This window comes from Pantoea sp. RIT413, from assembly GCF_003057675.2.
Lineage (GTDB): Bacteria > Pseudomonadota > Gammaproteobacteria > Enterobacterales > Enterobacteriaceae > Pantoea > Pantoea eucrina.
Window position 1 is genome coordinate 57,672 of record NZ_QBJB02000012.1, and the last position, 45,426, is coordinate 103,097.

Sequence of the window (45,426 nt, forward strand, 5' to 3'; positions counted from 1 at the left end):
GCTATTTTTTCTGAAACCGTTTTGTTCACCGTCAGGCCGGCAAAGCGGTTGGCGACTTTTTTTCCATCCTCATTTATTCTCTCTGCGGTAATACGTGAGGGAGCCCGGTTTGTTACGGTGCTATCCTGAATGATGCCTGCACTACTCATCGTTGTTCTGCTCCTGGTTATGTTGTTTTTCTTCCGCGCTTTTCTGCAGCTCCGGCCGGTTTTTTAGAATGGTGTCGACATACACCTGGCTTTTTTTCTTCAGCTTCAGGTCAGCGCTCTCCTTAATGACCAGCCGGAAGCACTGCAGCGCTTTTAACGCGTTGCCCTGCATCAGCTGACACTGGCCGCTGTAGAACATGGGGGCCAGGTCGTTGTCCGCCATGATGTAAGCAAGCGCATAGATATCGCATGCTTTCTGGTAATTGCCCCTGAGCTGATTAACGGCCGCCAGCCCGGTGAAGAAATCGGGGTTGTTGAGGTCATACATACAGAGCATGCTGAAGTAGCGTTCCGCCTCATCCAGCTTGCCCTGACGATAAAAGTGGTATGCGTGAGCGTACATCCCCTCCATCGCCTCTTCAGAGATGCCCTGAATGTCCTTGAGCGATACGCCTTCAGCGGCGTACTGCATCAACATCCCCACCACTTCTTCTTCAGTTACCGGCTTGTTGTCATCTTTCATCATGTTTCCTGAGCCATCTCTGGCGTGTGTTATTGAATCAAAAGCGTGCCGGCGCAGGCTCTAACAGAACGCTCAAAGCGATCGGTTTAACCGGACGGCGGGGCGCTGTTATGTGGTGCTGACTCCTCGGGTGGATTGCTGTTCTCCGCCGCGGCGATCGCCTGCCAGCGTGCGTCAATGCCTTCCAGCCAGAGCAGAATGTCCATCACCGCTGCGAGCTGCTGCGCGTTAATAAAGGTGTGCTTTTTGTGTGAGCGGAACAGGGCGCGTGCCAGCGGAATATCCTCCACTACCGGCACGTTGTGTTTGCGGGCGTAGCGCCGGATAGCCAGCGCTTTGGCGCCTTTCTCCATCTCTGAGATAAAAGGAATGGGCGTGATGGCTTTATTGACGTAGATACAGATAGCGATATGGGTCGGGTTGACGATCACTACGTTCGATTTTTTGATGTTGGTGCGCGTTTCGTCAGAGAGGATCTCGCGGTGGATCTCTTTGCGTCTGCTTTTGATTTCCGGGTTGCCGTTAAGCTCTTTGTTCTCGCGCTCGACCTCTTTTTTGTCCATTTTGAGTTCTTTCTGCCAGAGAAAGAATTCGCAGACGGCATCCAGAAGCACAATCACGATAATGGCGGCGACCATCAGTATCACAAAGCTGTGCAGCAGCGTGCCCCAGAGCGTGAAGATATTGACCGGCTCCGCATGCGTCAGGCTGAAGAGCAGGCTCTTATTCATGCTCCAGAAGAGCCAGGCGGCAATAAAAAAGGCGGAGAGATAGAGCAGCGCTTTAACAAACTCTTTTACGGTGCGCAGGCTGAAGATTTTCTTCAGCCCTTTAACCGGGTTAACGGCGGTAAAATCGATTTTCAGCGCTTTGGTGGCCATCTTCATGCCGGACTGCATCAGCCCGGTTATTACGCAGCAGGCCAGGCAGAGCAGCAGAAAAGGCAGCAGAATTTTCAGGCCGGCAACCACCACGCCCCAGAGATAGGATTCCGCGTTCAGCGTGTAGTGGCGGGAGACGATCGCCCCCAGCACGTCCCGCAGCGGCTTGAGTGAAAACCCCCGCAGGAGAATTTCAACCCCCACCAGCAGCAGGCAGCTGGTGAGCAGATCTTTGGCGCGAAAGATCTGCCCTTTTTTGGCCGCGTCGCGGATCTTTTTTGGCGTGGGTTTTTCTGTTTTAGACGTTGACATACACAGCTCAGAAGAAAGGGCGCAGAAACAGCTTTTCAATCCGCAGCAGATCGGAGGAGAGCGTCGGACCGAGATAGATCAGCAGGATTAAAAAGCCGATAAAGCTTTTCAGCACCAGCGCCAGCGAGAAGGCGTTCATCTGCGGCGCATAGCGCGACAGCAGGCCCAGGATCACTTCTGTTACGAGGAAAACGGTGATCACCGGCGCCGCAATTCTTACCGCGTTAAGCAGCGTGGTCCCGGTAAAGCGCAGGATATCGCTGAGGAACGGCAGCTGAGTCTCCAGCGGCGGCAGTAGCTGATAGCTGTTATGCATCACCTGCACAAAGGTGAGCGCGCCGCCCGCCTGCAGAATCAGCGCCACCGCGAGCAGGTTAAACAGGTTGGCCAGCTCGGAGGTATCGACGCCGGACATCGGGCTGATAGTGCTGCTGAGCGTCGCGCCGCGCTGGTTATCGATCAGGCTGCCGGCGGCGTGCATTAACCAGAACGGAAAGCAGAGAAATATGGCGAGGATCAGGCCGATGACCACTTCTTTGAAGATGAGCAGCAGCAGATAGGCTTCATGCAGCTGATAGATTGCCTCGCCGGGAAAGGGCCACAGTGCCGATGCGAGCAGCAGCACCAGCGGGAATTTGATTACGCCCGGTACCACGCTGCTGTTGAGCCACGGCAGCAGGATAAAAGCGGGAAAGAGCCGGGCAGAGGCGAGCGCAGTGGAGTAGAACCCCATATGAACAGCGTCGAACAGCGGCATCACGTTCATCGCGTCAGCGCCATCGCGTAGACTTCACGGGTGAAAGCGATCAGTGATTCGCCCAGCCAGCCGGAAATAATAAACAGCGTCAGGCAGACCCCCAGCAGCTTGAGGCCAAAAGGCAGCGTCTGCTCCTGCAGCTGGGTGACGGTCTGAATAAGGCCAATTGCCAGACCAATGACCGTGGCGACAATAACCGGCACCGCAGAGAGTACCAGCACCAGATAAATAGCTTTATTACCGGCGAAAACTATTTCATTCATCTTATTTGGCTCAGGTCGTTATAAACAGATACTGTTCAATAAGCCCTTTTGAAATGATGCTCCATCCGTCAATGACGACAAACAGCAGCAATTTAATCGGCACAGATATGGTTATCGGACTCATCATCATCATGCCCAGCGTCAGTAATACGCTGGAAACCAGCAGGTCAATAACGACAAACGGCAGATAAATATAGAAACCAATTTTGAACGCTTCTTTTATTTCCGTGAGCGCATAGGCCGGCAGCAGTGCCAGAATCGATACGTCGCGCTCTTCCTCGTCGATATCCGCCCGCTCTTCGGCAGAGATATTGCTGCGCGCGTTATAAAACCACTGCGCCAGGTCTTTATCGGTATATTTAATCAGGTACTCTTTGTATCCGGTAAATCCCTTTTCAAGAAATGTTTCAGTGGACTGCCGGTCGCGCAGGTCAATATTATTCTCAATGTAATAGTCATATCCGCCTTTCAGCACCGGCGTCATTACGAACGCGGCAAGTACTAACGCAATGCCGTTCAGCGTCATATTTGACGGGATCTGCTGCAGGCCAATGGCATTACGCACCATAATAAAAACAATTGAGAACTTGATATAACAGGTTCCGCAGGCGATTAAAAACGGGGCCAGAGAAGAGATGGCCAGTATGGCAATCAGCCAGATATCATTATCGTTCATATTATTTAACGGAGGTGATTTCCACACCCAGCCTGTCGTCGATCATAATCAGTTCGCCGGTGGCGATCGCTACGCTGTTGGCGTAAATATCCACCTGTTGCTGCCTGTCATCCGCAAAGGTGAAGAGCTGGCCCGGCTGCAGCGCCATCAGTTCATCCAGGGTTAAGGTCGTTTCATGCACCACAAAGTGCAGCGTGACCGGCACCGCGCCAGCGCCGGTCTTCCGGGCGCTAAAGGTGGCGGAAGGGGGCGCCTCCTCTGAAGGTTCTGCTGCATCATCTTCCGGCAGTGTAAAACCCTCTTCTGTGTGCAGATAGCGGGAAAACTCGTGGTCATCGATCATGATGGTATTGATCTCATTGTTAATCAGAAGAACATCGCCCGTCTTCAGGCGCCGGAGATAGCGCGCACTGAGCTGGCTCTCACCCAGCGTAAAGCGCAGCGTAAAAGGCAGGGCAGCAAGGCCTGACGGAGGGAGAAAAGGTGGCTGCGAATCAGCCGGTGCGCAGCCAGAGGGCATCCGATCAAACCAGTAACAGAACCCGTCAAGCTCCACCGCCAGCGCATAACACAGCGGCGCAGGACAGGCGGTGAAACCGGACAGCGTTTCGCTGAGTCCCGGCAGCGTAAGAGCGAGTTCAGGACGGACATAGGTGAAGTAGCTGGTTACCGTGGCGGCATCCAGGCAGTCAATGCGCAGCTGGCTGACTTCCGGCAGCGCCTGCTCCAGCCAGTGGCGCAGGTCAAAACTGACTTTTGTGCCGTCATGAAGCGTGCTCTGCATCAGCACCGCATCTGGCGCGGGCGCGGAGTCGTGCAGCTTCACTCCCTGCTGCTGCCAGTAGGTGACCACGCGATCGTGATAGCGCTGCTGCGCGGTCAGTTTACGAAGCGGCGGAAAATTCATGCATCACTCTCTTCGTCATCTCGCTGCTGATGCTGCCTTTTATGCTGCGAATCTTCATGCGCCTCTTTAAAGACCGTATGGCCCTCTACCGGATTAAGCGCCAGTTCGGTTCGCAGCTGCTGGCCAAGGTGCGCACTGGAGGGTTGCATAAAGAGGGTGCGCTGCTCTCCGACGCCCGTGGTCTGAATATTGACAGCATGTTTTCCTTCACCGTGCTGAAAGACATAGTGCAGGGTCTGCGTATCGCTGCCGGCAGCAGAGGCGGCAGGTGCTGATGACATATGCAGCGTCGCCATGTTGATGGCGGCCAGCCGCGATGAGGTATCTGCCAGCGGAGGTGATTTGCCCGCTTCAGCCGCTGCCGGAGCGTTTTGCATAAAGGCATTCTCAGCGGGGGCTTTCTGCGAATAAGCAGCGAAGGCCTGATGCTCTTTCTCCGGATTCAGAAGCGGCTTAGCTTCTTTGGCTGATACCTCTTTGGTTGTTGCCGCTTTCTTTGCCACACCGGTAACCTGAACCGATGATGGCAGCTGCCGCGCTAATTTCAGCGGCAGCGGTTTAAATAACGGCTGCGGCATCACCAGTGCTATTTCAGGTTTTATTGTCTGACCGGCGGGAGAATCCAGCGTCTCTTTCATTTTTTCATCAAGCGTGCTTTCTTCTTTATTTTCACGCGGCGGCTCATTCCCTGTTGCTTTATCGCTCGCGGTTGCCACATTCGGTACTTCCATAACTCATTTCCTCTGTTTCATTATCAGCAGCAGACAGGGCAGCGTTGCGCTGTTTAAATGATTGGTCTGCAATGCGCATCAGATATTTCTCTTTCTTTTTATTCAGTGCCGCTCTTTCCGCACGGGCCGTTTCCAGCTTTTTCTCCAGCAACATTATTTCAGCCTGTGCGTCGTTAATCCTGATTGAAATATCGGCAATTCTGCGGCGCACCCGGCCCATGATGCTGCGCATCTCTCTGAGCGTTTCAATATTCATGCTGCCGCTGCGGGCGAGGGCGCGCAGGTTTAATTCAAACAGGGCTTTATCCTGTTCCAGGGCAGCGATGGAGTGCTGATAAGCGGCAACAGAGGATTGCAGGGTGGCTATTCTGGCCTGACTGTTGTTGATCTTTTTCTCATATAACCTGAGAACACTACGGAGCGCTGTTAACAATCTCTTTCATATCCCGCAGCAGAGTTTCTTCTGACGTCTGTTCATCATGAGCCTGACGCAGAAACTCACTGACACGTGCTTTGCAGGCGAAGAGCCGATCGTTTTCCGGGTTTTCGCCAGGCCGGTATTCGCCGAACATAATCAGCGTGTCCAGCTCTTCAAGCCGGGCGAGCAGATCCCGCAGGCGGGTAGCGAGCGCCTGATGCTCGCCTGAGGCGACGCGCGTGGCCACGCGGCTGACGCTGTTCAGCACATCGATTGCCGGGTAGTGATTTTTGCGGGCCAGTTTACGGCTGAGATAAATATGACCATCGAGTATCGAGCGGACCTCTTCGGCCACCGGGTCAGCTTCATCCTCCGTTTCCAGCAGCACGGTGAAAAAAGCCGTGATACTGCCTTTCTGTGTGGCACCGGGGCGCTCCAGCAGCTCGGGGAGACGGGCAAAGACCGAGGCCGGAAATCCGCGCCGCGCCGGCAGCTGTCCGGCCGACAGCGCAACGTCGCGCAGTGCACGTGCATAGCGGGTTACGGAGTCGAGAAACAGCAACACCTTTAATCCGCGATCGCGAAAATATTCCGCGATGGTCATCGCAACGTGCGCGGCGTTGACCCGGTCGGTGGCGCAGAAATCGGAGCTGGCATAGACGATGGTGCACTTGTTGCGTTGCGGCGAGGAGCGGACCGCATCGATAAATTCAGTGACCTCTCTGCCGCGTTCGCCCACCAGCGCCACTACGCAGATATCGGCGTCAGCATTCTCGAGCAGCATATGCATCAGGGTGGTTTTTCCGCAGCCGGCTGCAGAAAAAATACCGATGCGCTGCCCGACCCCGCAGGGCAGCATGCTGTCGATGGCGCGAACGCCGGTGCTGAAGCGCGCATCGATACCTTTGCGTTCCTGATAGCCCGGCGGCGGCGATTCAACGTCGCGCCGTTGCGCTGCGCCCGGCGTGGCGATTCCGGAAAACGTTTCTGAGACAGAGCCGTCCGGCAGCACAACCGCGCCTCTCAGCGCATCTGAAAGCAGGAGGGTAAACGGCTGTCCGGTGGGGCAGATAACCATCTCCCGCGTTAGTCCCTGCGGTGAGCCGATCAGGCTCAGAATGGTGAGATCGTTGTTAAACACTATCACCTGCGCCCGGGCAACCAGGGTTCGATCCGTTGCGCTGCGGTAGATGTGGCATACTTCACCAATACTGACATCCGTGAGACGCGCTTCCAGGGTCGTTGCCGTAATGCGGCAGGGATGCGCCATATGCTGCAACAGATCTGAACGCGCAATCACCGCAGCGCCTCACGGCAGGCTTTCATCTGCCGGTAAAACTCTTCCAGAGCTTCTGAAAAGTCTTCTGCATTAAGGCTGGCGGGCTTAACGTAGCACTCAAGCGTGGTCATCCCCTCATTTTCAGAGAGCTGCAGATGGCCGGTGGCCGCGTGAAAGCAGGGTGCCATAACAATAGCCAGCAGCGCGCTGGCGCACTGCGACAGAATATAGGGATCGTGCGGTTGTATCTGGGTCCACAGCACCACAAACCCTTCTGTCTGACTGATTAACAGGCTGCTCTCTTCTTCAAAATCCAGAGAGATCGTTGAGTTGCCATCGAAATTATTCAGCAGACGCTCATCGCATCCGTTTTTGCGTAGCGCAGACCTGACCAGTTCAACTAAATCGTCATTCATTTTTATTACTCCGTTAATTGAATTGTTTTAATCACATCCAGTGAGACACTTTCTGCTATCTCTGAAAAAGAGAGCACTTCGAGATTGCGAAAACGATTTTCCAGGAAACGCTTCATAAAGCGCCGGATATCAACCGAGCACAAAATGACGTAATCCTTTTGCGACATCAGAATTTGCTGCAGCTCGACGGTAATAGTGTCCATCAGCAGTTCAGCTTCTGCAGGAGCCAGGTTGAGAAACGCCCCACCCGATGTGGTGCGAATATTTTGCCGGATGGTGTCTTCAATCTCGCTGGATAACAGCACCGCCCGGATAGTGTTAATCGTGGCAAACTTATGGCTGATGTAGCGGGCAAGGGCACCGCGTATGTGCTCCACCAGCATGATGACGTCTTTTTCCCTGGCGCCCCAGACCGCCAGGGATTCCATGATGAGCTTGGTGTTTCTGACAGAGATCTTTTCACCGAGTAAGCGCTGCATGACTTCTGAAATGCGCTGTATCGTCAGGTGGCGCGTGACCTCTTTAACCAGGTCCGGGAAGCTGCTTTCGAGCTTGTCGATATGGGCTTTGGTTTCCTGCACCCCGAAATACTCATTCACGTTCAGCAGCAGGCTTTGCGTCAGCGAAAAATAGATCTCGTCAACCGCGGTACGGGTCAGAAATCCCAGCCCGGTCAGCTCTTCCCGGTTTTCGGGCGGCGTCCAGAGCGTGTTGTAATCTTTGATGTAATGGATGCCCAGCGTATCAAGCTCGGCTGAGCCATTGATGATTACAACCTTATCAAAATGAATGGAATACTCATCAGCGTGGATTTCATTGATCAGCAGGCTGACTTTAACCGGATTTCCGCCCTCGGTTTTTCTGATCACGATATGCGGCAGATGAATGCCGTAATCCATAAAAAACTGGCTTCGGAAGCGTTCAGAGGCGTTTACTTTTTCCAGCAGCGTGTAAAAGTCCGGGCTGACCAGCAGAATAATCGGCACGGTGACCGGCGTGATTTCATCAAGATTTTCAATCAGGCCCAGCTGGGTATCCGCTGAAAAGTCGGGCTGCCGCACCTCTGACGGGTGGAGATAAGTCTCATTGGCGCTGGCCAGCGTGCTTTTCTGCTGCTTGCGCGTCTGCAGATGTTTATGCAAAAACAGCCCGCCGGGAATAAGGGCGAGCAGAATAAAGATTGGTAACGGAAAGCCCGGCGTCAGGCCGATCAATAATGCCAGCAGGGTAGAAATGGCCAGGACATACGGGTTATGCAGCAGCTGCGTCATCATGGTGACGCCCATATTGTTTCCTTCGCCACTGACGCGGGTCACAATGAAGCCGGCGCTGATAGCGATCAGCAGCGACGGGATCTGCGCCACCAGACCATCACCGATGGTCAGCATCGTGAACGTAGAGAGCGCCGTTGACATATCCATGCCCAGCTGACTGACTCCTACCGCAATACCACCGATAAAGTTGATAAAAATGACGATGATGCCGGCAATCGCGTCACCTTTAATAAACTTCATCGCGCCGTCAAATGAGCCGTAGAGCTGGCTCTCTTTCTCCAGCACGGTACGTCGCAGTGAGGCTTCGTCATTATCAATCGACCCGTTGCGCAGATCCGCATCGATACTCATCTGCTTTCCGGGCATACCATCCAGTGAAAAGCGGGCTGCCACTTCGGCGACACGCTCTGCCCCTTTGGTGATCACCAGGAACTGCACGATGGTGACAATTGAAAAGATCACAAAGCCGACGATCAGATTGTCACCAATAACAAACAGCCCGAAGGTGGCGATGATTTCACCAGCGTCGGCGTCATTGAGGATCAGACGGCTGGTGCTGATTGATAGCGCCAGACGAAAAAGCGTAGTGATCAGCAAAACGGCCGGAAAGGAGGAGAAGTTTAGAATGCGGTCGATATAGAAAGAGGAGAGGAAAACCAGGGCAGAGATAATAATATTCAGCCCGATAAGAAAGTCGACCAGCGCTGTCGGCAGCGGAATAATCAGCATAGTAATAATGATGATCACCAGCAGCAGGATGAACAGCTCGGGATGTTTTTTAATGTGGTTAAATACGCTCATAAGATGGTCGCCAGAATTAAGGGTGGCCTTCGCTGTTGATCTCGGTTTGATAAAACGACGTGCTTAACTCCGACAGCCGGTCGATAAGCAGTGAACGGTTTTCCGCGCTGTGGTAACAGGCGTGTGCAAACATCGCCAGGCAGCTGCGCAGCCAGCTCAGCGTTTCTGACTGCTGGCGCGGCGTTAGCGCCGAAAATGTGTCGCCTGCGGCATCGAGAAATGCCAGTCGGAGAAGATCCGGCGTGCGCATGATGGTAAACAGGAAAAAGAGCCAGCGCTCTTCGCTGTGCCCGAGTCGTTTCACCGCGCTGCCGGAGAGAAAGCGCCGCATAAACTGACTGTCCGCTGAGCGGATATGCTTAAGCTGCACCAGCTTGCCCAGCAGCACTCTGAACTCATCGCTTTTGCAGCTCGGCTCGCTGGCGTCCATATCGGCTGTCAGGGCGGCTTCCATAAAATCCACGATCAGCCCGCGTTTAGCGGCACCAAACAGCGCTACCCACGACTGATAGAGCATCAGTTCATCGGCATCGCTCTCCAGAAAATCGCGATACGCCTGACGAATGATGGCAGGCGAAAGCGCGAGTTTTTTTCCGAACATTTTCGCTTTAAGCGCAACGTTGATACCGGCCTTAAGCTGTTTTTCATCTGCTTCTTCTTCCGCCAGCGCCAGCGTCTCCTCCAGCCTTTTTCTTCGGGCGCGGGAGAGCTGTCTGTTGTGCAGCATCTGGCGCAGAACCATGACCAGATCGCTGGGGTCAGGAAACAGCATGCGCATCTGCTGCAGTAAAGCGCGGGCGTTACTGCGGGCATCCGTATTAAGAATTTTAAATATCTGATCGATCCGGCTGACGTGCTCTTCTTCATCGTCGCCGGTGCTGGCGTCCTGCATTACGGCAGCAGCGTCTTCCTGATTGCCGCGACTGCGCAGCTGCCGGTAACGATTAACCGCGGCAGAGGCTTCATCCAGTGACTCATAGACGCTATCGAGCGTCGCCAGGACATCCTGTGACTCTTTTACGTCGGCAGAGGTGGCGTTATTCTCCACGCCGCGCAGCGAGGCGCCCAGTAAGGCACCCTGTGCAGAGCGACGCGCGGGATTGAGAGACGCGGTAGCGGACCGTACGGCGACGCTGAGCTGATCGGCACTCATCTGTTATCCAGAAAATTGTTCATCCAGTCAGTGAGTTCGCCGGTATCGCCTTTTTGCCGCGCTTTGGCAAGCAGCGCATTGTCATTTTGCGCGCCATCTACTTCCCGCGGCTGGATAAGGAAGATGCGTACCAGGTTGGCGTTTTTACTGGTGCTGTACTTCACCAGATTGCCAATAAAGGGGATATGCTGCAGCACCGGGATCCCCTCTTTTTCCGCCGACTGCTCATCGCGGGTATAGCCGCCGATCACCAGGCTTTTGCCCACCGGCACGCGGGCGATGGTACTGATATTGGTGCGTCCCACCTCGGGCAGCATTTCGCTGTCCTGCTCGCGATACTGATTGCCATCTTCGACATTCAGCATCATTTCAATTTCATTTGTACCGGAGAAACGCGGTAGTACGCTGAGCGAGGTTCCGTAAGTAACGTGCTGCAGCTCTGCGGTTCGCTCGCCCACCACTTTGGTGTAGAAGGTGCGGTTGTTATCAAAAATAGCGGGCACATTTTCCTGCGTCAGGATCATCGGACGCGAAACAATGTTCGCTTTTTTATTTTGCGAGAGTGCCATGATGCGCGCCACAAAACTGGCGCCATCTACGGTGCTGGAGATGCCGCCATTAAAACTGGCGCCAAACCTGTTGCCCATGGAAAGCGAACCGCTCCATCTGACTCCCAGCTGATCCAGCTGCTCTTTCTGGATATCGATGATCCAGACAGACATTTCGACATGGCGTTTAGGCTTATCCAGTGCATTTACTACCTGCCTGACATGTTCAACCAGCTCGGGTGCTCCTTTTACCAGTACGCTGTTGGTGTCGGGATTTGAGACAACCTGAAACTGACGCGATGCAGTGGCCGAGGCGGGGAGGGAAGCGGAGGCGGGCAGCTCACCTGGAAAAGGCGGCATAACACGCGCTCCTGCGCCAGGTTCTGTCGCAGAAGGCGAGCCGGGTGCTGACGCGCGCGTGCTGAGCAGTTGCGGTACGGTGCTGCTGTCATTGCTGATAAGGGCACGTATGACGCTGGCCATGCCGGGGATAATAAGCGTTTGATCGCGATATTTAAAGGTGCGATCTTCAGAAAAGCTGTGGCGCAGGGGAATGATGGCCATGCCCGACATATTGCCGCTGGGTACGTCTTTCACATCCATTTGTGCGGCAGCCTTAGCAATGATATCGAGGTAAACTGGCGGCCCGGAAACATAAAATGTCCGGGTCCCCTGTCTGGTCTGTAACGGGAAACGGCGGTCGTATAGCGAAGACTCAATCAGGAAATTTCTAAATTCGTTTACGTTGATCGATTTTAAGGTAATGACGACATTTTTTATTTCGCTGGCGTCATAGATATAGAACGTCTGGCCATCCTGATACCACACCAGCCCCAGCTGAGCAGTAAGCGATTTGAGTAGCTCAAGGGGATTCGCGAGATCAAAGCTGCCGGTAATACGCTTTTTTGATGCCAGCGCAGAGAGCACAACCGGCTTTTTTAACCGGGTCGAGAGCGTTTCAAAGAAAGCCCGCGCATTATCTTTATTAGAAACATATTTTTCACTGGACGTTGCCGTCTGCCCGGAATAAGTCTCTGCTGCAAGTGTGCACGAGAGCGGCAGCAGCAGCATGAAAAGCATACTCCTGCTGAATAACGGAGATTTCATTTTATGATCCATTTTTGATGATCTTGATTAACTCTTTGGGCGGCTTGTTAAACGTATGTTTTACTGCGCTGGAGAAGTGAGAAAGCGAAGAGTAACCGTGGTTAAAGGCAACCATGGTAATGTTTGTTTCGCTGTCAATCATATCCAGCACCGCGCGAATCATGCGCCAGTTAGACATTTCAACTTTTACAGCCTGACCCAGAGCAGCACGCGACAGGCGTCTGAAATGCGCCGTTGATAAGCCATATTTATTGCCTAACTCGATCAGCGTCTTATGCGAACCCTGCTGATTCAGTAAATAATTTACTAGCCGGTAACTCTCGTGATAGCGAAACAGGTTCGCAATACAGCTAATGCTCTCGGGGTGATAAGTATTCTGGTACAGATACCAGCTCTCGAATGTACGGCTGTTAAATGTTGCCTTATCATCCAACTGTTTTACGCCGTAGCAGACTTCAGCATGATTTTTTTGCGTTTTCAGCATGCTCGCCGCATCGATAAACGCCTGGAGTTTACTGAACTTTCTGAAATGAAGATCTCGCACAAACACCGTGCCGGATAAAACCGTAATGCTGCAATTTATCGCATAAAAAATTATGGGATAATCCTGATTAAAATAAAATTTTTCCGCATCGGCATGACCAGGTTTGATCTGCAAAGCAGCAGGCTGTGTCGAGGCCTGCACCATCCAGAAAAGACACGGGCCGGTTGCATGAATAACCTGACCTGAAAAGTATGAGACGCCGGAGTTATCATTAAACGCTTCGGAAGAGTGCTGTGACATTCTGTTCATATTTCACCTCATATTCTCTTCATAGGCTTGCCAGACTTTATAGGCATATCTGAATCTGAGCAGGCGTCTTTTTGCTGAGGTTCCAGCGTTATACGCGCCGACGGCCTCCCAGGTATAACCATATTTATTGATCATATGTTGTAAAATAGAAGCACCCGTCATGACTGACAGGCAGGCATCAGACAGTAATGCCTCTTCTGATATTCCCTTTTTTTTGAGTTCGGGCAGATGGATGCTGTTGATCTGCATCAGGCCTATATCGTATGAGCCATTAGCATTGATATTCACAGCATTTGTCTTCATGCCTGACTCAACCTGCGCAATCGCTTTGAGCAGTGCAGGTTCAATACGGTATTTTTCGGCTGCCTGGTGCCAGCACATAGCCTGCGCACTGCTGCAGCAGAAAATCAGACCGGGCAATATCAGGCTTAACAAGCCTTTCATAATAACAATCGACCAGGTAGCTAACAGAGTAATAGTATGGCAAAGGCAGTAACAGGGACCATGATGGCAATATAATCAAAAGATAACCATTGCTGATGCTGCATAAATGCGTCAATCATCAAACTGCGCCAGAAGCACCGCCTTATCCGTTGAATGATGAAAGGTTATGCGCGCATTTGCATCGATATCGTGTAAAAATTCGAAGTTAAAATAGTGGCCTTTCTCATCCTGCGGATTGATAAAATTTTCCGGAACACCATGTGCCGCCATCTTCTGAGAAAAATCGCTGAATATATCCTCTGCATCCATATCTCTCTCATCCAGAAGATTATCGTGATTAATAAAATTAAGGATCTCCTGACGGTCAAAAACAAAGTTCATCAGGCAGATAGCCAGCCTGCGCTGAACGTTTGAAAGCGGCACGCTGATGCTGAGATGATGAATGATTAGCGTACTGGATACCAGGTCCAGCGTCATAAGCGGTAGCGAGTTGCACTGTATTATTCTAAAATTTTTCAAAATAGACTCCTGCCGTTGCAAACGTTAATCCCTGCCGGTTTTCCATGGTTACGATACAGAATAGAGATACCTGACTTTCCCCATCAGATATGAGTTTTGTGGTGCATTGAAGTGTTCCGGGCAGTAGGTCGCCCGGGTCAGCGCCGCTGAAATCTGGTTCGATGCCTTAACGTAACATGAATTGACAAATGAAGATTTTCTGTGCTTTTCCAGCTGTTTCAGGGTGGAGCTTGCCGCCAGCAAATTCCCTGCTTCTGAAAACATCTTGATACGCAAACATTTGACAATGACTCTGCACACCGGATCGTGACCCATAAGATCAGGTTCTGTTTTAATAGCCTGATCAAATTTACATTGCTTATAAAGAACAATCATTTTCAGAACGCGATAAACAGGGTTGTGCTTATCGAGCATAATAGCCATGTCGATAGATTGCATTGCCGGCGCATACTTTTTAATTTTAATTAACAGGCATGAGTAGTAGAAGTAGATATCTGCAGAGCAGGCATCAAGCATCATGGCAACTTCAAACAGTGACTCTTTTTGACAGTCAGATATGTCACTTCTGTGAATGGTTTTGATTGCCAGCGCCAAAGCATTCGTGGCGTCGCTTTCCAGCAGGCGCTGTGCATAATCGGTAATTTTCTGTGTGACATAGGCGTTTTCCGGATTTTCAATGAACTCCAGCAGTGCGTACCGGTTCGCCAGAAAGTAAAACTCCTTCGGAGAAAGATCGTACTGAGTATCAAGTTTTTTGACAAGATCGTTAAATGAGAGAGAGAACATATTGATATTGGAGAGCGGAGAGGGGCAGGCTGAATAATATGATCCTGCTTCCGGCCGCGATGCGATGTTTAGTCTCTTCAGCATTCTGACAATGCCCCGGCTGACGTTAATCAGATTTATCGTGTTATCCATGCTGAGTATTACCGTTCTGCGTGCCAGCACAGCCATCGTCGCACTGTCTATCAGTTCAACGCGAATAATTGAAACATCGTTGGCGATAATTTCATTGCCGGTAATAAAATAGTTTACGCCAGCCTGTTTGAGGTCGGTAAATGTGGTATTTATATTTTTACTGTTGATAGTCAGTGCGGAGGGACAAAATGTCACGCCGCACTCGCTGTTAAAATATTCATGCTGGCTCATCAGGTAGTCAAATATGATGAAGGATTTATCACTGTTCTGCATATTAAAAGGAAAAACAGCCAGTGTAAATTCATCCGCAGTAATATTATCTTCAGGAGTGGCTGGCTGCTCCCGGCTGACTCTGGAAACAGATTTTACAAAACGATAGCCTTTGCCATAAATTGTGCTGATAAAGATATTGTCAGTTGTTTCTCCAAGAATCCTCCTTATTACATAAATACATCTTGCCAGCGATTCATCTGACACACATCCACCAAACCATACATTAGCTATAATCTCATCTTTGGAAATTATCTCTCCGGTATGCGTAACTAAAAGGTGCAGCACTGCCAGCTCTTTTGGCGGAATTGAAACGGGCTTTCCTCTGATAAATAATGAGTCTTTGTTAATTGTGAATTCATCAAAATGATAGTTGAACATGACGTTTACCTGACAGCATAGAGTAGTAAATCAAGCATTTAGGGATAATAGTGCCAATGTATCATGCTGATATTTACCAATACAGAGCAGTGCCGCAGTGAAAAACGTCATCTGGTTTTGTTAACAGACTAATACATTGCTTAACAAACCAATTTCTGAGGCCTTAATAATATCTTTTAATATCGATTTCACAAAAATCATCGTTTAATAATATCTTTAAAGCGCGGCTGCATCGACTATCATCGGACAATGCAGATAACTGGCCATTGCAATTTGCCACTGCAGGTTACTGGCGCTGCCTGGCGCGCGGGACTCGACGCGGCTGCACAACAGACGCAAATCCGCCGGATTTTTCATCCAGGCGTTGACTGCTTTCCAGAGTTCAGTTTTTTCCTCGGGCTGCAGCTGGTTCAGTACATTACTCAGTAACGTCTTATGCCGATGCGTGCTCGCTTCGCCAGGGTGTTTTTGAGCGTCATACCAGGTTGTTGTGCCGCCAAGGCCGTATAACAGTGAAGCTTCAGTATAATTCTTTGCATGTACGCACTTTAGCATTGCATCGTAATAAGCCTCTGCACTTACGGCAGCCGATACAGTACTGCATGTGGCGCGATCGCTTTTATTGTTTATAAGGCTGCATCCGGTGAGCAGCAGTAAAAATCCCATCGTCAGTATCAGTCGTATCGCTGATTGTGTCCGGGTTACCATTCTGCATTATCCTCTTCAGTCAGCCCATCTGAGCTTAAAACGCGACTGCGCCATTCATTCATCATCAATTCGAACATAAATTCTTCGATTGCAGAGTGGGTAGCATCCTCTTTTTCCGGGGGAACGGTGGCTGCTGCAGGCAGGTTTTCAATCTTCATCTTCTTCTCCAGGGGTAAGGCTTGAATGAAGCGCGTTAGATTGCTCGTTCATCGTTTGGTTAACCTCTTCAGCTTTTTCATTTACAGAAGCAGAGGCGTGTATAAATTCATCAATCAGCTTTTCGTGAAATCGGACTAAATCGATGCAAAAAATCTGATCGCCACTTTCGGCGATAATCGTGTTGTCATCATGACAGGCTACTGTCAGTTTTTTATTCTCCTGCTGCAGCTTTTCCTGAAGGTCATGAGGTTGCACCTCCAGCGACGCCGGGATTAGCAGACGGATAGTTTTATCTGTCTGTTGATTAGCCCAGCGGGTTAACTGCTGCGTGATGATCTCTTCCGAACCCACTATTTTGCTCAGTGTTTCACTGAGGTCATGTTTAAGCGTGCTGACCAGGTGCGCTTTCGCCATTTCAAGGCTGCAGAGGTAGCCACCGATGATATCCAGTGAAGCGGTAATACCTCGGTTGTAGCCATCTGTTAACGCCTGCTGAAAAGCAGTGTCAGCCGCTTTATCTGCAGCCTGTATCATTTTCTTTGCTCTGTTTTCAGCCTGCGAAACAATGTTCCGGCTTTTTTGCAACTGATGAATGTACTCCGCTGTAAGCAGCGTTCCCTCAATCGCTTTATCATGACGGTAATTATCTTTGCTTAATGACATGTTGTTGCGCCAGAATAAAAAGTTGCATGTTAAATTCAACGTCCGGAAGCAGGCACGCATTTTGGCGCTTAGCAAACAGCAGCGTAATCATATTTACCTGCTCTTCCGGAATAACCCTTTTCAGTGACAGCACTTCGCTATATGTCAGATCGTCCAGCGTTAAGCGGGAGGCTAAATGCTGCTTCTCTGCTGAGATTATTCCGGTGCTAAGCTTCATAAATGAAGTGACAACGCCAGGTATTGTCCGGTAATCAGTTTGCAGGAGATAGCGGCGATTGCGCTGCGCAGCCATACAGGAAAATATTACCGGCAGCGCTTCCCAGTGTCGGAATAGCTGTTTCTCAAACGCTGTTAAATCAGGTGCTTCATGACATGCGTTAATATCGTACGTGGCCGCCAGCCAGCTATTTATTATTCCCCGGCAGGTAGCAGAAGCGGGAAGGGGATCCCGCGGTCGTTTATCGTGATGTATCCAGCTGAGCGGGTTAGAATAGATCGCTTTGATATGTTTCAGCTCAGTATGGTTCATTGCAGCGCTCTGGACTCTTTACGTTTTTTCAGCAGCCACAGTCCGGCCATTATTACAATCAGCATTATGATGAGCATCGCTCCGCTGGCAGCTGAGATAATTTTAAAGCCTGTCTTACGCGGCGTTGGCGATAGCGGACTGATCTCCTCTATTTTCGTAAGAATGACAGAGATGTTGTCATAGCTGACTTCATTAAAACTGTTTTTAAGAAGCCTTTTCGCGTTTGTTAACAACACCTCTTTATCAGCTATATCCTGATCGTGTTTCAGCAGTGCTGCAATATGCACCGGCACAGGCTTTGAGGTGGAATCAATATTACTGACGTTGTAAGAGACATGAACACTGGCTGAAACAATGTTTTGCATCTGTGCCAGCGTGTGTTCAAGCCTCTGTTCTATCGCTGAATAGATCTTCGCTACTTCGGCTCGCGGAGATGAGACGAGAGAGTCGGACGGAAAATAGTCCGCTATCTGATTTCGGGCGCGCGAAGGAAGATCGTATTGCGTGACAATATCGACGGCGTAAGAGAAATCCTCATTGCTGACCAATACGCTAAAGCCTTCCTTTTGCTTTGGGCTTTTCTTCACGTCGATATTGTTTTTCTGCAATACGGCAACAACTTCGTTTGCCTGTTCCTGATTAAGGCCTTCGAGTAACGTCTCTTGCTTGCACCCGGTGATTAAAAAGGTAATCGCAATTAGAAGTAACGTAGATTTTTTCATTTTTTATGAGCGCAACAGTGTATCGACGGTGTTAACAGCTTTGCGCGTCAGCGCTGAGATCATGGATATGTCAATGTTATATTGCTGAACCCGTTTCTGATATTCAAACAGCTTTTCCGGATCCGTACTGTTTACCGGATTAGCAATGCTTTCCAGCACGTCGCTTTTCTCCAGATAAGATTCAGCCATGAGTTTAGAAAGCGCGTTCTTCATCACATCGTCAATCGAGGTGTTGAGGCTTTGTGCATCAGTCTCAGCAGAGAATGAGACCGGGCTGATTTTGGCAATGTCCATGTTTCACCTATCGATAGTTGGCCACAATGGCTGCAGCAACATCTTTATATGTTTTGACAACGTTCGACTGTGCATTTCGGTACAACGTATATTCCGATAACGCAGCCTGATACGCAGCAAGGAGCTGGGAGTTGGACGGGTCTTTCTGCAACTCTTCCAGCGCTTTGGTCAGTCGTGCATTCAAATCGGTTACTCCGGTATCAAAAGAGCCTGACAGGTCGGTCAGAAAACCGTTCCAGTCGGGCAAGCTGTGCATACTGTTATTAAAATCTTTCATTTTTTCTCCATGAAGCTAACTGTGTTGTGGGGTAATTTATTGGCTTTTATTCGGGAAAAACCAGTGGGAGGTTGACATTTTGACAAAGCCCTCCTTGCCATAAATATATGATTTATCCCGAAGCCATTCATCGCTTAGCGTAATCACAATCTGAACGTAGTCAGTTTTCCAGCGCTGATTAAAATCTTTAATTTGCGTTTGTAGCAGCAGCAGCTCATTGTCATTTCGCTCGCCATAAAGACTGAGCGAAACATTATCTTTATTGTTTATTACGTCATACTTTTGCGTGACTTTGCTGACAGCGTCTATCGCATCCTGAACCACAGCCTGATCGCTGATATAGTGAAAACTGACATTTTTAATATAGGAAAAAGCGTCTGTTGCCCGCAGCGTTACCTTTTCACTCTGTTGCGGAGAAATAATCTGGCTACGTTCGCTGCTGGACGTGATGCGGACCGTGCCTGCGTTATCAAGATTCAGCGCATGAACTTTTTGATCTGGACTGTTCGTTTTAAACCATAAGTATATTTTTTCTTCTTCTTTATTTTTGTCCAGAACAAACAGCTTTTGCTCAAGGTCTGTTTTTTTGCGTAGCGCCTGCGTGAGCCACACCTGATGCTGATGACTCCCGGCAAGGATATAATGCTGTTTGTCTTTACCCTCTACGACCACGACTTCAGGGAAATCCGCAGCAACGACGGCTCGGATTTTTTTACTCCGTCTCTGATCGTTGTCCATGCTGAACAGCATAATGCTAAGCGCGATGATGGAGAGCACCCCTATGCTCAGCATTGCGGTAACGGCGACGCTGCGCTTCTTTAGGGCAGGCTTTTTTTTCAGCGCTTTGATATCCCACTCTTCGCCGGGAAGCTTAATCGCAAACCTGACGCCGCAGGCTTCCGTTTCCTGATTACCGGATAAGGGCTGTTCGCTGCCTTGTTCGCTGGTAAAAAAGATTGCGCTTTTGGTTTCGTCAACGCGAAGAAGGAAATGACTTAGCGTATTACCGTACGGTACAACGATCTGATCATATTCACTTTCGTTATCGAAAATCTCCTCCTCCGGACCAACAAGTATCCGGGTGATGCCCGCTTTTAGCTCATATTCACAACCCGAAAGAGGGGTATTCAAAAAGCGAAGGGTACATTCCGGATGTGTATCGGCCAGGTCGCCTGTTTCATTCTGATATGCCATGATCACCAACTGAATTACTTTTCTGTTTACCAGCCTAAGTCTGTTTACGATTCAGTGATTGATGGAATTATAATGAATGTTGATTTTGAGCGGTCACCCGTTGATGGCTGAGGGTAAAGCGCAGGCTTTTTCAGGTAATGAGCGATTTGTTGTAGCAGAATCACTAATAAGTCATTCAGAGTATTCGCGTCTTCTCTCTCCCCCAGCCTTAGTGACGACATGAATGATAAAACGTTATTCCGAATCGAGCTGGTTAAAATCTTCATTTCTATTGCGGTGCCGGTGGTGATCTGTCTGCTGGCGTGGTCATTTCAGAACGCGCTGTTTGAGAAAAAGCTCAGTAATCATATTGAATATAAAAAAGAAATCTCAGCGCTGATGCTGAGAACAGAGGTGTTCAGCCAGGTTAGAGAACCGCTCAACACGATTTATGCGTATATCGAACAGGTGGGCGACTGGGATCAATACAGCGCGCAGGAGATCAAAGACGCGCGCAGATATATACATAAGATTATGTATCCAAACCGGCATGTCTGGTCGGAAAACACCTTTGATCTCTATCTGAAGTATATGGATAACACCGCCTTTTACTCTGCCGGTAAGAGCGGAGCAAAAATTAACGCCCGGATCAACGAGCAGCGTACCCATGCTGCCGGATGGTCAGATGCAGATCGGAAACTGCTTTCAGGCGTCAGGCATCCCGAGCATAAAAAAACGTATGACAGGCTGATGAATGCGTTTGCCTGCGATATGGCGCTGCCGGAAGTTAAGCAGATGCCGTGAAGCAGCCTGCATTACGCTCATCCTGTTGATAAGACCACGCAGGGCGCCAGCAACACACTTGAAGCTGGTCACAAAGCTGATGTGTCACCATTCAGCCTGAATATTCCTGACATGATGCTTACATATATTTAACAACCTAATATATAAACTGATTTTCAGCTTCGGGTCTGTATTAATGCATGTAACGCATCAGTGCATGAGTTTATTGCGCTTATTAACTCTATTTTTCTGATCCAGTCTTTCGTGACAGGCGCAACGATAAAGCGCCCATGACAACTGGAGATTCTGATGCATTCCTCTACCTCACCCATGACTACCCGTTCGCGTATCAGTGCCATACTGCGCGTGACATCCGGTAACTTTCTGGAGCAGTTCGATTTTTTTCTCTTTGGCTTCTACGCCACCTATATCGCCCATACCTTTTTTCCGGCCAGCAGTGAGTTTGCCTCACTGATGATGACTTTTGCCGTCTTTGGCGCCGGTTTTCTGATGCGTCCTATCGGCGCCATTGTACTTGGCGCGTACATCGACAAAGTGGGCCGTCGTAAAGGGCTTATCGTCACGCTCTCTATCATGGCGGCGGGCACATTCCTGATTGTACTGATCCCCTCTTATCAGAGTATCGGCCTCTGGGCACCCCTGCTGGTGCTGACCGGCCGTCTGCTGCAGGGTTTTTCAGCAGGCGCTGAGCTGGGCGGTGTTTCGGTCTATCTTGCTGAAATTGCCACGCCGGGCCGAAAAGGGTTTTACACCAGCTGGCAGTCTGGCAGCCAGCAGGTTGCCATTATGGTTGCAGCCGCAATGGGCTTTGCCCTGAACGCTGCGCTGGAGCCGGGTGAAATCAGCAGCTGGGGCTGGCGTATCCCGTTCCTGTTTGGCTGCCTGATCGTGCCGTTTATCTTTATTCTGCGTCGCAAGCTGGAAGAGACGCAAGAGTTTACCGCGCGCCGTAAACATCTGGCGATGGGTGAGGTATTTAAAACGCTGCTGAGCAACTGGCCGGTTGTGATTGCGGGCATGCTGATGGTGGCGATGACCACTACCGCGTTCTATCTGATCACGGTTTACGCGCCCACCTTCGGCAAAAAAGTATTGATGCTCAGCGCATCAGACAGTCTGCTGGTCACGCTGCTGGTGGCCATTTCTAACTTTCTCTGGCTGCCGGTGGGCGGTGCCCTGTCTGACCGCTTTGGCCGTAAGCCAGTGCTGGTCGCGATGACGCTGCTGGCGCTGGCAACCGCTTACCCGGCGCTGACCATGCTGGCGGCGGCACCGAGCTTCTCTATGATGCTGACGGTACTGCTGTGGCTCTCCTTCATTTACGGCCTCTATAACGGCGCTATGATCCCTGCTCTGACTGAGATCATGCCAGCCGAAGTGCGCGTGGCGGGCTTTTCACTGGCTTATAGCCTGGCGACCGCGGTCTTTGGCGGCTTTACGCCGGTTATCTCCACTGCGCTGATTGAGTATACCGGTGATAAAGCGTCGCCAGGCTACTGGATGAGCTTTGCCGCAATTTGCGCGCTGCTCGCCACGCTCTATCTCTATCGTCGTCGCGCACTGACGCTGCAAACCGCACGCTAACAGGGAATGAAATAATGTATAAACCGATTCTGAGCCTTACTGCAATCATGCTCGCTTCGTTCAGCACCAGCGTGCTGGCGCAGGATGTCAGCGTGATGATCTCCGGCGGCTTTAAAGCTGCACTGGAAAAACTGGCACCCGTCTATGAAAAACAGAGCGGTAACCATCTGGTAGTTATCCCCGGCCCCTCTATGGGGAAGACGCCGCAGGCCATCCCGAACCGCCTGGCGCGCGGTGAACAGGCTGATGTGGTGATTATGGTCGGTGATGCGCTGACGCATCTGCAGCAGGATAAGCGCATTGCCGCCGGCACCCGCCAGGAGCTGGCAGACTCGCCGATTGGTATCGTGGTAAAGCAGGGCGATCCGCTGCCGGCGATTAAAACCGATGCTGAGCTGCGTACGACACTGCTTAGCGCAAAGTCTGTTGCCTATTCAGACAGCGCCAGCGGCCGCTATGTCAGTAATGAGCTGTTTAAAAAGCTGGGGATCGATCGGGAGATGCAGACAAAAGCGCAGATGGTGGAGCGCATTCCAGTCGCATCGCAGGTGGCGCAGGGACGTTACGCCATTGGCTTCCAGCAGGTCAGCGAGCTGCTGCCGGTGCCGGGTGTCAGTTTTGCCGGTGAGCTGCCGGCAAATGTGCAGTACATTACCCGCTTCGCCGGCGCGGTAACGGTAAACGCGCAGCATCCCGATGAAGGTAAAGCGCTTCTGAGTTTCCTGGCCTCTCCGCAGGCGCAGAAAATTGTGACCGCAACCGGTATGCACAGCGTAACCGCGACCGCTAAGCAGGGTGATACTGTTCAGTAATGAGCTTCTCCAGCTCGGCGGCAACGTATGACTGAATACGGCCACGACGGCGAATCAGACCCACGGATCGGGTCACCACCGGATGCGTCAGCGGTATCTGCGCCAGTAAGGAGTGCCCTGAGGAGGGCATCGACATCGCCGGCACTGCCGCAATACCAATGCCCGCCTCGACCATGCCTAACAGGGTAGTGACGTGGCGCGTTTCACAGATGCTGGGCCGGGCCGGAATGATATGCGCCAGCGCCTGGTCGAGCAGGGAGCGGTTACCTGATACCTTATCCAGCCCGATATACTCCTGCTGAAAATACTCCTCCCAGCTCAGTGATGATCGGCGCGTCAGCGGGTGTTCGTGCCGGCAGGCCGCAACATACACATCCTCTTCCAGCGGTAAAAATTCAATGGCCGGCGGCAGGCTTTTCGCAAAACAGATCCCGAAATCCGCCTGGCCGCTGCTGACCGCCTCAATAACATTGCCCACGCTACTGTCGATAATTTTGACCCGCACCCGCGGATAGCGTGCGCGAAAGCGCCGGATCACTTCAGGCATAAAGTAGTACGCAGCCGAAGGCACTGTCGCGACCGTCACCAGACCGGTGCGCTCCTGGCTTACCTGATTGATGTCAGCCAGTACCGCTTCCACGTTTGCCAGCAGCTGTTCAGATCGCTCAGCAAAGCTCTGGCCATAGAGCGTCAGCGTAACGCGACGCGTTGTGCGGTCAAAAAGCCGCGTGCCGAGCGCCGCTTCCAGTTTTTCAATCCGGCGGCTCAGCGCAGATTGCGACAGGCAGATCGACTCTGCTGCCAGGCGAAAGTTGCCATATTCCACCAGCGCGCGGAACGCATAGAGGTCATTAAGATCAAAATTCACGGGCATCAGGCAGCATCCTTTCAGGCAGTGCAGGGTAAGGTATCGGCCGGCACGGGCGTACCGGAAACGGATACAGCAATATGATTGCGCCCGGCTTACAGAGGCCGACGGCATACCTTACTGGTTTAGTACCGGGGACCCGCTGCTTTTAACGAATTATGTGATTCAGATCCCATTCCGAAAATCGCTCCTATACTCATACCTTTCTTTACACAGCAACGTGCTGTGTGTGCCATTTAAACAGGGATGCAGCTATGCAAAACTCTTCTCAGGACTCGCCGGACGACGGCGGCGCGCTTAATTTCACCGTTCAGCAACGACTGTTTTTTGTGGTGCTGGTGGCCACAATGGGAGCCCTCGCATACGGCTATGACACCGGAATTATTTCCGGCGCACTGCCCTATATGACACTACCTGCCGCACAGGGCGGGCTTAACCTTACGCCTTTTACCGAAGGGCTGGTGACATCCTCACTGACGTTTGGCTCCGCGGTAGGTGCGTTTCTCAGCGGTTACGTTTCCGATCGCTTTGGCCGCCGTATTACGCTGCGCAGTCTGGCGCTGCTGTTTGTCGCCGGCGCTTTTGGTACCACGGTGGCGCCCGATATCGAAATCATGGTGGTGATGCGGTTTATACTCGGCATCGCCGTGGGCGGCGGTTCATCGACCGTGCCGGTGTTTATCGCTGAGATCGCCGGACCCAAGCGTCGTGCGCCGCTGGTAAGCCGCAATGAGCTGATGATTGTTTCAGGCCAGCTGCTGGCTTATATCGTCAGCGCAGCGATGAGCCTGCTGCTGCACGATCCGAAAATGTGGCGCTATATGCTGGCGCTGGCAATGGTACCGGGCGTACTACTGTTTATCGGCACTTTCTTTGTCCCGGCGTCGCCGCACTGGATGGTCGCGGAGGGCCGCCTCAGTGAAGCGATGCGCATCATGCGTAAGCTGCGCGAAAACCCGCGCGAAATTAAAGCTGAAATGAAAGAGATGCGCGAAAACGCCCGTATGGCACGACAGGGGCCGGCGGCGCGTGAACTGCTAAAAGAGAAGTGGATTGTCCGTCTGCTGCTGATGGGCTGCGGCATGGGTATTGTGCTGCAGTTTACCGGCGTAAACGCCTTTATGTACTACACGCCGATTATCCTGAAGAGTACCGGCATGGGAACCAGCGCCTCGATTGCTGCGACCATTGGCAACGGTGTGGTTTCCGTACTGGCGACGTTTGCCGGTATCAAGGCAATCAGCCACTTTGGCCGACGCAAAATGCTGATGACCGGGTTATGTATTGTGATTGCAATGCAGCTGGCGCTGGGCGCGGTGCTGGTGTTTATGCCGAACAGCATGACGCAGAGCCTGCTGGCGCTCGCCTGTATCCTGGTATTCCTGTTTTTTATGCAGATGTGCATTTCACCGGTTTACTGGCTGCTGATGTCAGAACTCTTTCCAATGCAGGTACGCGGCGTACTGACCGGTTCGGCTGTGGCTTTTCAGTGGATCTGTAATGCGGCAGTGGCCTTTGCCTTTCCGCCTCTGCTGTCGCTGGTGGGTAACAACGCCTTCTTTATTTTTGCCGCTATCAATGTCGGATCGCTGATTTTTGTCGCGCTGGTGCTGCCGGAAACGCGTGGCAAGTCGCTGGAGCAGATTGAAGCACATATGCGGGAACGGTTTGGTGACAAGCGCCAGGAAACGGCGCCTGCAAACTAACCCCTTATGACTCTGCTGCTGTCCGTGCCGCTTTCGCGGCGCGGCGGCAGCGTTCAGAGCAGTACTGTACCTCGTCCCAGTTTTTCTCCCACTTTTTGCGCCACGTCATGGGTTTGTGACACTGTTTACAGTAGCGCACAGGCAACGCCTGTTTGTTACCTTTAAAATCTTTCACGCGTGATCTCCCCGTAATCAACCTCAACTTCGCTGACAGCTATTAATCCGACCTTTAGCCAATGAAACGTTAGATATATTTAATTTTTAATCATAGTAACCATGACTGCAAATGCGAATCTTTGATTGAATTTTGAAAGAAGAAAAAGAGGGGAAATGATTAAATTATTGCTTTGATCAGGAGAGAACATGTTAACCGTTAATAGCATTAAATCGGAAGGTAAGCAGGGCGTGGAGTTGTTTTATTTTGGTTCTGGCGAGGCTGCAGAAATATGCAGTGATATCAAATTCTGATTTAACGGGAAAACCTAATTACTATTTATCGGAATTATTTTCGATAGCGTAATTAAGGCGCGCTGAATATATATCAGGTTTCAGAAGATCTGCTTTGATTGAGGCCTCAGTAATATCATTGAAGCTCAGGGAAAATGCTCAGGTGACGCAATGAAGAATAACAGCACGCCTACACCGCATGATGCGGTCTTCAAAACATTTCTCTCCCACCCGCAAACCGCGCGGGACTTTATGACGCTACATCTGCCGCCTGCGCTGCTCGCGATTTGCGACCTTGCGACGCTCAGGCTGGAGTCTGGAAGTTTTGTTGAAGATGACCTGCGTTCTTACTATAGCGATGTACTGTACTCGCTAAAAACCCAAAAAGGTGACGGGTATGTCCATGTCCTGATTGAGCATCAAAGCTCGCCGGACAGACATATGGCGTTCCGCCTGATGCGTTATGCCGTAGCAGCGATGCAACGTCATCTTGACGCCGGGCATAACGCTTTGCCGCTTGTCATTCCTGTATTGTTTTATCAGGGTAAGCGCAGCCCCTATCCTTACAGCATGAACTGGCTGCAGCTTTTCAGCGAATCAAAGATAGCAACAACGCTCTATAGTAGCGGATTCCCGTTGGTGGATTTAACTACAATCCCTGATGAAGAAATTATGCAACATCGGAGTATGGCCGCACTAACCCTGCTACAAAAGCATATTCGCCGGCGCGATTTGAAAGAGGTGCTGAACCAGCTGGCTCTGCTAATGGCCGCGGAATTCATGACCGGACAGCAGATGCACGCGCTGGTAAACTATATGCTCCAGGCGGGTGAAACCGCCGATGCAGGCGCCTTTATCCGCGAGCTGGCGCTGCGGGTACCACAACATGAGGATGAACTGATGACAATTGCACAGCAGCTTGAGCAGAAAGGCCGTCAGGAAGGACGACAGGAAGGACGACAGGAAGGCCGTCAGGAAGGACGACAGGAAGGCCGTCAGGAAGGACGACAGGAAGCCAGCCTTAAGATCGCCCACAATCTGTTAAAGAATGGCATGGACATTCAGTCTGTTATGAATGTGACTGGTCTGACTGAGGAAGAGCTGAAGCACTCTTGTCACTAAGTGATTTAAAAGAGGCGCCGAACCAGCTGGCTCTGCTAATAGCGGCGGAATTCATGACCGGACAGCATATGCACGCGCGGGTAAACTATATGCTTCAGGCGGGTGAAACCGCCGATGCAGGCGCCTTTATCCGTGAGCTGGCGCTGCGGGTACCACAACATGAGGATGAACTGATGACGATTGCACAGCAGCTTGAGCAGAAAGGCCGTCAGGAAGGCCGTCAGGAAGGCCGTCAGGAAGGGCGACTGGAAGGACGACAGGAAGCCAGCCTTAAGATCGCCCGCAATCTGTTAAAGAATGGTATGGATATTCAGTCTGTTATGAATGTGACTGGTCTGACTGAGGAAGAGCTGAAGCACTCTTTTCGCTGAGTATTTTATCTTCACGCCTCCCATACCTCAGCTCATGCAAAAGAGCTGTGGCCTGAGAATCAACTCCTGCCGATTTTACCGTTGCCTGATAAGCTTCCTGAACTGCGATAACTGGTCATAATCAGCCAAAGTAGTTTAACAAAAAAAAGCGCCATTAAGTTCGCATAATCATAATTATGTTAAATTAAGGCTTGAGCTATGACTGTAAGCGAGTAGATTCAGCTTGCTGCACTCATACTCCTGACGCGATTGAGCCATAAATTTGAAGAAAATCATATTAATATCAGAATGCTCTTTACGTTGGGGCTAAGCTCAAAGAGTCAGGCAGTGAATTAACGCTCCTCTCTATCAGGCAGAGGCCTGGATCGCGAACCTCTGCCCGACCGCCCTATTTTTTATCCTGTGACCAGGTCGCGCTGCGGATATCGACCTTTACCGGCAGCAGGCCAATCCGCGTAAAGGTATCAGCCAGGGCCTGCTGCTGCGTAAAGACTTCAGGCGTCATGCGCTCTGCGCCAAAGGGCATCCTTGCCAGCGCGCGCTGCCAGATGGGCTGCGGCAGACCGGTTGAGGCAGACATGATTTTTGCCGCCTCATCCTGGTGCTGATTGGCCCAGGCGCTGAGTGTGCCCAGCTCATCTATCACCTTGCTGGCGACTGCCGGATGACCTTCCGCAAATTTGCGGCTGGCCAGATAGAAGGTGTAGTGCGGCACCAGCCCTTCAGCGTTGCTGATTAACCGGGCGTGGGCGTTGGTTTCAACTTCCGCGTAGTAAGGGTCCCAGATAACCCACGCATCGACCGCGCCACGCTGGAAAGCCGCCCGCGCATCGGCGGGCGGCAGATAGACCGGCGTAATATCCTTATAGCTTAGCCCTGCCTTCTCCAGGGCTGAGACCAGCATATAGTTAACGTCAGACCCTTTGTTCAGCGCCACGCGCTTACCCCTGAGGTCCGCCACACTTTTGACAGGTGAATCGGCCGGAACGACAATCGCTTCGGTTTTCGGATTAGCTGGCGAGTGCGCCAGATAAACCAGATCGGCCTGTGCTGCCTGGGCAAACGCAGGTGGCGCGTCGCCGGTGGCCGCGAGATCGATACTGCCGATATTCAGACCTTCCAGCATCTGTGGTCCGGCGGGAAACTCAATCCAGTGAACCGCAATCCCCTGCTTTTTAAACTCCTCATCCAGCGTGCCGCGATATTTGAGCAGAGCGAAGATGTTTGCTTTCTGAAAACCGATATTTACCGTATCGGGCTTATCGGCTGCCTGGGTGTTGAATGCAAATCCCGCCTGGGCGGCAATAATTAGTGCGCTGAGTAAAACTTTTTTCATTTCTCATTCCTGAGCCTGTTGTAGTCAGCGCAACATAACAAACGCAGGTTCAGGCGCTTAGCGATGAAAAGTTCGATGCTTAGCTGAAAAAACGCTATGGATGCCAGACGGACTCGCGAACCCGAATTGCGCGACTAAGCAATCCCAGCGCATAGAAGCGATCAGCGATCATCTGCTGCTCCCGGATGATGGCCAAACTCATCCGCTGCGTCTGGTGGCTGCGTCGCGTCAGCGCGTGCAGCAGAGAGGTTGTCGGGATGCCCAGTTCAGTTGAGAGCAGGCCTGCCGCTTCTGCGCGGTGCGCATCAATGTAGCGGCCGGTCTGCTCCAGCGCGGCCAGCAGAACCGCTATCAGATCTCCGGCATGTGCGGCGAACCCGCGTTCAGCAAGGTAGAACTGATGGTTGCTGACCCGGTCGCTGCCGTCAGCGATAACCCTGAACTGCCCGCTGTTTTCTGCCTCACTGAGCAGCGGATCCCACATCATCCAGGCATCCACGGCGTTGAGATCGCTGGGCGTTAACGGATATTTAGGTGGCGCGTAGAGGATGCGTACCTCATTCAGGGTTAACCCTGCTTCATCCAGAATCTGTAACAGCAGGTAGTGAACGTTAGAGCCCCGGTTTACGGCGATGCGTTTTCCTCTGAGATCGCTGACGCGCTGAATCGGACTACTGTCTGGCACCACCAGCGCGACGCTCTGCGGTGCTGCGGGTTCCCAGGCGACATACAGCATCGGGCTATGATCGGCCTGCGCAAACAGCGGCGGCACCTCCCCCGTGGTGCCAAAATCGATCTCCTTATTGCTGAGCGCATGCAGCAACTGCGGGCCAGCGGGAAACTCACTCCACAGTACGCTGACACCGCGATCGGCCAGCTGCTGTTCCAGTGACTGACGGGCTTTCAGGATCCCCAGATTGCCGAACTTCTGATAGCCGATGCGCAGCTCGCGCTCTTTTGCGGCAGGCTGAAAGGCGGAAGCGCTGCGCGGAGGCATGTGACTGCGGCGTGGCCTGATGATCCCAAGGTGCCCGAGGTGCGTCCGCAGCGTATGACGGCTGATGCCAAGCAACGCGGCAGCCTGAAGCTGATTGCCCTGCGTCAGTTCCAGAGCATTTCTGACCAGCGCGGCGATCATCCGCGGATAGAGCGGTGTCTCGCTTTGCTGCATCTGCTGTTTCAGAAACCGATCCATCGCCTCTTCGCCCGGCGACGTCCCGGGACCTGTCAGCTGGCTCAGCCGGAGCTGCTGCGGTGTCACCAGCGCGCTCTGACTAAGCAGTACGGCATTGTGTAGCGTATTCTCCAGTTCCCGGATGTTGCCCGGCCAGCTGTAGGCCATCAGCGTCGCCAGCGCCTCGTCGCTGAGCCGGAGCTGAGGACGGCCAAGCCGGCGCGCATAGAGCTGCAGAAAGTGATGCGCGAGCACGGATATGTCTTCGCAGCGCTGTCGCAGCGGCGGCAGCGTGACGCTCGCCACGTTGAGTCGGTAATAAAGATCCTCCCGGAAACGCCGCTCGCGAATGGCGGCCGCCAGATCGCGATTGGTGGCTGCGATAACCCGCACATTGACTTTGATCGCTCTGGAGGAGCCGACACGGGTGATTTCACGCTCCTGCAGCACACGCAGCAGTTTTATCTGCAGCGGCAGGCTCAGTTCTCCTATCTCATCCAGCAACAGCGTGCCGCCATCTGCGGCCTCGAACCAGCCGCTATGACGATTCTGCGCGCCGGTGAACGCCCCTTTCTCATGACCAAAGAGTTCGGACTCTGCCAGGCTTTCGGTGAGTGCGCCGCAGTTGACGGCCAGGAAAGGCTTGTCTCTGCGTGCGCTGTGATAATGCAGATAGCGCGCCATGACCTCTTTACCTGTTCCGGTTTCACCAATAATCAACACGGTCGCATCCGTCGGCGCAAGCTGATCAAGCACGCTCTGAAACGCCTTTGAGGCGCGATCGATCAACTCTGGGGTGGCAATCTGCATCGTTTTTTTACCGGCTAAACGGGGAAACAGAGACCATACCGTGCGGCCGCCCCGGAAACGAGAGGCTCAGGGTATTTAAGTGTTGCCAATGCGGCAGAGGGCGGCTGCCGCTGTTGCAAATGCAACAGCACCGGCAAAACGTTATCCATCCTATCCTGATGATTATAAAGAAAATATATTCTGGTTAGTTCTGGCATGATTGCTGCTAACAGCTATATAGCCAAAGGAATTATCCCTATGTGATAAATTCAAATATCGTTATAAAGGAATCTGCTAATGAGCCATGTGACACAGGAAAACCTCAACCTCTTCTGGTTTCTGCCGACCCACGGTGACGGGCGCTATCTGGGCACGACGGAGGGTGGCAGAGCGGTCGATTTACCCTACTTACAGCAGGTTGCGCTGGCGGCAGATAATCTGGGTTTTTATGGTGTATTAATTCCGACCGGGAAGAGCTGCGAAGATTCATGGCTGGTGGCGTCGGCGCTTGCCCCGATCACCAAAAAGCTGCGCTATTTAGTGGCCGTGCGTCCGGGCCTGCAGCCACCCAGTCTGGCCGCACGCATGGCCGCCACGCTGGACCGTCTTTCCGGAGGGCGGCTGCTGATAAACGTGGTAACCGGAGGCGATCCGGTTGAAAACAAAGGCGACGGAATTTTTCTGAGTCATGCTGAACGTTATCAGGTTACACGGGAGTTTCTTGAGGTCTACTCGCGTCTGCTCAAAAGCGAAAAAGTCGATTTCAACGGCGATCATATCCGCGTCGAAGGCGCCGAAATCCTCTTCCCGCCGGTGCAGGAAAATGGCCCGCCGCTCTATTTTGGCGGCTCCTCGGATGCGGCTATTGACGTGGCGGCCAGTCAGATCGATAGCTATCTGACGTGGGGCGAACCGGTTGAGCAGGTGGCGGAGAAGCTGGCGGTCGTCCGTCAGCGGGCGGAGGAAAAAGGCCGGACGCTCTCCTATGGCATTCGCCTGCATGTCATCGTGCGTGAAACTGAAGAGGAAGCCTGGGCGGCTGCTGACCGGCTGATCTCGCATCTCGACGAAGAGACCATTGCGGCGGCCCAGAAAATCTTTGCCCGCATGGATTCGGCCGGACAGGCGCGGATGAGTGCGCTGCATCAGGGCTCACGCGAGAGCCTGCGCATCGGCCCCAATCTGTGGGCAGGCGTGGGGCTGGTGCGGGGCGGTGCAGGCACCGCGCTGGTAGGCAGCCCGCAGCAGGTTGCCGACCGTATTCGTGAATATCAGGCGCTGGGGATCGAGAACTTTATCTTCTCCGGTTATCCGCATCTCGAAGAGGCGCATCGCTTTGCCGAGCTGGTAATGCCGCTGTTACCGCTGGCGGCCAACGCCGAAAAGAAACAGCGCAGCGTAAATACCGGCCCGTTTGGTGAAACGATTGGCGGCGACCGCCGTCCGGGTTAACCCCCGTTAACAGAAGAGAAGGCTCGCTTATGTTGCAACAGCAGATTGTCATTATCGGCGGGGGATTCACCGGCACCGCGCTGGCGATCCATCTTGCCAGACAGGGCCAGCCGGGCCTGAACGTGACGGTGATTGAACCGCGTGACGAACTGGCACAGGGCGTGGCCTACGGCACCCGCGATCCGGCGCACCGTATTAATGTTCCGGCTTCCAGGATGCAGCTTGCGGGCGATGAAGAGGGTCTGTTTGATCGTGACTTCCGGGCCTCGCCCGGCTATCTGAACGACCCGGACGCGTTGTGGCATGACGGCAACGTCTATCCGCAGCGCGGTGAGTTTGGTCGCTGGGTAAACGCACAGTTTATCCATCAGCAGAAACACTCTCCGGTGACGCTGAGACACCTGCAGGACAGCGCCTTATCGCTGCGGAACGGGGTCGTGACCACCGCCCGTGGAGCACGGATCCGGGCGGATCAGGTAGTACTGGCTATCAGCCATCCCCCGCCCGCGCTGCCTGCGCGGCTGAAGCAGCTACAGGCGCATCCCGGCGTGATCGCTGACCCCTGGCAGCGTGATGCGCTGACGCAGATTGCGCCAGACAGCCGGATAGCGATTATCGGCTCGGGCCTGACGATGTCGGATGTTGTCGCCTCGCTGCACCGCCAGCAGCACCGGGGTCACATCACCGTTTTCTCCCGTCGCGGACTGCTGCCGCGCGCCAATCTGAGCGGCAGTGAGGCGGCCTACAGCCTGGATTACAGTCAGCCGCAGTCCGCGACCGCGCGCGGCTGGTTACAGCGGGTGCGTCAGGAGGTTAAACGGGCAGCGGCGCTGAATCTGCCCTGGCAGCTAGTGCTGGATGATATCCGCCGCAACGGTCAGCGTATCTGGCAGAGTTTACCGCTGCCGGAACAGCAGCGTTTTCTGCAGCATCTCCGCCCCTGGTGGGATGTTCACCGCTATCGCATCGCGCCACAGGTCAGTCAGGTTCTCTCACAGCTGCAGGCCAGCGGTCAGCTCTCGCTGCGTGCCGCCCGTCTGATTGCGGCTGAACCGGCCGATGACGCGCTGCGGCTGACGCTGCGTCTGCGAGGAGCCGATCAGGAGGTTTGCGAGGTGGATAAGGTAATTGTGACCACCGGCCCGGCGCACAACGCGCTGCTGGACAGCAACCCGCTGCTGAGCCAGTTACAGGGTGACGGCGTGATCCAGCCCGATGCGCTGGCGCTGGGCATTCGGGTAAACGCCTTGTCGCAGGCTGTGAATACACAGGGTGAAGCCAGCCCCCGGCTTTATGTCGCCGGGCCCACCGCGCGCGGGCGTTTTGGCGAGCTGATGGGACTGCCGCAGGTAGCCGAGCATGCTGAATCCGTCGCGCGCATGTTGCTCAGCGCTACGCCCTCCTCCATCAGCGAGCGATGTCCCGGCTTCCTGACGCACTGATCCCCTTCTCACAATATCAATCTGAAAGAGCGGGCGGCAGCGTGATGCCGCATCCGCTCAGGAGCTGCCATGTCATCGAAACGTGAAATTCGTCTGAATGCTTTTGATATGAACTGCGTCGGTCATCAGTCTCCCGGCCTGTGGGCGCATCCGCGCGATCGCTCGTGGCAGTACAAGGACCTGACCTACTGGACCGATCTGGCGCGTCTGCTGGAGCGCGGTAAATTTGACGGGTTGTTTATTGCCGACGTGCTGGGTGTTTATGATGTGTACAACGGCAACAACCAGGCGGCTATCCGTCAGGCCACGCAGGTGCCGGTTAACGATCCCCTTGCGCTGATCACACCGATGGCGCTGGTCACGGAACATCTGGGGTTTGGTCTCACCGCTTCGCTGTCATTTGAACACCCCTACCCCTTTGCACGCCGCCTCTCGACCCTCGATCATCTGACCAAAGGCCGTGTCGGCTGGAATATTGTGACCTCCTATCTGGAAAGTGGCGCACGGAATATCGGTTATCAGGCTCAGACCGACCACGACGCTCGCTACGACTATGCGGATGAATATCTCCAGGTTGTCTACAAACTGCTGGAAGGAAGCTGGGAAGAGGAGGCGATACTGCGTGACCGCGAACGCCGTATTTTCAGCAATCCCGATAAAATCCATCCGATTAACCATCAGGGCACCTTTTTTCAGGTGCCGGGAATTCATCTGTGCGAACCGTCACCGCAGCGCACCCCGGTACTCTACCAGGCGGGGGCGTCCAGCCGCGGCAAGGCGTTTGCGGCGGAGCACGCGGAATGTGTGTTCGTTGCAGCGCCGTCGAAAGTGCTGCTGAAAAAAACGGTGGCGGATATTCGCCGGCGGGCCGCAGAGGCGGGACGCGACCCGCGATCCATCCTGATCTTCAATTTGCAGACTGTGATTGTGGGCGAGACGGACCTGGCGGCACAGGCGAAATGGCAGGAGTACAAAAGTTATGTCAGTTACGAAGGGGCACTGGCGCTGATCTCCGGCTGGACCGGTATCGATTTTGGCCAGTATCAACCAGATCAGGTCCTGAAGCATCTGCACACCAACGCGATTCAGTCAGCGGTTGAGACATTTTCCACCGCCGATCCCAACCGTCAATGGACGGTACAGGGGCTGGCAGACTGGGTTGGCATTGGCGGATTTGGTCCGTTGCTGGTAGGCAGTGCTGAAACCGTGGCAGATGAGTTGCAGAGTTGGGTTGAGGAGACCGATGTGGATGGCTTTAACCTCGCTTACGCGGTGACGCATGAAACCTTTTCCGACGTGGTGGAGCTGCTGGTGCCGGAACTGCAAAAGCGCGGTGTCTATAAGCAGGCTTATCAGGCGGGCACGCTGCGTGAAAAACTGTTCGGACAGGGGCCACGATTGACCTCGCCGCATCCGGGAGCCGGGTATCGTCGTACATCAGACATGAAACAGCAGCCAGAAAGCGAAAAGGTCTGACGGAAACAGGAGAGGTCAGCCCTTTGCCCGCTCTGTTTCGGGCAGTAAAAAACAGACAGCCGCCGGACAGAACCGGATAAGTCAGACGATTTATCCGGTTTTCCGCATGCCCGAGATTTGATTTTAACTTATTGAATTTACTGTAATCATTATCCGAAATTGTTGGTTGTTTACCCGGGGGGCTGAACTTATAACAGCTGCGTTGCCTGCTTAAATAATAACGAGGATACGATGAGTACACTGAATATTGACGACACCCTGACCGCCCCGCCGCCGCATTCCACACCGGTTCGTTCGGTCAGTGATGTGGCCCGGCTGATTAACAGTAACAGTGAGAAAAACAGTTACGCCCGCTGGATCGTATTTCTGGCGCTGGGCGGCGTATTTCTTGATGCTTACGATCTCACGACGCTCTCTTATGGCATCGATGATGTGGTTAAAGAGTTTGGGCTGACTCCACTTCTCACCGGGTTGGTAACATCCTCCATCATGATAGGGACCATCGTGGGTAATCTGGTCGGCGGCTGGCTGACCGACAAATATGGCCGCTATTCAGTTTTTATGGCGGACATGCTGTTCTTTGTCGTCTCGGCTATCGCGGCGGGCCTGGCGCCCAACGTCTGGGTCCTGATTGGCGCGCGTTTTCTGATGGGCGTCGGGGTCGGGATCGACCTGCCGGTCGCCATGACTTATCTCGCTGAGTTCTCGAAATTCTCCGGTAAAGGCAACAAAGCGTCGCGCCTTGCCGCCTGGTGCCCGATGTGGTACGCCGCTTCCTCAGCCTGCTTTTTTATCATTTTTGCGCTCTACTTCCTGTTACCTGCCGTGCATATCGACTGGCTGTGGCGCGCCTCGCTGCTGTTTGGTGCCGTACCGGCCCTGCTGATTATCGCGGTGCGCAGTAAGTTTATGAATGAGTCACCGCTGTGGGCTGCAAATCAGGGCGATTTAAGCGGTGCCGTGCGCATTCTGCGCGACTCCTACGGCATTATTGCGCATGAAGAGCAGCCTGAAAAAACTAAGACCGCGAAAGCGGCCCCGAAAGTGAGTTTCCGCGTGTTGTTTCAGAAGCCTTACCGCGAACGCACGATCGTCAGCGCAGTAATGAACGTCTGTATCGCTTTTGAATACACCGCCATTGCTTTCTTCCTGCCCTCTATTCTGGCGCAGTTCCTGGGCGCGGGCGTGTTTGAAACCATCTCTGCCTCCCTGGGACTCAACGCACTGTTCGCCTTTACCGGCGGTTTGCTGGGGATGCGGCTGGCGTGGAAGTTCCCTTCCAGGCATGTGGCGATTGCCGGCTTTGCGCTGCAGTTTATCGCGCTGATCTCCCTGGCGCTGATTGGTCATCCGCAGGCGACGATTGGAGTAGTGTTTGCCGTGCTGATGCTGGGACTTTGGCTGTTTGCTGAAGGGTTTGGACCCGGCGCGCAGTTAATGATCTATCCCGCACTCTCCTATCCAGCCCATATCCGCGCGACCGGCGTCGGTTTCAGCCGCTCGCTTTCGGGAATCGGCAGTGCGCTGGCGCTATTCATCCTGCCGATTCTGCAGGCCCGGTACAGCACCGATATGTTCTGGATTGTCTCACTCGCTGCGCTGATCCCGATAATTTTCCTGCTGGTCGTCCGGTTTGAACCGACCCGACAGGACATTGATGAACAACCCACCACAGGAGAAGATCATGTCTGAATTAACCCGGACTGAGTTTGCGGCACTGACCGAACAGTTCAGGCCGCTGTTTACCCGTATCGCCGAAGCCGCCTCCAGGCGTGAAACAACGCGTACACTGTTGCATAAGCCCATCGCCTGGCTGAAAGAAGCCCGCTTTGGCACGCTGCGCATCCCGAAAGAGGAAGGTGGCTTCGGGGTGTCACTGCCTCAGCTCTTTTCGCTGCTGACCGCGCTGGCCGAGGCGGATTCAAACCTGCCTCAGGCACTGCGTGCACACTTCGCGTTTGTTGAAGATCGCCTGAATCAGCCTGCGGATGCTGAACGGCTTCGCTGGTTTCGCCGTTTTGTGGATGGCGAGCTGGTGGGCAGCGGCTGGAGTGAAACGGGCACGGTGAAACTGGGTGAGGTCATCACCCAGGTTTCCCTGGCACCGTATGGCTGGACGATCAGCGGTGAAAAGTTTTACAGCACCGGAACCCTTTATGCTGACTGGATCGATGTTTTTGCCCGGCGAGCCGACAACGGCCGCGACGTGATTGCGCTGGTCAGCACGCACCAGAATGGCGTTGAGCGTGACGATGACTGGGATGGGTTTGGACAGCGCCTGACCGGCAGCGGCAGCACGCGTTTTGATCAGGCCCATATTGAGTCCGCTCATGTGTACGATTTCAGTACGCGCTTCCGCTATCAGACTGCCTTTTATCAGCACGTTTTACTCTCTACCCTGGCCGGTATTGGCCGGGCAGTAGTGCGTGATGCGGCACTGGCTGTGGCGCAGCGTAAGCGGATTTACAGTCACGGCAGTGCGCCACAGGCCAGACAGGATGTGCAGGTGTTGCAGGTTGTGGGCCAGATCAGCAGCTGGGCCTGGGCAGTAGAAGCGGCCGCTGAGCGCGCCACTCACGCTCTGCAGCGGGTGTTTGAGCTTGAGCAGAATGGTGCCGGTGAATCCGCACGGCATGCGGCTAATGTGCTGGCCGAGGTGGAGTCAGCCCGGGCGCAGGCCGTGGCGACAGAGCTGGTGCCCCGCGCTGCGACTGAGCTGTTTAATGCGCTGGGGGCGTCCGATACCCGCGTCAGCAAGGCGCTGGACAGGCACTGGCGCAACGCCCGTACGGTCTCCTCGCACAATCCGGTGATCTACAAAATCCGCAATGTGGGTGACTGGGAAGTAAATGGCAGCGATCCGACCTTTATCTGGCAGATAGGGAACGGCGGGGGCGCGTGATAAAAAAAGGCCGGGGGAACCCGGCCTCAGGGGCTAACGATGATTCAGCCGACGCGATAGCCGATCGCCGCAGAGCTGAAGCAGGGTCACCAGCGCGACCAGCACCACGATCACGGTCACCATCACCTGCATATCGAAACGCTGATAGCCATACCGATAGGCCAGGTCGCCCAGGCCACCGGCACCGATGGCACCCGCCATCGCCGACGCATTGATCATCGTCACCAGCGTAATGGTGAAGCCGCTGACGATGCCAGGGCGCGCTTCAGGCAACAGCACATGCCAGATAATATGCCAGCGGTGAAAGCCCATCGCCTGCGCCGCTTCCGTCAGTCCTTTATCCACTTCACGCAGGCTCACTTCGGCAATGCGGGCAAAAAACGGAGTAGCTGCAAGGGTCAGCGGCACCACTGCGGCCCAGACGCCATAGGTCGTACCGACTATCCAGCGGGTAAATGGGATTAGCGCCACCATCAGGATCAGAAAGGGAACCGAGCGAAAGAGATTAACCATCCAGCCCAGCACCCGGTTGAGTACCGGACTGGGGAAAAGATCCCCGCGTCCGCTCACCACCAGAAGCACCGCCATCGGTAATCCCAGCAGCAGCGCCAGCACCGAAGAGACCCCGACCATCAGCAGGGTATCCAGCAGTGCGCTCCATAAACGGTCAATAGCCTGTGACATAACCTGACACCTCCAGTTGATCGGCGATATGCGACAGCTGAGCGGTCACTGCCTGCGCTTCATGCCGGGCATCCAGCAGGACCAGCATCTGGCCAATCGGCTTCTGTGTCACCCACTCAATCGCGCTGTAGATCACGGTGATTTCACCCGGAATCAGGGCGCTCAGCGCACCGATATCCGGCTGAGCACCCTGCCCGGTGTAGCGCAGCCGCAGTAACAGCCGGGCATCGGGCTGCAGGCGGCGGTCGCTCAGGCGGCTGGCGACCGATTCTGGCAGTGTCTGATGATCGGGATTCAGCAGCTGTCGCGTGGTCTCCTGCTGCGGATCGCTGTAGACCTGCCAGACCGGGCCGCGCTCAATGATTTCACCCTGGTCGATCACCGCCACGTTGTGGCAGAGGTCGTGAACGACATCCATCTCATGGGTGATGAGGACAATGGTAATGTGGCGCTGCTGATTGATTTTCTTCAGCAGCGCCAGGATGGCGCGCGTGGTTTCAGGATCGAGTGCCGAGGTCGCTTCGTCACACAGCAGCAGCTCCGGGTCGTGCACCAGCGCACGCGCAATGCCGACGCGCTGTTTCTGTCCTCCGGAAAGCTGAGCGGGCCAGGCGTGCTGACGCGACTCCAGCCCGACCAGCGCCAGTAACGCATCCACTTTACGCGCCCGCTCAGCCGCAGGCACACCCGCAACCCTGAGCGGCAGCTCGATGTTCTGCCTGACCGTTTTGGCGGAGAGCAGATTGAAGTGCTGGAAAATCATGCCGGTGCTGCGCCGCCATTCGACCAGCTGGCGGGTCGTCAGAGCGCTGATGTCGGTGCCATCAATGACAATCCGCCCGCTGCCAGGCTCTTCCAGCCGGTTAAGGCAGCGGATCAGTGTCGATTTGCCCGCTCCGCTGCGGCCAATGATGCCGAAAATCTCGCCGCGCCGGATCTGCAGATGGATGTTATGCAGCGCATCGACCGTCTGACCGGGATAGCGTTTGCTCAACGCCTCCAGGGTAATGTGCGCGGCGCCGCTGGCCTGCGTGGCAACGGCGGAATGAGGTAATGGGCTGGTTTCCGGATAGCTAACGCTGACCATGATTACTGGCTCCAGCCCGGCTGATAAAGCTTGCCATAGAAACTGTCGAGGCTGGCGCGCACCACCGGCGAATGCTGATAAATATCGACAAATTTTGCCAGGCGCGGATCGTTCTCATGCCCCTGACGGATCACGAACTGAATAACATATTCAGGGTGTTCCAGCCCATCAAACAGCAGCGCCTGATTGGGGTCGATCGTTTTGGCCAGACGCAGATAGTGCGGATAACCCTGCGCAAGATCGACCTCTTCCAGCGAGCGTGAGAGCTGCACCGCTTCAACTTCGATGATTTTCAGTTTCTTCGGGTTGCTGACGATATCGTCGGGAGTGGATTTGAGCCCGGCATTCGGCTTCAGCGTAATCAGTCCCGCTTTCTGTAAAAGGAGTAATCCGCGGGCACCGTTTATCGGGTCGTTGGCGATGGCCACGGTACCGCCTTCGGGTATCTGGTCAATCGCGCTGTGCTTTTTCGAGTAGAGTCCGATGTTGTTGATGATGGCGGGCGCCCAGGCGACCAGATGGAAGCCGCCGGACTGGTTCGCATTCTCCAGAAAAGGCTTATGCTGGAACAGGTTAACGTCGATGTCGCCATTTTCAACGCTGACGTTAGGGGCGGTCCAGTCGGTGAACTCGACCAGATCAACCGCGAGTCCCTGCTTCTTTGCTTCCGCCACGGCGGTCTCCAGCGGCGGGGCAAAGGCGGCAGTCGTCCCGACTTTCAGCGGTCCCGAATAGTCTGCAGCGGCAACGGCACTGAGGGTCAGCAGTATCGCGCCCAGCGCGACGCGTAAGGGATTAATACGTGTCATGATGATTCCTTGAGGTTAAACAGTTCAACGGTGTCCGGTGGCATGACGCCAGTGCGCGGCCGGGTGACGATCGGGCAGGCGATCCTGCCGGAAAATTTTGTTGCGCAGTGAGCCGGGCTGATAAGCCGTTTTATAACGACCGCGCTGTTGTAATTCCGGTACGACCAGCTCGATAAAATCGCGGTAACTTTGCGGGTTGAGAATGCGTGTCAGATTGAAGCCGTCGATATCCCCCTCATCCATCCAGTGCAGCAGCGCGTCCGCCACCTGAGAGGGATTACCGATAATCAGCGGATAGCGGCTGCCCATGGCGTGCTGCTCCAGCAGGCGACGGCGGGTCCAGCCGCTGTAGGCCTGACTTACCGACTCAATCGCACGGGTTTCACCATTGACGATCGGCTCATCCAGGTCGAAGGCGGCCAGATCGAGACCAATTGAGCTGGAGAAATGGGCAATACCGGCTTCCGGGCTGGCATAGGCCAGATAGCTCTGGTGCTTCTCCTGCGCTTCGCGCTCGGTCGGGGCGACAATCACGCCGACACCCATAAAAATGCGTATATCGTCGGCACGGCGACCCGCTTCTACCGCAGCCTGGCGCAGACGCTTTGTCTGCTGGCGCATCGCGGCGGGTGTGGCGGCATTGACGAAGGTACACTCGGCATGACGGGCAGCGAACCGGATGCCACGCGCTGACGTGCCGGCCTGGAACAGCAGCGGCGTACGTTGCGGTGAAGGGCTGCTGAGGTGATAGCCCTCAACCTGATAGAACTCTCCCTGGTGCTTTACCGGGTGAATTTTGCTGGCATCGGCATAGAGGCGGTTCTGGCGATCTATCACCAGCGCATCATCCTGCCAGCTTCCCTCCCAGAGCTGGTAACTGACGTCGAGAAACTCATCGGCCTGGGCATAGCGCTGGTCATGCGCCAGCAGCTGCTTATTGCCCATTGCCCGCGCCGCGCTGTCCAGGTAGCCGGTGACGATGTTCCAGCCGATGCGTCCCTGAGTGAGATGATCCAGCGTTGAGAGGCGACGGGCAAAGGGATACGGCGCTTCATAGCTGAGGTTGGCGGTAACGGCGAAGCCCAGATGCTCTGTGACTCCCGCCATGGCGGAAACCAGCATCAGCGGATCGTTAACCGGCAGCTGAATCGACTCGCGCGCCGTCAGCGCGATCCCCTGCTGATAAACGTCATAGACGCCCAGAATATCGGCGATAAACACGCCGTCGAACAGGCCCTGTTCCAGCAGGCGCGCCAGATCTGTCCAGTAACGCAGCGTGTTAAATTCCGTAGAGTGATCCTGAGGATGTGTCCACATGCCGTGATGAATGTGACCGACGCAGTTCATATTGAAAGCGTTAAGCAGAACCTGTTTCTGGCTCATAGCGTGCCCCGGCGGGCGGGCAATACGCCATTGAGCAGATAGTTGCCTATCGCAGGATATTTCCAGCGTACCGGGTCGTGCAGGGTATGCGTGCGCGCATTGCGCCAGTGGCGGTCAAGATTGTATTCCCGCAGGCTGGCGCGTGTGCCGCCAAGTTCAAACAGCAGGTTCGCGGCTTCCAGCGACACCTCTGTTGTCCAGGCCCGTGCTTTGGCCACCTCAACAGAGGCCAGCGCGACCGTGCCGGCGTCGGGCTGCCGTTGCGCCGCATCAACGGCCGCTGCCGCCTCTTCTATCAATGCCTCGCCTGCCCGCAGCCGCGCAGCCAGACGGCCGGTACGATCAAGCGTTAAGGGATCGTCGCTGGCGCGGCTCACACCGCTGTCTGGCCAGGGTCTGGCACGCTGACGCAGAAAATCGAGCATATCGTTAAAGGCAGCCTGCGCAATGCCCTGATCGATAGCGGCATGCAGAATCTGGGCAAACGGCCCAAGAGCGGTGGGACGCTCAAAGGCCGACTGAAACGGCACGACATCATCTGGCTCGACCGGGACATTATCGAACAGCACGCTGCCACTGCCGGTGGTGCGCTGACCAAAACCACTCCAGTCGTCGATCACCGTAACGCCCGGTTGATGGCGCGGCACAAACACCAGCTGCTCTATGCCCGCTTCATCGCGCGCCGCAGTGGGAATACGGTCGGCGAACAGCGCGCCGGTGGCGTAGAATTTGCTGCCGTTGAGGACGTTGTTACAGATCGCTGTGGTACGCTGATGCGCGGCACGGGCTGAAAATTCTGCCAGCGCATTTCCCAGATGGACGCCAGCCAGCACTTCACCGTAAAAGCGTTGTTTCTGAGACTCGCTGCCGTTAAGGCGCAGGACTTCCAGCGCGTAGAAATGGTTCTGCGGAACCTGACCCACTGCCGCATCGGCCTCGCTGAGCAGGCTAATCACCGAGGTCAGCGTGGCTGTCGACGCCGCGATACCGCCATAGGCTTCGGGCACGGTAATCGCCCCTAATCCGGACTGAAACAGTGCCCGCAGCGGATGATGCGGTAACTCACGTTCGCGATCCCGGGTTGCGGCACCTTCACGGAACTGCTGCGCCAGCTGTGCGGCGACATCCAGCGCCTGCTGTTCGCTGCGCACGCTCTCCGCTGGCTGTTTCGGCTGAACCTGACTCATACTTTCTCCTTAAATCCACGCATGACGCGCGGGATAGACTGCATTCAGGTAGTAGTTGCCGATAGCGTGGGTTTTCCAGCGCACCGGGTCGTGCAGGGTGTGGGTGCGCGCGTTGCGCCAGTGGCGATCCAGACCATGCTGTAGCAGCGTGGCGCGACTGCCGCCCCACTCCAGGAGCTTTTCGCTGGCTCGCAGGGCGATCTCCGTGGTCAGCACTTTGGCTTCCGCCACGGCAATTGAGGCGGCTGCGCTGTTTTCGGCTGTCAGCGCGGCCGGGTCTGTGGCGTCGAGCACGCGGGCCGCCCTTCGCAGCAGGGCATTGGCGGCGCTCAGTTCGGTACTGATGCGACCGATATCGGCAAGGATGTAAGGATCGTCCGTGTTGCGCGCCACGCCGGCATCGACCCAGGGACGGGAGTGATCGCGAACGAACGCCAGCGCATCGTCCAGCGCGCCCTGCGCGATGCCGGCATCGATCGCCGCCTGGATGAGCTGTGAAACGGCACCGCGCAGCGTCGGTTTCTCCGGCGACGGTAGCGGAATAATCCAGGCCGGATCGACCGCCACCTGATGAAGCCTGACCGTGCCGCTGGCCGTGGTACGCTGCCCCATGCCAGACCAGTCATCGACAATCTCTGCGCCTGGGGCAGGCAGCGGGATGAAAGCCATCACAGGCCTGTCATCATCCTGAAGAGCGGTGGTAACCAGAATGTCGGCAAACAGCGCGCCGGTTGAATAAAACTTCTCTCCCGTCAGAAACCGCGCGTTCCCATCTCCGCTCAGCCGGGCCTGAACATCACGCGTATGACGGGTATTTTTTTCAGGACCACCGTTACCCAGTCGGTTGCCGTTCACGACGGCCTGCAGCAGCGTTTGCTGCTGTTCCGGTTCGCCTTCGCCCAGGATGAACTGAATCAGCCCAAAGTGGTTCTGCGGGATCTGGCCCAGAGAGGGATCGCTGGCGGAGATAATGCGAAAAACCTCGGCCAGGGTCTGATAGTCCAGCCCGCCTCCGCCAAAACGACGCGGAACGCTGATACTGCCCAGACCAAGCCGGGTGAACTGATTCAGCAGATCAACGGGATAAATCCGCTGCTGATCGCGCTCAACGGCACCGGGCTTCGCCTGCTCAGCCAGCGATTGCGCCGCCTGAATAGCCTGTTCGCGTCGGGTGATGACCGCCGCCTGACAGGTTTCGGGTACAGTAAAAGAGAGATTCATGGCGTTTCCAGTAAAAAAAGGGCGTCAAAGCATGCAGGCTGAATTAAGCCCGTTACATTTATTAACAGAGTGAGAGCGATAATAGTCAGTTGTTCAAAACGAAGTAAATAGCGTGGTTATTACAATATCCGCAAAGCTAATCAGTAATTGAGCTTTGATTTTTATAGCGTCCCTGAGGGGATTTAATGGAAGTTTACTGGCAAACGCCTCTGAGATATTCAGAGGAAAAATATTCATTCCTGTTTAATTATGCTTTATTGACTTTCATTTTCTGGCAGTGCTGCAGAAGGGTGAACAGATATTTTCCAGCCCCTGTCATCCCACACGTAATAGAACAGGTAATCTATTTTGACGTGTGGGCCATATTTGAAGGCAAAAATATAAACGCCTTTGTCTGTCGCTTTATTACTGGCGTGCAAATAGTTTCGGACATCCGATGAAAATGGTTCCAGGCACAGCGCTTTTGCTGTCATGATATTATATTCTCGTTATTTGATGAGTCAGCACGGATGAAGAAGAAAAACAGCACGCCCACGCCTCACGACGCGACTTTCAGGCAATTTCTTACGCAGCCGGAGATTGCCCGGGACTTTATCAATTTGCGCGTAAGACCTCGCCCAATCGGGCGGGGATATAAGCGCGGTAACTGCGTAACATTCCCTGGCCTTCTTACATAATGTGCCGTAATATGTAAAGCATGAAACGCGCATATAAATACAGATTCT

The 45,426-nt window shown here is 54.0% G+C and carries 48 protein-coding genes and 1 pseudogene (1 of these 49 cut by a window edge); 12 read left to right on the forward strand and 37 right to left on the reverse strand.

Annotation, left to right across the window (positions count from 1 at the left end):
• From sctE to DBY66_RS14335, 26 genes are all read right to left on the reverse strand, one after another.
• Window positions 1-149, reverse strand: the 5' portion of a protein-coding gene (gene sctE, locus DBY66_RS14215) for a type III secretion system translocon subunit SctE (RefSeq protein WP_108570245.1). It extends 1,711 nt beyond the left edge of the window; only the first 149 of its 1,860 coding nucleotides appear in the window; it begins with the start codon at window positions 147-149; its stop codon lies beyond the left edge, outside the window.
• Window positions 142-675: a SycD/LcrH family type III secretion system chaperone gene (locus DBY66_RS14220; protein ID WP_233499588.1), complete on the reverse strand. Its 534-nt coding sequence runs from the start codon at window positions 673-675 to the stop codon at window positions 142-144. The genes sctE and DBY66_RS14220 overlap by 8 nt, the downstream gene beginning before the upstream one ends.
• 83 nt (window positions 676-758) lie before the next feature.
• Window positions 759-1,865, reverse strand: a complete 1,107-nt coding sequence (locus tag DBY66_RS14225; protein ID WP_108570243.1) for an EscU/YscU/HrcU family type III secretion system export apparatus switch protein — start codon at window positions 1,863-1,865, stop codon at window positions 759-761.
• Window positions 1,866-1,872: 7 nt separating this feature from the next.
• On the reverse strand, window positions 1,873-2,631 hold the full coding sequence (gene sctT, locus DBY66_RS14230) for a type III secretion system export apparatus subunit SctT (protein ID WP_233499589.1): 759 nt from the start codon (window positions 2,629-2,631) through the stop codon (window positions 1,873-1,875).
• A complete protein-coding gene (locus DBY66_RS14235; RefSeq protein WP_108570242.1) occupies window positions 2,628-2,885 on the reverse strand; it encodes an EscS/YscS/HrcS family type III secretion system export apparatus protein in 258 nt (85 codons plus the stop codon). The genes sctT and DBY66_RS14235 overlap by 4 nt, the downstream gene beginning before the upstream one ends.
• Before the next feature lie 10 nt (window positions 2,886-2,895).
• On the reverse strand, window positions 2,896-3,561 hold the full coding sequence (locus DBY66_RS14240) for an EscR/YscR/HrcR family type III secretion system export apparatus protein (protein WP_108570241.1): 666 nt from the start codon (window positions 3,559-3,561) through the stop codon (window positions 2,896-2,898).
• 1 nt (window position 3,562) lies between these two features.
• The gene (sctQ, locus tag DBY66_RS14245; RefSeq protein ID WP_108570240.1) at window positions 3,563-4,468 is read right to left on the reverse strand and encodes a type III secretion system cytoplasmic ring protein SctQ; all 906 of its coding nucleotides are present in this window, start codon (window positions 4,466-4,468) and stop codon (window positions 3,563-3,565) included.
• Window positions 4,465-5,199 (reverse strand): hypothetical protein, encoded by a 735-nt coding sequence (locus DBY66_RS14250; RefSeq protein ID WP_108570239.1) that lies wholly within the window; start codon window positions 5,197-5,199, stop codon window positions 4,465-4,467. Before DBY66_RS14250 ends, sctQ begins: the two co-directional genes overlap by 4 nt.
• Window positions 5,165-5,632 carry a hypothetical protein gene (locus DBY66_RS14255; RefSeq protein ID WP_108570238.1) on the reverse strand — a complete coding sequence of 156 codons (468 nt, stop codon included), beginning with the start codon at window positions 5,630-5,632 and terminating at the stop codon, window positions 5,165-5,167. Before DBY66_RS14255 ends, DBY66_RS14250 begins: the two co-directional genes overlap by 35 nt.
• The gene (gene sctN, locus DBY66_RS14260) at window positions 5,613-6,917 is read right to left on the reverse strand and encodes a type III secretion system ATPase SctN (protein WP_349254540.1); all 1,305 of its coding nucleotides are present in this window, start codon (window positions 6,915-6,917) and stop codon (window positions 5,613-5,615) included. The genes DBY66_RS14255 and sctN overlap by 20 nt, the downstream gene beginning before the upstream one ends.
• Window positions 6,914-7,312 carry a hypothetical protein gene (locus tag DBY66_RS14265; RefSeq protein ID WP_108570334.1) on the reverse strand — a complete coding sequence of 133 codons (399 nt, stop codon included), beginning with the start codon at window positions 7,310-7,312 and terminating at the stop codon, window positions 6,914-6,916. Before DBY66_RS14265 ends, sctN begins: the two co-directional genes overlap by 4 nt.
• A 5-nt stretch (window positions 7,313-7,317) precedes the next feature.
• Window positions 7,318-9,387, reverse strand: a complete 2,070-nt coding sequence (locus DBY66_RS14270; protein ID WP_108570333.1) for an EscV/YscV/HrcV family type III secretion system export apparatus protein — start codon at window positions 9,385-9,387, stop codon at window positions 7,318-7,320.
• 16 nt (window positions 9,388-9,403) lie between these two features.
• Window positions 9,404-10,540, reverse strand: a complete 1,137-nt coding sequence (gene sctW, locus DBY66_RS14275) for a type III secretion system gatekeeper subunit SctW (protein ID WP_108570332.1) — start codon at window positions 10,538-10,540, stop codon at window positions 9,404-9,406.
• On the reverse strand, window positions 10,537-12,159 hold the full coding sequence (gene sctC / locus DBY66_RS14280; protein ID WP_158531836.1) for a type III secretion system outer membrane ring subunit SctC: 1,623 nt from the start codon (window positions 12,157-12,159) through the stop codon (window positions 10,537-10,539). The genes sctW and sctC overlap by 4 nt, the downstream gene beginning before the upstream one ends.
• A 37-nt stretch (window positions 12,160-12,196) precedes the next feature.
• On the reverse strand, window positions 12,197-12,979 hold the full coding sequence (locus DBY66_RS14285; protein ID WP_158531837.1) for a helix-turn-helix domain-containing protein: 783 nt from the start codon (window positions 12,977-12,979) through the stop codon (window positions 12,197-12,199).
• Window positions 12,980-12,991: 12 nt separating this feature from the next.
• Window positions 12,992-13,432, reverse strand: a complete 441-nt coding sequence (locus tag DBY66_RS14290; protein ID WP_108570329.1) for a lytic transglycosylase domain-containing protein — start codon at window positions 13,430-13,432, stop codon at window positions 12,992-12,994.
• A gap of 111 nt (window positions 13,433-13,543) precedes the next feature.
• Window positions 13,544-13,951: a hypothetical protein gene (locus tag DBY66_RS14295; protein WP_146745183.1), complete on the reverse strand. Its 408-nt coding sequence runs from the start codon at window positions 13,949-13,951 to the stop codon at window positions 13,544-13,546.
• Between the two features lie 48 nt (window positions 13,952-13,999).
• On the reverse strand, window positions 14,000-15,520 hold the full coding sequence (locus tag DBY66_RS14300; RefSeq protein ID WP_108570327.1) for a winged helix-turn-helix domain-containing protein: 1,521 nt from the start codon (window positions 15,518-15,520) through the stop codon (window positions 14,000-14,002).
• A 216-nt stretch (window positions 15,521-15,736) separates the two neighbouring features.
• The gene (locus DBY66_RS14305) at window positions 15,737-16,186 is read right to left on the reverse strand and encodes a hypothetical protein (protein ID WP_108570326.1); all 450 of its coding nucleotides are present in this window, start codon (window positions 16,184-16,186) and stop codon (window positions 15,737-15,739) included.
• A gap of 35 nt (window positions 16,187-16,221) precedes the next feature.
• Window positions 16,222-16,386: a hypothetical protein gene (locus tag DBY66_RS17860; RefSeq protein WP_158531838.1), complete on the reverse strand. Its 165-nt coding sequence runs from the start codon at window positions 16,384-16,386 to the stop codon at window positions 16,222-16,224.
• Window positions 16,376-17,050: a hypothetical protein gene (locus DBY66_RS14310; RefSeq protein WP_108570325.1), complete on the reverse strand. Its 675-nt coding sequence runs from the start codon at window positions 17,048-17,050 to the stop codon at window positions 16,376-16,378. Before DBY66_RS14310 ends, DBY66_RS17860 begins: the two co-directional genes overlap by 11 nt.
• Window positions 17,031-17,579 carry a hypothetical protein gene (locus tag DBY66_RS14315; protein WP_108570324.1) on the reverse strand — a complete coding sequence of 183 codons (549 nt, stop codon included), beginning with the start codon at window positions 17,577-17,579 and terminating at the stop codon, window positions 17,031-17,033. The genes DBY66_RS14310 and DBY66_RS14315 overlap by 20 nt, the downstream gene beginning before the upstream one ends.
• Window positions 17,576-18,301: a type III secretion inner membrane ring lipoprotein SctJ gene (gene sctJ / locus DBY66_RS14320; RefSeq protein WP_108570323.1), complete on the reverse strand. Its 726-nt coding sequence runs from the start codon at window positions 18,299-18,301 to the stop codon at window positions 17,576-17,578. The genes DBY66_RS14315 and sctJ overlap by 4 nt, the downstream gene beginning before the upstream one ends.
• 3 nt (window positions 18,302-18,304) lie before the next feature.
• A complete protein-coding gene (gene sctI / locus DBY66_RS14325) occupies window positions 18,305-18,595 on the reverse strand; it encodes a type III secretion system inner rod subunit SctI (RefSeq protein ID WP_108570322.1) in 291 nt (96 codons plus the stop codon).
• 7 nt (window positions 18,596-18,602) lie between these two features.
• The gene (locus tag DBY66_RS14330; protein WP_108570335.1) at window positions 18,603-18,842 is read right to left on the reverse strand and encodes a type III secretion system needle complex protein; all 240 of its coding nucleotides are present in this window, start codon (window positions 18,840-18,842) and stop codon (window positions 18,603-18,605) included.
• A 66-nt stretch (window positions 18,843-18,908) separates the two neighbouring features.
• Complete coding sequence (locus DBY66_RS14335) at window positions 18,909-20,066, reverse strand: PrgH/EprH family type III secretion apparatus protein (protein ID WP_108570321.1); 1,158 nt, start codon at window positions 20,064-20,066, stop codon at window positions 18,909-18,911.
• 219 nt (window positions 20,067-20,285) lie between these two features.
• On the opposite strand from DBY66_RS14335, the gene DBY66_RS14340 reads away from it, so the two are divergent.
• From DBY66_RS14340 to DBY66_RS14350, 3 genes are all read left to right on the forward strand, one after another.
• Complete coding sequence (locus DBY66_RS14340) at window positions 20,286-20,849, forward strand: hypothetical protein (RefSeq protein WP_108570320.1); 564 nt, start codon at window positions 20,286-20,288, stop codon at window positions 20,847-20,849.
• Window positions 20,850-21,137: 288 nt separating this feature from the next.
• Window positions 21,138-22,433, forward strand: coding sequence for an MFS transporter (locus DBY66_RS14345; RefSeq protein WP_108570319.1), 1,296 nt, complete (start codon window positions 21,138-21,140; stop codon window positions 22,431-22,433).
• A 14-nt stretch (window positions 22,434-22,447) separates the two neighbouring features.
• Window positions 22,448-23,245, forward strand: a complete 798-nt coding sequence (locus DBY66_RS14350) for a substrate-binding domain-containing protein (protein ID WP_104085978.1) — start codon at window positions 22,448-22,450, stop codon at window positions 23,243-23,245.
• Here the strand turns inward: DBY66_RS14350 and DBY66_RS14355 are convergent.
• The gene (locus DBY66_RS14355) at window positions 23,220-24,119 is read right to left on the reverse strand and encodes a LysR family transcriptional regulator (protein WP_104085977.1); all 900 of its coding nucleotides are present in this window, start codon (window positions 24,117-24,119) and stop codon (window positions 23,220-23,222) included. The two genes, DBY66_RS14350 and DBY66_RS14355, sit on opposite strands and share 26 nt — an antisense overlap.
• A 248-nt stretch (window positions 24,120-24,367) precedes the next feature.
• Here DBY66_RS14355 and DBY66_RS14360 point away from each other — a divergent pair, with 248 nt between their 5' ends.
• On the forward strand, window positions 24,368-25,819 hold the full coding sequence (locus DBY66_RS14360; protein WP_065647936.1) for a sugar porter family MFS transporter: 1,452 nt from the start codon (window positions 24,368-24,370) through the stop codon (window positions 25,817-25,819).
• 4 nt (window positions 25,820-25,823) lie between these two features.
• Here the strand turns inward: DBY66_RS14360 and DBY66_RS18085 are convergent, their stop codons facing one another.
• On the reverse strand, window positions 25,824-25,994 hold the full coding sequence (locus tag DBY66_RS18085) for a DUF2256 domain-containing protein (RefSeq protein WP_071882943.1): 171 nt from the start codon (window positions 25,992-25,994) through the stop codon (window positions 25,824-25,826).
• 443 nt (window positions 25,995-26,437) lie between these two features.
• Here DBY66_RS18085 and DBY66_RS14370 point away from each other — a divergent pair, with 443 nt between their 5' ends.
• Both DBY66_RS14370 and DBY66_RS14375 read left to right on the forward strand, forming a co-directional pair.
• Window positions 26,438-27,388: an Rpn family recombination-promoting nuclease/putative transposase gene (locus tag DBY66_RS14370; RefSeq protein WP_108570318.1), complete on the forward strand. Its 951-nt coding sequence runs from the start codon at window positions 26,438-26,440 to the stop codon at window positions 27,386-27,388.
• A gap of 53 nt (window positions 27,389-27,441) precedes the next feature.
• On the forward strand, window positions 27,442-27,759 hold the full coding sequence (locus DBY66_RS14375; RefSeq protein ID WP_108570317.1) for an Rpn family recombination-promoting nuclease/putative transposase: 318 nt from the start codon (window positions 27,442-27,444) through the stop codon (window positions 27,757-27,759).
• Between the two features lie 388 nt (window positions 27,760-28,147).
• On the opposite strand, the gene DBY66_RS14380 is transcribed toward DBY66_RS14375, so the two are convergent.
• Together DBY66_RS14380 and DBY66_RS14385 are read right to left on the reverse strand one after the other, a co-directional pair.
• Entirely contained in the window at window positions 28,148-29,095 is a 948-nt protein-coding gene (locus DBY66_RS14380) for a sulfonate ABC transporter substrate-binding protein (protein ID WP_108570316.1), read from the reverse strand.
• Window positions 29,096-29,189: 94 nt separating this feature from the next.
• Entirely contained in the window at window positions 29,190-31,079 is a 1,890-nt protein-coding gene (locus DBY66_RS14385) for a sigma-54-dependent Fis family transcriptional regulator (protein ID WP_108570315.1), read from the reverse strand.
• Window positions 31,080-31,355: 276 nt separating this feature from the next.
• Between DBY66_RS14385 and ssuD the strand changes: the two genes are divergently transcribed.
• From ssuD to DBY66_RS14410, 5 genes are all read left to right on the forward strand, one after another.
• Complete coding sequence (gene ssuD, locus DBY66_RS14390) at window positions 31,356-32,510, forward strand: FMNH2-dependent alkanesulfonate monooxygenase (RefSeq protein ID WP_108570314.1); 1,155 nt, start codon at window positions 31,356-31,358, stop codon at window positions 32,508-32,510.
• Between the two features lie 29 nt (window positions 32,511-32,539).
• Complete coding sequence (locus DBY66_RS14395; RefSeq protein WP_108570313.1) at window positions 32,540-33,952, forward strand: FAD-dependent oxidoreductase; 1,413 nt, start codon at window positions 32,540-32,542, stop codon at window positions 33,950-33,952.
• 69 nt (window positions 33,953-34,021) lie between these two features.
• Window positions 34,022-35,428: an LLM class flavin-dependent oxidoreductase gene (locus DBY66_RS14400; RefSeq protein ID WP_108570312.1), complete on the forward strand. Its 1,407-nt coding sequence runs from the start codon at window positions 34,022-34,024 to the stop codon at window positions 35,426-35,428.
• Window positions 35,429-35,659: 231 nt separating this feature from the next.
• The gene (locus tag DBY66_RS14405) at window positions 35,660-37,120 is read left to right on the forward strand and encodes an MFS transporter (protein WP_108570311.1); all 1,461 of its coding nucleotides are present in this window, start codon (window positions 35,660-35,662) and stop codon (window positions 37,118-37,120) included.
• Entirely contained in the window at window positions 37,113-38,330 is a 1,218-nt protein-coding gene (locus tag DBY66_RS14410; RefSeq protein WP_108570310.1) for a monooxygenase, read from the forward strand. Before DBY66_RS14405 ends, DBY66_RS14410 begins: the two co-directional genes overlap by 8 nt.
• A gap of 33 nt (window positions 38,331-38,363) precedes the next feature.
• Here the strand turns inward: DBY66_RS14410 and DBY66_RS14415 are convergent, their stop codons facing one another.
• From DBY66_RS14415 to DBY66_RS17805, 7 genes are all read right to left on the reverse strand, one after another.
• On the reverse strand, window positions 38,364-39,014 hold the full coding sequence (locus DBY66_RS14415; RefSeq protein ID WP_108570309.1) for a methionine ABC transporter permease: 651 nt from the start codon (window positions 39,012-39,014) through the stop codon (window positions 38,364-38,366).
• Window positions 38,998-40,101 carry an ATP-binding cassette domain-containing protein gene (locus DBY66_RS14420; RefSeq protein WP_108570308.1) on the reverse strand — a complete coding sequence of 368 codons (1,104 nt, stop codon included), beginning with the start codon at window positions 40,099-40,101 and terminating at the stop codon, window positions 38,998-39,000. The genes DBY66_RS14415 and DBY66_RS14420 overlap by 17 nt, the downstream gene beginning before the upstream one ends.
• Window positions 40,102-40,103: 2 nt before the next feature.
• Complete coding sequence (locus DBY66_RS14425; protein ID WP_108570307.1) at window positions 40,104-40,910, reverse strand: MetQ/NlpA family ABC transporter substrate-binding protein; 807 nt, start codon at window positions 40,908-40,910, stop codon at window positions 40,104-40,106.
• 24 nt (window positions 40,911-40,934) lie between these two features.
• A complete protein-coding gene (locus DBY66_RS14430; protein WP_108570306.1) occupies window positions 40,935-42,293 on the reverse strand; it encodes an LLM class flavin-dependent oxidoreductase in 1,359 nt (452 codons plus the stop codon).
• The gene (locus DBY66_RS14435) at window positions 42,290-43,480 is read right to left on the reverse strand and encodes an SfnB family sulfur acquisition oxidoreductase (protein ID WP_104085959.1); all 1,191 of its coding nucleotides are present in this window, start codon (window positions 43,478-43,480) and stop codon (window positions 42,290-42,292) included. Before DBY66_RS14435 ends, DBY66_RS14430 begins: the two co-directional genes overlap by 4 nt.
• A gap of 9 nt (window positions 43,481-43,489) precedes the next feature.
• Window positions 43,490-44,701 (reverse strand): SfnB family sulfur acquisition oxidoreductase, encoded by a 1,212-nt coding sequence (locus tag DBY66_RS14440; RefSeq protein WP_104085958.1) that lies wholly within the window; start codon window positions 44,699-44,701, stop codon window positions 43,490-43,492.
• 254 nt (window positions 44,702-44,955) lie between these two features.
• Window positions 44,956-45,174, reverse strand: a complete 219-nt coding sequence (locus tag DBY66_RS17805) for a hypothetical protein (protein WP_146745184.1) — start codon at window positions 45,172-45,174, stop codon at window positions 44,956-44,958.
• 36 nt (window positions 45,175-45,210) lie between these two features.
• Between DBY66_RS17805 and DBY66_RS14445 the strand changes: the two are divergent.
• Window positions 45,211-45,309: pseudogene (locus tag DBY66_RS14445) on the forward strand (Rpn family recombination-promoting nuclease/putative transposase); the annotation flags it as partial.
• Window positions 45,310-45,426 lie beyond the last annotated feature (117 nt).

Coding starts and splice junctions, on each gene's coding strand:
- DBY66_RS14435 (WP_104085959.1), bottom strand. CDS start 43,480: ATGAGTCAGGTTCAGCCGAAACAGCCAGCGGAGAGCGTGCGCAGCGAA.
- sctJ (WP_108570323.1), bottom strand. CDS start 18,301: ATGAAAAAATCTACGTTACTTCTAATTGCGATTACCTTTTTAATCACC.
- DBY66_RS14360 (WP_065647936.1), top strand. CDS start 24,368: ATGCAAAACTCTTCTCAGGACTCGCCGGACGACGGCGGCGCGCTTAAT.
- DBY66_RS14380 (WP_108570316.1), bottom strand. CDS start 29,095: ATGAAAAAAGTTTTACTCAGCGCACTAATTATTGCCGCCCAGGCGGGA.
- DBY66_RS14220 (WP_233499588.1), bottom strand. CDS start 675: ATGATGAAAGATGACAACAAGCCGGTAACTGAAGAAGAAGTGGTGGGG.
- DBY66_RS14225 (WP_108570243.1), bottom strand. CDS start 1,865: ATGTCAACGTCTAAAACAGAAAAACCCACGCCAAAAAAGATCCGCGAC.
- DBY66_RS14265 (WP_108570334.1), bottom strand. CDS start 7,312: ATGAATGACGATTTAGTTGAACTGGTCAGGTCTGCGCTACGCAAAAAC.
- DBY66_RS14345 (WP_108570319.1), top strand. CDS start 21,138: ATGCATTCCTCTACCTCACCCATGACTACCCGTTCGCGTATCAGTGCC.
- DBY66_RS14440 (WP_104085958.1), bottom strand. CDS start 44,701: ATGAATCTCTCTTTTACTGTACCCGAAACCTGTCAGGCGGCGGTCATC.
- DBY66_RS14335 (WP_108570321.1), bottom strand. CDS start 20,066: ATGGCATATCAGAATGAAACAGGCGACCTGGCCGATACACATCCGGAA.
- DBY66_RS14235 (WP_108570242.1), bottom strand. CDS start 2,885: ATGAATGAAATAGTTTTCGCCGGTAATAAAGCTATTTATCTGGTGCTG.
- ssuD (WP_108570314.1), top strand. CDS start 31,356: ATGAGCCATGTGACACAGGAAAACCTCAACCTCTTCTGGTTTCTGCCG.
- DBY66_RS14270 (WP_108570333.1), bottom strand. CDS start 9,387: ATGAGCGTATTTAACCACATTAAAAAACATCCCGAGCTGTTCATCCTG.
- DBY66_RS14285 (WP_158531837.1), bottom strand. CDS start 12,979: ATGTCACAGCACTCTTCCGAAGCGTTTAATGATAACTCCGGCGTCTCA.
- DBY66_RS14430 (WP_108570306.1), bottom strand. CDS start 42,293: ATGAGCCAGAAACAGGTTCTGCTTAACGCTTTCAATATGAACTGCGTC.
- DBY66_RS14395 (WP_108570313.1), top strand. CDS start 32,540: ATGTTGCAACAGCAGATTGTCATTATCGGCGGGGGATTCACCGGCACC.
- DBY66_RS14305 (WP_108570326.1), bottom strand. CDS start 16,186: ATGGGATTTTTACTGCTGCTCACCGGATGCAGCCTTATAAACAATAAA.
- DBY66_RS14385 (WP_108570315.1), bottom strand. CDS start 31,079: ATGCAGATTGCCACCCCAGAGTTGATCGATCGCGCCTCAAAGGCGTTT.
- DBY66_RS14400 (WP_108570312.1), top strand. CDS start 34,022: ATGTCATCGAAACGTGAAATTCGTCTGAATGCTTTTGATATGAACTGC.
- DBY66_RS14250 (WP_108570239.1), bottom strand. CDS start 5,199: ATGGAAGTACCGAATGTGGCAACCGCGAGCGATAAAGCAACAGGGAAT.
- sctQ (WP_108570240.1), bottom strand. CDS start 4,468: ATGAATTTTCCGCCGCTTCGTAAACTGACCGCGCAGCAGCGCTATCAC.
- DBY66_RS14300 (WP_108570327.1), bottom strand. CDS start 15,520: ATGTTCAACTATCATTTTGATGAATTCACAATTAACAAAGACTCATTA.
- DBY66_RS14340 (WP_108570320.1), top strand. CDS start 20,286: ATGAATGATAAAACGTTATTCCGAATCGAGCTGGTTAAAATCTTCATT.
- DBY66_RS14240 (WP_108570241.1), bottom strand. CDS start 3,561: ATGAACGATAATGATATCTGGCTGATTGCCATACTGGCCATCTCTTCT.
- sctI (WP_108570322.1), bottom strand. CDS start 18,595: ATGGACATTGCCAAAATCAGCCCGGTCTCATTCTCTGCTGAGACTGAT.
- DBY66_RS14355 (WP_104085977.1), bottom strand. CDS start 24,119: ATGCCCGTGAATTTTGATCTTAATGACCTCTATGCGTTCCGCGCGCTG.
- sctT (WP_233499589.1), bottom strand. CDS start 2,631: ATGAACGTGATGCCGCTGTTCGACGCTGTTCATATGGGGTTCTACTCC.
- DBY66_RS14425 (WP_108570307.1), bottom strand. CDS start 40,910: ATGACACGTATTAATCCCTTACGCGTCGCGCTGGGCGCGATACTGCTG.
- DBY66_RS14370 (WP_108570318.1), top strand. CDS start 26,438: ATGAAGAATAACAGCACGCCTACACCGCATGATGCGGTCTTCAAAACA.
- DBY66_RS14310 (WP_108570325.1), bottom strand. CDS start 17,050: ATGTCATTAAGCAAAGATAATTACCGTCATGATAAAGCGATTGAGGGA.
- DBY66_RS14410 (WP_108570310.1), top strand. CDS start 37,113: ATGTCTGAATTAACCCGGACTGAGTTTGCGGCACTGACCGAACAGTTC.
- DBY66_RS14375 (WP_108570317.1), top strand. CDS start 27,442: ATGACCGGACAGCATATGCACGCGCGGGTAAACTATATGCTTCAGGCG.
- DBY66_RS14350 (WP_104085978.1), top strand. CDS start 22,448: ATGTATAAACCGATTCTGAGCCTTACTGCAATCATGCTCGCTTCGTTC.
- DBY66_RS14315 (WP_108570324.1), bottom strand. CDS start 17,579: ATGAACCATACTGAGCTGAAACATATCAAAGCGATCTATTCTAACCCG.
- DBY66_RS14420 (WP_108570308.1), bottom strand. CDS start 40,101: ATGGTCAGCGTTAGCTATCCGGAAACCAGCCCATTACCTCATTCCGCC.
- DBY66_RS17805 (WP_146745184.1), bottom strand. CDS start 45,174: ATGACAGCAAAAGCGCTGTGCCTGGAACCATTTTCATCGGATGTCCGA.
- sctW (WP_108570332.1), bottom strand. CDS start 10,540: ATGAGTGCCGATCAGCTCAGCGTCGCCGTACGGTCCGCTACCGCGTCT.
- sctC (WP_158531836.1), bottom strand. CDS start 12,159: ATGCTGCTGCTGCCGCTCTCGTGCACACTTGCAGCAGAGACTTATTCC.
- DBY66_RS14290 (WP_108570329.1), bottom strand. CDS start 13,432: ATGAAAGGCTTGTTAAGCCTGATATTGCCCGGTCTGATTTTCTGCTGC.
- DBY66_RS14415 (WP_108570309.1), bottom strand. CDS start 39,014: ATGTCACAGGCTATTGACCGTTTATGGAGCGCACTGCTGGATACCCTG.
- DBY66_RS17860 (WP_158531838.1), bottom strand. CDS start 16,386: ATGAAGATTGAAAACCTGCCTGCAGCAGCCACCGTTCCCCCGGAAAAA.
- DBY66_RS14405 (WP_108570311.1), top strand. CDS start 35,660: ATGAGTACACTGAATATTGACGACACCCTGACCGCCCCGCCGCCGCAT.